The 57671-nt window shown below is 68.7% G+C and carries 32 protein-coding genes and 2 pseudogenes (1 of these 34 running past the window's edge); 23 read left to right on the top strand and 11 right to left on the bottom strand.

Annotated elements, in window-relative coordinates; genetic code table 11:
- The 4 genes and pseudogenes from A5680_RS24555 to A5680_RS24540 form a co-directional block, all read left to right on the top strand.
- Window positions 1–745 carry the 3' portion of a VWA domain-containing protein gene (locus A5680_RS24555; protein ID WP_055405819.1) on the top strand. It extends 263 nt beyond the left edge of the window, so 745 of the gene's 1008 nt are visible here — the last part of the coding sequence; its start codon lies beyond the left edge, outside the window; the stop codon is at window positions 743–745.
- A 121-nt stretch (window positions 746–866) separates the two neighbouring features.
- Window positions 867–1634, top strand: a complete 768-nt coding sequence (fabG1, locus tag A5680_RS24550; RefSeq protein WP_067824165.1) for a 3-oxoacyl-ACP reductase FabG1 — start codon at window positions 867–869, stop codon at window positions 1632–1634.
- Between the two features lie 29 nt (window positions 1635–1663).
- On the top strand, window positions 1664–2473 hold the full coding sequence (inhA, locus tag A5680_RS24545) for an NADH-dependent enoyl-ACP reductase InhA (protein ID WP_055404646.1): 810 nt from the start codon (window positions 1664–1666) through the stop codon (window positions 2471–2473).
- Window positions 2474–2495: 22 nt separating this feature from the next.
- A pseudogene (locus A5680_RS24540) lies at window positions 2496–3528 on the top strand (ferrochelatase); the annotation flags it as partial.
- Here the strand turns inward: A5680_RS24540 and A5680_RS24535 are convergent.
- Window positions 3514–4425: a hypothetical protein gene (locus A5680_RS24535; protein ID WP_067824157.1), complete on the bottom strand. Its 912-nt coding sequence runs from the start codon at window positions 4423–4425 to the stop codon at window positions 3514–3516. The pseudogene A5680_RS24540 and the gene A5680_RS24535 overlap by 15 nt on opposite strands.
- Before the next feature lie 57 nt (window positions 4426–4482).
- Here A5680_RS24535 and A5680_RS24530 point away from each other — a divergent pair, with 57 nt between their 5' ends.
- From A5680_RS24530 to A5680_RS24520, 3 genes are read left to right on the top strand one after another with little or no spacing between them, the layout of a single operon-like run.
- Window positions 4483–4920: an NfeD family protein gene (locus tag A5680_RS24530; RefSeq protein ID WP_055404649.1), complete on the top strand. Its 438-nt coding sequence runs from the start codon at window positions 4483–4485 to the stop codon at window positions 4918–4920.
- Between the two features lie 49 nt (window positions 4921–4969).
- Window positions 4970–6112: an SPFH domain-containing protein gene (locus tag A5680_RS24525; RefSeq protein WP_055404650.1), complete on the top strand. Its 1143-nt coding sequence runs from the start codon at window positions 4970–4972 to the stop codon at window positions 6110–6112.
- Window positions 6113–6121: 9 nt separating this feature from the next.
- Window positions 6122–6478 carry a DoxX family protein gene (locus A5680_RS24520; RefSeq protein ID WP_055404651.1) on the top strand — a complete coding sequence of 119 codons (357 nt, stop codon included), beginning with the start codon at window positions 6122–6124 and terminating at the stop codon, window positions 6476–6478.
- Window positions 6479–6488: 10 nt separating this feature from the next.
- On the opposite strand, the gene A5680_RS24515 is transcribed toward A5680_RS24520, so the two are convergent.
- The gene (locus tag A5680_RS24515) at window positions 6489–6746 is read right to left on the bottom strand and encodes a hypothetical protein (RefSeq protein WP_067824153.1); all 258 of its coding nucleotides are present in this window, start codon (window positions 6744–6746) and stop codon (window positions 6489–6491) included.
- Between the two features lie 99 nt (window positions 6747–6845).
- A complete protein-coding gene (locus A5680_RS25515) occupies window positions 6846–7208 on the bottom strand; it encodes a hypothetical protein (RefSeq protein ID WP_082970487.1) in 363 nt (120 codons plus the stop codon).
- Between the two features lie 78 nt (window positions 7209–7286).
- Here A5680_RS25515 and A5680_RS24510 point away from each other — a divergent pair, with 78 nt between their 5' ends.
- Window positions 7287–8003, top strand: a complete 717-nt coding sequence (locus tag A5680_RS24510; RefSeq protein WP_067824150.1) for a response regulator transcription factor — start codon at window positions 7287–7289, stop codon at window positions 8001–8003.
- Entirely contained in the window at window positions 8000–9478 is a 1479-nt protein-coding gene (locus A5680_RS24505; RefSeq protein WP_067824147.1) for a cell wall metabolism sensor histidine kinase WalK, read from the top strand. Before A5680_RS24510 ends, A5680_RS24505 begins: the two co-directional genes overlap by 4 nt.
- A 47-nt stretch (window positions 9479–9525) precedes the next feature.
- On the opposite strand, the gene A5680_RS25930 is transcribed toward A5680_RS24505, so the two are convergent.
- The 3 genes from A5680_RS25930 to A5680_RS24495 form a co-directional block, all read right to left on the bottom strand.
- Complete coding sequence (locus A5680_RS25930; protein WP_156349661.1) at window positions 9526–9765, bottom strand: hypothetical protein; 240 nt, start codon at window positions 9763–9765, stop codon at window positions 9526–9528.
- 99 nt (window positions 9766–9864) lie between these two features.
- Window positions 9865–10659 (bottom strand): hypothetical protein, encoded by a 795-nt coding sequence (locus tag A5680_RS24500; protein WP_055404656.1) that lies wholly within the window; start codon window positions 10657–10659, stop codon window positions 9865–9867.
- Between the two features lie 137 nt (window positions 10660–10796).
- Window positions 10797–11564, bottom strand: a complete 768-nt coding sequence (locus A5680_RS24495; RefSeq protein ID WP_055404657.1) for a TVP38/TMEM64 family protein — start codon at window positions 11562–11564, stop codon at window positions 10797–10799.
- Between the two features lie 168 nt (window positions 11565–11732).
- Here A5680_RS24495 and mutA point away from each other — a divergent pair, with 168 nt between their 5' ends.
- The 10 genes and pseudogenes from mutA to A5680_RS24445 all read left to right on the top strand — a co-directional run bounded on the left by mutA (window position 11733) and on the right by A5680_RS24445 (window position 25650).
- Window positions 11733–13610, top strand: coding sequence for a methylmalonyl-CoA mutase small subunit (gene mutA, locus A5680_RS24490; RefSeq protein WP_067824144.1), 1878 nt, complete (start codon window positions 11733–11735; stop codon window positions 13608–13610).
- A 5-nt stretch (window positions 13611–13615) separates the two neighbouring features.
- Window positions 13616–15868 (top strand): methylmalonyl-CoA mutase, encoded by a 2253-nt coding sequence (gene scpA / locus A5680_RS24485; protein ID WP_067824141.1) that lies wholly within the window; start codon window positions 13616–13618, stop codon window positions 15866–15868.
- A pseudogene (gene meaB / locus A5680_RS24480) lies at window positions 15869–16869 on the top strand (methylmalonyl Co-A mutase-associated GTPase MeaB).
- A gap of 52 nt (window positions 16870–16921) precedes the next feature.
- A complete protein-coding gene (locus tag A5680_RS24475) occupies window positions 16922–18208 on the top strand; it encodes a serine hydrolase domain-containing protein (protein ID WP_067824137.1) in 1287 nt (428 codons plus the stop codon).
- Between the two features lie 356 nt (window positions 18209–18564).
- Complete coding sequence (locus A5680_RS24470) at window positions 18565–19482, top strand: sulfotransferase family protein (RefSeq protein WP_046183088.1); 918 nt, start codon at window positions 18565–18567, stop codon at window positions 19480–19482.
- A 183-nt stretch (window positions 19483–19665) separates the two neighbouring features.
- A complete protein-coding gene (locus tag A5680_RS24465; protein WP_067824135.1) occupies window positions 19666–20775 on the top strand; it encodes an NAD(P)-dependent oxidoreductase in 1110 nt (369 codons plus the stop codon).
- 515 nt (window positions 20776–21290) lie between these two features.
- A complete protein-coding gene (locus tag A5680_RS24460) occupies window positions 21291–22094 on the top strand; it encodes a TylF/MycF/NovP-related O-methyltransferase (protein WP_046183086.1) in 804 nt (267 codons plus the stop codon).
- A gap of 167 nt (window positions 22095–22261) precedes the next feature.
- Window positions 22262–23530: a glycosyltransferase gene (locus A5680_RS24455; protein WP_067824132.1), complete on the top strand. Its 1269-nt coding sequence runs from the start codon at window positions 22262–22264 to the stop codon at window positions 23528–23530.
- Between the two features lie 119 nt (window positions 23531–23649).
- Window positions 23650–24651 (top strand): class I SAM-dependent methyltransferase, encoded by a 1002-nt coding sequence (locus tag A5680_RS24450; RefSeq protein ID WP_369808535.1) that lies wholly within the window; start codon window positions 23650–23652, stop codon window positions 24649–24651.
- 210 nt (window positions 24652–24861) lie between these two features.
- A complete protein-coding gene (locus A5680_RS24445) occupies window positions 24862–25650 on the top strand; it encodes a class I SAM-dependent methyltransferase (RefSeq protein WP_141224761.1) in 789 nt (262 codons plus the stop codon).
- Between the two features lie 12 nt (window positions 25651–25662).
- Here A5680_RS24445 and A5680_RS24440 read toward each other — a convergent pair whose 3' ends face one another.
- The 5 genes from A5680_RS24440 to A5680_RS24420 all read right to left on the bottom strand — a co-directional run bounded on the left by A5680_RS24440 (window position 25663) and on the right by A5680_RS24420 (window position 34790).
- On the bottom strand, window positions 25663–26886 hold the full coding sequence (locus tag A5680_RS24440) for a class I SAM-dependent methyltransferase (protein WP_067824129.1): 1224 nt from the start codon (window positions 26884–26886) through the stop codon (window positions 25663–25665).
- Between the two features lie 208 nt (window positions 26887–27094).
- Entirely contained in the window at window positions 27095–28363 is a 1269-nt protein-coding gene (locus A5680_RS24435; RefSeq protein WP_067824126.1) for a glycosyltransferase, read from the bottom strand.
- Between the two features lie 117 nt (window positions 28364–28480).
- Complete coding sequence (locus A5680_RS24430) at window positions 28481–31399, bottom strand: RND family transporter (RefSeq protein ID WP_067824123.1); 2919 nt, start codon at window positions 31397–31399, stop codon at window positions 28481–28483.
- Between the two features lie 83 nt (window positions 31400–31482).
- Window positions 31483–34374, bottom strand: a complete 2892-nt coding sequence (locus A5680_RS24425) for an RND family transporter (RefSeq protein ID WP_067824120.1) — start codon at window positions 34372–34374, stop codon at window positions 31483–31485.
- Window positions 34371–34790 (bottom strand): MmpS family protein, encoded by a 420-nt coding sequence (locus A5680_RS24420; RefSeq protein WP_067824256.1) that lies wholly within the window; start codon window positions 34788–34790, stop codon window positions 34371–34373. Before A5680_RS24420 ends, A5680_RS24425 begins: the two co-directional genes overlap by 4 nt.
- An 867-nt stretch (window positions 34791–35657) precedes the next feature.
- Between A5680_RS24420 and A5680_RS24415 the strand changes: the two genes are divergently transcribed.
- The 4 genes from A5680_RS24415 to A5680_RS24400 form a co-directional block, all read left to right on the top strand.
- On the top strand, window positions 35658–35888 hold the full coding sequence (locus tag A5680_RS24415; protein WP_046186970.1) for an MbtH family protein: 231 nt from the start codon (window positions 35658–35660) through the stop codon (window positions 35886–35888).
- Window positions 35889–35928: 40 nt separating this feature from the next.
- Complete coding sequence (locus A5680_RS24410) at window positions 35929–46173, top strand: non-ribosomal peptide synthetase (protein ID WP_067824117.1); 10245 nt, start codon at window positions 35929–35931, stop codon at window positions 46171–46173.
- The gene (locus tag A5680_RS24405) at window positions 46170–53816 is read left to right on the top strand and encodes a non-ribosomal peptide synthetase (RefSeq protein ID WP_067824113.1); all 7647 of its coding nucleotides are present in this window, start codon (window positions 46170–46172) and stop codon (window positions 53814–53816) included. The genes A5680_RS24410 and A5680_RS24405 overlap by 4 nt, the downstream gene beginning before the upstream one ends.
- A gap of 416 nt (window positions 53817–54232) precedes the next feature.
- Window positions 54233–57671 (top strand): non-ribosomal peptide synthetase (locus A5680_RS24400; protein ID WP_067824110.1); only part of this gene is annotated, 3439 nt, incomplete at its 3' end.

The following is a 57671-nucleotide window of genomic DNA, read 5'->3' as shown; positions in this document are numbered from 1 at the left end:
CGACGTGCGGATCCCCCGGAACCGCGCGGTGGTGATGCTGGTGATCGACGTCTCGCAGTCGATGCGTGCCACCGACGTGCAGCCCAACCGGATGGCGGCCGCCCAGGAGGCGGCCAAGCAGTTCGCCGACGAACTGACTCCCGGTATCAACCTGGGGCTCATCGAGTACGCGGGGACGGCGACCGTGTTGGTCTCCCCGACCACCAACCGCGACGCCACCAAGAACGCGCTGGACAAGCTGCAGTTCGCCGACCGGACCGCCACCGGGGAGGGCATCTTCACGGCGTTGCAGGCCATCGCGACGGTGGGCGCGGTGATCGGCGGCGGCGACAAACCGCCGCCGGCGCGCATCGTGTTGTTCTCCGACGGCAAGGAGACGATGCCGACCAACCCGGACAACCCGAAGGGCGCCTTCACCGCCGCGCGTACGGCCAAGGACCAGGGGGTGCCGATCTCGACGATCTCGTTCGGCACGCCGTACGGCTTCGTCGAGATCAACGACCAGCGCCAACCGGTGCCCGTCGACGACTCCACGATGAAGAAGGTCGCCGAGCTGTCCGGCGGAAGTTGGTACAACGCCGCCAGCCTGGCCGAGCTGAAGGCCGTCTACGCGACGCTGCAGCAGCAGATCGGCTACGAGACGATCAAGGGCGATGCCAGCGTGGGCTGGGTGCGGTTGGGCGCGCTGGTGTTGGCGTTGGCGGCGCTGGCGGCGCTGCTGATCAACCGCCGCCTCCCGACCTGATCGTCCCGTCGAGCGTCACGCCAGCGTGACGGCGGGCCTCGGTTGCCACGCCAGTGTGACGCTCGCGGCACGTCGGGGAGCCAATTTCGGCGCGATGACGCCGAGGCGCTAGGTTGTCGGGGTGACTGACACGGCCACCGAGAACACCACCGAAAGTGCCGCCACCGGCGGCAAACCCGCATTCGTATCCCGTTCCGTGCTGGTGACGGGCGGAAACCGGGGAATCGGTCTGGCGATCGCGCAGCGGCTGGCCGCCGACGGCCACAAGGTGGCCGTCACGCACCGCGGGTCCGGGGCGCCCGAGGGGCTGTTCGGCGTTGTGTGCGACGTCACCGACAACGAGGCCGTCGACCGCGCGTTCAAAGAGGTCGAGGAGCACCAGGGGCCGGTCGAGGTGCTGGTGTCCAACGCCGGTATCTCCAAGGACGCCTTCCTGATCCGGATGACCGAGGAGCGCTTCGAAGAGGTCATCAACGCCAATCTCACCGGGGCGTTCCGGGTGGCCCAGCGCGCCTCGCGCAGCATGCAGCGCAAGCGGTTCGGCCGCATCATCTTCATCGGCTCGGTGTCCGGCATGTGGGGCATCGGCAACCAGTCCAACTACGCGGCCGCGAAGGCCGGCCTGATCGGCATGGCCCGCTCGATCTCCCGCGAGCTGTCCAAGGCCGGGGTGACCGCCAACGTCGTCGCGCCCGGCTACATCGACACCGAGATGACCCGCGCGCTGGACGAGCGGATCCAGGCGGGCGCACTGGAATTCATTCCGGCCAAGCGGGTCGGCACCGCCGAGGACGTCGCCGGGGCGGTCAGCTTCCTGGCGTCCGAGGATGCGGGCTACATCGCCGGCGCGGTCATCCCGGTCGACGGCGGCATGGGCATGGGCCACTGAATTCACCCACGAAGACATTAAGGACGGACATGGCAGGACTGCTCGACGGCAAACGAATCCTGGTCAGCGGGATCATCACCGACTCGTCGATCGCGTTTCACATCGCCAAGGCGGCCCAGGAGGCGGGCGCGCAGCTGGTGCTGACCGGGTTCGACCGGTTGCGGCTGATCCAGCGCATCGCCGACCGGCTGCCGGAGAAGGCGCCGCTGATCGAACTCGACGTGCAGAACGAGGAGCACCTGAACACCCTCGCCGACCGGGTGACCGCCGAGATCGGTGAGGGCAACCGGCTCGACGGCGTGGTGCACTCGATCGGCTTCATGCCGCAGACCGGGATGGGCATCAACCCGTTCTTCGACGCGCCGTACGAGGACGTCGCCAAGGGCATCCACATCTCCGCGTATTCCTATGCCTCGCTGGCCAAGGCGCTGCTGCCGATCATGAACCCCGGCGGGTCCATCGTCGGCATGGACTTCGACCCCAGCCGGGCCATGCCGGCCTACAACTGGATGACCGTGGCCAAGAGCGCGCTGGAGTCGGTCAACCGGTTCGTCGCCCGCGAGGCCGGCAAATTCGGCGTGCGTTCGAATCTCGTTGCGGCGGGGCCCATTCGGACGTTGGCGATGTCGGCGATCGTGGGCGGGGCCCTCGGCGAGGAGGCTGGCGCCCAGATGCAGCTGCTGGAAGAGGGCTGGGACCAGCGCGCGCCGATCGGCTGGAACATGAAGGACCCCACGCCCGTCGCCAAGACGGTGTGCGCCCTGCTCTCGGACTGGCTGCCGGCGACCACCGGCACCATCATCTTCGCCGACGGCGGCGCCAGCACCCAATTGCTCTAACAGCGGAATGCTCTGACTCCAAATGGACTTCGACGCCGTCCTGCTGCTGTCCTTCGGCGGCCCGGAGGGGCCCGAGCAGGTGCGGCCGTTCCTGGAGAACGTCACCCGCGGCCGCAACGTGCCGCCCGAACGCCTGGATGACGTCGCCGGGCACTACCTGCATTTCGGCGGGGTGTCACCGATCAACGGGATCAACCGCGCCCTGATCGACGAGCTGCGCGAGGAACTGGACCTGCCGGTCTATTTCGGCAACCGCAACTGGGAGCCCTACGTCGAAGACACCGTTGCGGCCATGCGGGACAACGGGATTCGCCGCGCCGCGGTGTTCACCACGTCGGCGTGGAGCGGCTACTCCAGCTGCACGCAGTACACCGAGGACATCGCACGGGCGCGGCGGGCCGCCGGGCCGGACGCGCCCGAACTGGTCAAGCTGCGGCCGTACTTCGACCACCCGCTCTTCGTCGAGATGTTCGCCGGCGCCGTGGCGGCCGCAGCGCAGTCCGTGCCCGACGGCGCCCGCCTGGTGTTCACCGCGCATTCGGTCCCGGTGGCCGCCGACCAGCGCCTCGGCCCCAGGCTCTACAGCCGCCAAGTCGCTTACGCCGCAAGGCTGGTCGCGGCCGCGGCCGGCTACGCCGATTACGACCTGGCCTGGCAGTCGCGGTCCGGGCCGCCGCAGGTCCCGTGGCTGGAACCGAGCGTCGAGGACCATCTGACGGCACTGGCCGCCGCGGGGACCCAGGCCGTCATCGTCTGCCCGATCGGGTTCGTCGCGGACCACATCGAGGTGGTGTGGGATCTCGACGAGGAATTGCGAACCCAGGCCGAGGCGGCGGGTTTGGCGTTCGCCCGGGCCGCCACCCCCAACGCCGATCGCCGATTCGCCCGTCTCGCCGCCGATCTGGTCGACGAGCTGCGTAGCGGCCGCGACCCCACCCGGGTGGCCGGACCCGACCCGGTGCCCGGCTGTCTGGCCAGCGTCGACGGCGCGCCCTGCCGCCCGCCGCATTGCGCGCGCGGCGACAGCGACTAGCGCGCCCTCAGTCGGCCCAGGCCGAGTGCAGGATCGCGGTGACGGCGGCCATCCGCGCCGAGCGGACCACGGCGGTCAGGGGCCGCAACGCATCGCTGGCGATGCGTGCCTCCGAAGAGGATTGGGCTCCGAACGCTTCGGGGCCGGCGGCGACCGGCGCGGCGAATCGTTCCGGCGAGTCGGGCGAGCGGCTGAGCCCGGCGCTGACCGCGATGATGGCGTCGACGTGCGCGGCGTTCTCCAGCACCCGCAACGCCCGCGAGGGTGCGTGGTCGGGAACGCGGTGTTGCCGTGCGGATTCCAGCAGCTGCTCGACGAGGCCGCGCGGATCCTCGATGTCGGCCGCGGCCGATCCGAGCCCGATGGCGCCGAGGGCGTCGGCGGCCGAGCGCACGGCCGAGCGCAGCGTGTATTCGGCATCCCCGAGCTCGTAATGGTCGAGCACCGGCGCGCCCGGCAGCGAGTAGACCGTCCAGGACAGCGCGCACAGGTCGGAGAAGTCGTCTTCGTCGTAGGAGAACTCGGGCACCAGCCCCACCGCGGTGGCGGGGTCGTGCGGGCTGGCGATGATGATCGCCTCACCCGCGGCCAGCGCGTCGCGCTCGAATTGCGTCCCGGGGGCGAGCCCGCGCACGTCGCCGGGCACCGGCAAAAGCATGTTGATCGTTCCGCGCAACCGGCCCGGGCCGGGCGCCGACCGACCGGCCGCGGCGCGCAGCGTCTGCAGCAGCGTCACCGTTCCGGCGTCGTGCACATCCGGCCACGGCAGCCCGGTGTGACCGGCGGCGACCGCATCATACGCGGTGACCGATTGCTTTGGCGCCCATACCGATAACGCGTCCAGGACGTCGTCGGGCGCGGCCTTGCCTGCGAGCCAGGCGTTGGCCCACAGGGAAAGCGAGACACTGGGACACCACACGATTCCGCAGTGTAGTTGTTTTGCCCGGCAAAGGCGGATCACGCGTATTCTGACCGCATGCACGCCGCAGTGCTTTGGTTGATATCCGCGCTGGTGCTCGCCGGTGCGGAGGCGCTCACGGGCCATATGTTCCTGATGATGCTCGGCGGCGGCGCGCTCGCCGCCTCGGCAACCAGCTGGCTGACCGATTGGCCGGGCTGGGCCAACGGGATCGTTTTCCTGGTCGTCTCGATTCTGCTGCTGGTGCTGGTGCGCCCGGCGCTGCGGCGGCAACTGACGCCCGCGCACGTGCCGCACATGGGCATCGAGGCGCTGGAGGGCAAGAAGGCGCTGGTGCTCGAGCGGATCGACCGCGACGAGGGCCAGGTGAAGCTCGACGGCGAGGTGTGGACCGCGCGCCCGTTCAACGAGGGGGATGTTTACGAACCGGGGGAGTCGGTGACCGTCATGCAGATCGACGGCGCCACGGCGGTGGTCTTCAAGAGCGGTCCATAACGACTGCGCGAGAGCGCTGCCAAAACCTCTGGGAGAGAAAGGAACTCGGGTGCAGGGTGCGGTTGCTGGTTTGGTATTGCTGGCCGTATTGGTGATATTCGCCATCGTCGTGGTGGCGAAATCGGTGGCCTTGATACCGCAGGCGGAGGCCGCGGTGATCGAACGGCTGGGCCGATATAGCCGGACGGTCAGCGGTCAGCTGACGTTGTTGGTGCCGTTCATCGACCGGGTGCGCGCCCGGGTGGACCTGCGGGAGCGGGTGGTGTCGTTCCCGCCGCAGCCGGTGATCACCGAGGACAACCTGACCCTCAACATCGACACGGTGGTCTACTTCCAGGTCACCGTCCCGCAGGCGGCCGTCTACGAGATCAGCAACTACATCGTGGGTGTGGAGCAGCTCACCACCACCACGCTGCGCAACGTGGTCGGCGGGATGACGCTGGAGCAGACGCTGACCTCACGCGACATGATCAACGGCCAGCTGCGCGGCGTGCTCGACGAGGCCACCAACCGCTGGGGCCTGCGGGTGGCCCGGGTCGAGCTGCGCAGCATCGACCCGCCGCCGTCCATCCAGGCATCGATGGAAAAGCAGATGAAGGCCGACCGCGAGAAGCGGGCGATGATCCTGACCGCCGAGGGCATGCGCGAGTCGGCGATCAAGGAGGCCGAGGGGCAGAAGCAGGCGCAGATCCTGGCCGCCGAGGGCGCCAAGCAGGCCGCGATCCTGGCCGCCGAGGCAGACCGGCAGTCCCGCATGCTGCGCGCCCAGGGTGAACGCGCCGCGGCCTACCTGCAGGCGCAGGGGCAGGCCAAGGCCATCGAGAAGACGTTCGCCGCGATCAAGGCGGGCAGGCCGACCCCCGAGATGCTGGCCTACCAATACCTGCAGACCCTGCCGGAAATGGCGCGTGGTGACGCCAACAAGGTGTGGGTGGTGCCGAGCGACTTCAGCACGGCGCTGCAGGGATTCACCAAGCTGCTGGGCGCCCCGGGCGAGGACGGCGTGTTCCGGTTCCAGCCCTCCCCGGTCGACGATGCGCCCAAGCACAGCGCCGACGACGACGCCGACGTCGCCGACTGGTTCTCCACCGAGACCGACCCGGCGATCGCTCAGGCGGTGGCCAAGGCCGAGGCGATCGCCCGCCAGCCGGTGGATGGCGAGCCGGGACCGCCGCCGCAGCTGACCCAATAGGATTGGCCCATGAGCGTTTTCACTTCGCCGAAGACCTACGTTGCGCTCGGCGCGTTCCACGCCGTGGACGCGGTGTTGTGCGGTGTCCAGGTGGCCCCGATCAAGAAGGTGCTGGACGACGTGGGGCTGCCGGAGAACGTGCGGCCCGTGCTGCCGGTGGTGAAGGCCGCCGCCGCGGTGGGCCTGCTGTCGGTCACCCGCTTCCCGGTGCTGGCGCGGGTGACGACGGCGATGCTGACGGTGTATTTCGTCCTGGCGCTCGGTGCCCACATCCGGGTGCGCGACAAGGTCGTCAACGCCCTGCCGGCGGCGCTGTTCTTGGCAACCTTCGCCGTGATGACGGCGAAGGGACCCGACCGCAACTAAAACGGGCGGGTCAGTCGTGGGGCGTCGGCAGCGGGGGCGCCGGCACCGACGTCGGTGACGGCGGCGCCGTGTAGATGCACCCGCCCCCGCCCACCGACTGCGACGACAGTGGCGGCGGGTAGGGCGGCGGCGGAAGCTGAACCCGGACCGTCCAGACCAGTCCGGTGATCGCGAAGGCGGCGAGGGCGCCGAGCACCAGGCCGGCCAGCCCGGCGAGGGCGGCCACGCCGGCGGGGAAGCGGCGGGTTCCGGTGTTGTCCGAGGTCATGCGGCTCTCCACGGTCGTCGGATGGGCGGTAACCGCGACGCTACTGGCGCGACGACCGCCGCCGCCACGATTCGACGGATCGTGACGGCGGCGGTTCGGTCAGCTATGCGGCGCCGGGGACGGTTGCGCCGGCGGCGGGAAGCCGGGCGGCGGTCCCGGCGGCGGCCCGGGCGGCCCAGGCGGCGGCGCAAACCCGAAACCTCCAGGGCCACCCATCGGCGGGGGCGGTGGCCCGTGATGCAGCGCCATCATCGGCGGCGGCCCCGGCAGCGGAGGTGGACCGGGCGGACCCACGCTGATGATCCAGGCGAAGGCGATCGCGGCGATGGTGCCGACCGCGCCGATCAGCGCGCCCGCCACCCCGGCGCCGACCACGACGCCGGTCGAGTGACGGCGGGGCGGAGGTGGGTCGATGGGCGGCGCCGGCGGCGGGGAGGTGTCGATCTCGTCATTTGTGGTCATGGCACCGGACGGTAGGAGCCGGAACTGAAGTGGACCTGAAGATGCCGGCTTCAGCTTGGCTTCAGGTCCGGCGCCACAATGGGAGGCATGACGAACTGCCCCCGGGCCGGCCATTTCAGCGTCGGAGCGCCCCGGGTGCTGGTTGTCGAGGACTCCGAGACGATCCGCGAAATGGTCAGCGAGGCGCTCACCGACGTCGGCTATCACACCGCCGGCAGCCGCGACGGCGACGGGCTGGAGGAGGCGCTGGACGGGCTGCGGCCGGACCTGGTGGTGCTCGACGTCATGCTTCCGGGCCGCGACGGCTTCGACCTGATCGACGTCATCCGCGACTGGGGCGATGTCGGGATCGTCATGATCACGGCTCGCGACGGCCTGGAGGATCGGCTGCGCGGCCTCGACGGCGGGGCCGACGACTACGTGATCAAGCCGTTCGAGCTGGCCGAACTGGTGTCGCGCGTCGGGGCGGTGTTGCGCCGGCGCGGACGGCTGCCGCAGGTCGTTCAGCTCGGTGACCTGATGCTCGACGCCGACGCCGGCGTGGCCGCGCGCGCCGGTAGTCGCCTCGAGTTGACCGCGACCGAGCTGCGGCTGCTGGCCTTCCTGGTGGAGCAGCGCGGCCGCATCGTCAGCGCCCGCCAGATCCTGAACGCGGTGTGGGGGTACGACGCCTACGACCCCAACCTGGTCCAGGTGCATGTCAGCGGATTGCGACGCAAGCTCGAAGCCCACGGGCCGCGGATCCTGCACACCGTGCGCGGCATCGGCTACCGGCTGCAGCCCCAGCGATCATGACCACCGCGGCCACGACGCGGACCCCGTCCCTGCAGCGCCGGGTGACGGTGGTGGTGGTGGCGTTGCTCGCCCTGCTGCTGGTGATGCTCGGCGTCACCGTCGACGTCACCCTGGGCGTCCTCGCCCGCAGAAACCTGCACGACCGGCTGCTGGCGGCCGCGTCCCGGGCCGAGGCGCTGGATGCTGCGCACACCTCGCCCGAGCTGCTGGCCGCCGAACTCAACGGCGGCGGGGTGCGGGCACTGCTGGTCACCGCCGACGGCGCGACGTACGGTGACCGCGGCATCAGCCCCGACACCGTCGCCGGTCCCGTGGTCCCGCCACCGTTTCCGCCCCCGCCACCATTCGCGCCGCCGCCGCCGTTCCCGCCTGGGCCGCCCGGCGTTCCACCCTGGCCGCCGCCGCCCCCGCCCCCGCCGGATGCCACCGCGACGGCGGTCGTGCGCCCACTGCCGGATGGCTCCCGGGTGATCCTGGTCGCCGACACGACGCAGACCACCCAGGTGACGCACCAGCTGCGCCTGCTGATGATCGGGGCCGGCGTGGCGACCCTGCTGACCGCCGCGCTGTTGCTAGTGGCCGTCAGCCGGGTGGCGTTGCGCCCATTGGACAGGCTGACGGCGCTGGCCAACGACATCAGGACCGGCGATCGCGGACGACGGCTCCGCCCCAACCGGGCCGACACCGAATTAGGGCGGGCCGCAAGCGCTTTCGACGGGATGCTGGACGCCCTGGAGGCTTCCGAGGACCGGGCCCAGCGGGCCGCGGACGCCGCCCGGCGCGCCGAGACCGCCACCCGGCGATTCCTCGTCGACGCTGCCCACGAGTTGCGCACCCCGATCGCCGGGATCCAGGTCGCCGCGGAACAGCTCGCCAACAACGCCTCTCCCGATCAGGGCGACGACGTGGCGCAGGGTCAATACCGTCGGGCCAGCCTCCTGCTGTCGGACGCCCGGCGCGCCGGGCGGCTCGTCGCGGACATGCTCGATCTGAGTCGCATCGACGCCGGGCTGCCATTGGACTCCCACGACGTCGACCTCGCCGCGATCGCGGATGCCGAAGCCGACCGGGCCGCCATGCTCGCCCCGCAACTCACCGTCCGTCGCACCGGCCTGGCTGAGCTGCATGTCAACGCGGACCCCACCCGGCTGGCGCAGGTCCTGTCCAATCTGCTCGACAATGCGCGCCGCTACACCCCGCCCGGGGGCGCCATCACCATCGATGTCCGCATAAGCGAAGGCGACGCGCAGGTGACCGTAACCGACAGTGGGCCCGGCATTCCCGGCGACGAGCGGGAGCGGATCTTCGAGCGCCTGGTGCGCCTGGATGCCGGGCGCGGCCGCGATCACGGGGGCGCCGGGCTGGGCCTGCCGATCGCGCGGGCGCTGGCGCGCGCTCAGGGCGGCGACCTGGTGTGTTTGCCGCGCAACGGCGGCGCCGAGTTCCGGCTGAACTTGCCGGCCCAACGCCGGTGAGCGGTGGCCGCACCAGGCGAGGCGGCCACCGCTCGGTGCGGCGAACGTCAGAATCCCGGCGGCGGTGGCCGGAACGGGTCGCCCGGACCCGGCGGTGGCGGACCAACGGGCCCGCCCGGCCCCGGCGGCCCGCCGAACGGTTCCCCCGGCGGATGCGGTGGTCCGGGCTGTCCGGGCGGTGGTGGCGGCGGCGGATCCGCACTGGCCACGGCGGCGCCGAAGCCGGCCAGGGTCGCCCCGAGGGCGCCCGCGACCAACGAACCGGCGACGAGTTGTTTGATATTCACTTGGCTTCGCTCTCCTCCCTGTCGGCGGTCGATCGCCGCCGCCGCGACAGTAGGAAGTCAGCCTGAAGCCAGCCTGAAGAAGCCGGCGCGCAACCGTTTTCAGCCGGCCGTGGACGCCGCGGTGACGGCCGTGAGATGCCACTCGTCCAGCCAGGGCTGGATCAACTCGGCGACCGAGAACTTGGCCGGGGCCGAACACCCGTGCTTGGGGGTGGACGGGTCGCCCCCGCGGATGAGGATCCCGACGGCGCCGACGGTGCCGTCGCTTTGATTCCGATAGACCGGGCCGCCCGAATCACCGCACTGGCCGGGCGCCAGGAAGACGACCTTGCTCCCGGTGATCTGGGTGATCTCCCCGCAGGTGGCCTCGCCGGTGCCCATCCCGAACTTGCACAACTCCTCGCCGACCTGCAACCCGGTGGCGACGCCGGAGACCGGCAGCGCGGACCCGATGGCCGAGGCCTGCGGGACGTTCTCGCCGTCCAACACGATCAGGCCGATGTCGTGCTGTTCGTTGTGCACGCCCTCGCTGACGGTGCGGCGGAACGTGCCCACCGTCGCGTAGGGAAGGATGCCGGCCAGGTTCATCGACACCTTGCTGAGCTGACCCGGCCGGTTGCAGTGCCCGGCCGTGAGCACACCGGCCTGACCGGTGCTGGTGTGCACCAAAAACCCTGCGGTACAACCCATCCCACCCGATCCGTCGGCGTACTGGACGTAGATGCCGGAACCGGGGCCGACGGCGCTGGCCGCGGGCAGGTCGATCGGGGCCAGGACCGGCGGCGGGGCGGCGTCGTGGGCCGTCTGGGCGGCGTTCCTGGACAGCAGGCACACCGCGGCCACGAACGCGGCCGCGCAAAACACCGAGGCGATCACGAGTAGCGCGTTGTGCATTCGCGAAGGTTGTGTCGCCAGGTACGGCACATGAATTCCGGCCAACACCCCCCCTTGCGCGCGGTGCCGGTGTCTGAGCCCAGCTTGCCAGCATTCGGCCCATCAATTCACGCGATTGGCCAGATCCGGCCGACGGGTCAGCCGATGGTCGCCGGCTCGGGGGCGGCCTCGTCGCCCGCGGGACGGTGCGCCCCGCGATGGTGCCGCCGGTAGTGGCGGATCTCGACGACCAATCCCGTCAAACCCAGGGTCGCCGTGCAGATCGACACCAGGTACAGCAGCGAGCTCGGGTGACCGGCGAGCGCGTCGCCGAGGACCACCACGGCGGCGGTGCCGGGCAGCAGGCCGCCCAGGGTGGCCAGCGTGTAGGGCAGCAGGCGCACGGTCGACGCGCCGGCGGCGTAATTGATCGCCGAGAACGGCACGGCGGGAATCAGCCGCAGCGACAGGATGGCCAGCCAGCCCCGCTGGCGCAGGCGCTCGTCCACCGTGTCGATCGCGCGGTGGCGAACCAGGCGGTTCAGCCGCCACCCGGCCGCGCGCACCAGCAGCAGCGCGATCACCGCGCTGGCGGTGCTGGCGACCACCGCGATCGCCACGCCCACCAACGGGCCGAACAGCAGCCCGGCGGCCAGGGTGAACGCCGTGCGGGGTACCGGCACCACCGTGACCACGATGTGCGCGGCCAAGAACGCCAACGGGAACCATGGCCCCACCGACTCCGCCCAGTCGCGCATCTGCACCGGCGTGGGCAGGGGCAGCCAGGACGCGGCCGCGATCAGGAGTGTGATACCGACCACTGTGGCGATCGCCCGGGGCCGCGACAGCAGGCGCGCGGCGGCGCCCAGCGCGCCGGCGAGGTCGCGCAGCGTCCGGTTGATTCTGCAGGTGGCGGAAGCCGTCACGCCTGTAAAGGTTACGGGTCGCAGGTGAATAACTCGTTTCCCGAGGCTGGCGTTTCATCGCCGGGCCGCCCCGCTCGTCGCGCGTCGCGGTTTTCTGCCGACAGGCTCGATCAACTAGCCTCATTAGTAAGTCGCAGGCCCCATTTGCTGGGAAAAAGGGAGCAATCGGTGTCCATTGATGTACCCGAGCTTGCCGAACTAGAACAGGTTCGCGGGCGTTGGCGCAGTGCGGTCGCCGGCGTGCTATCGAAAAGCACCCGGAAGGACCCCGAGGAACTCGGGGACCATCCCGAGCGGCTGCTGGAAACCCCCACCTACGACGGCATCGCGATCCGGGCGCTGTACACGGCGCTGGACGAGCTGCCGGAACCGCCGCTTCCCGGTGAGTGGCCCTATGTGCGGGGCGCCGATGCGCGGCGCGACGTGAAGTCCGGCTGGAAGGTGGCCGAGGCGTTCCCCGCCGATCGCGTCGCCGGGGTGGCGGCCGCCGAGGTCAATGCGGCGGTGCTCGAGGCGCTGGGCAACGGGGCCAGCGCCCTGGTGCTGCGGGTCGGGGAGTCCGGCGTGACCGCCGACCAGCTCGAGGGCGCCGTGTCGGGCGTGCACCTGAGCATGGCGCCGGTGATCCTCGACGCGGGCGCGGACTATGCCGCCGCCGCCGAGGTCATGCTGGCGATGGCGGGCGGGGTCGAGGCCGACCAGCGCGACCTGCTCTCGATCGACCTCGGTGGCGACCCGCTCACCGCGGCGCTGAGCGACCGTCCCGCGCCCGACCTCGGCGAGGTCCTCGCGGTCGCCAAGCGCGCCGCCGAAGAGCGCGGCGTACGGGCGATCACCGTCGACGGGCCGGCGTTCCACAACCTGGGCGCGAACGCGACCTGGGAGCTGGCCGGCACCGTGGCCGCCGGGGTGGCCTACTTGCGGCGGCTCACCGAGTCGGGCATGCCGGTCGGCCAGGCGCTGCGGCAGATCAGCTTCCGGCTGGCCGCCGACGACGACCAGTTCGGGACGCTCGCCAAGCTGCGGGCCGTGCGTCAAATGTGGGCGCGGGTCGCGGAGGTCGTCGGCGATCCCGACGGCGGGGCCGTCACCGTGCACGCGGAGACGTCGCTGCCGATGATGACCCAGCGCGACCCGTGGGTGAACATGTTGCGCTGCACCCTGGCCGCGTTCGGCGCCGGCGTCGGTGGCGCGGACACCGTGCTGGTGCTCCCGTTCGACATGGCGATCCCGGGTGGCTTCCCCGGCACTGCGAGAAGCTTCGCCCGGCGGATCGCCCGCAACACCCAACTGCTGCTGCTGGAGGAGTCGCACGTCGGCCGGGTGCTCGACCCGGCCGGCGGTTCGTGGTTCGTCGAGGAACTCACCGCGCGCATGGCCGAGCAGGCCTGGGAGCACTTCCAGGCCATCGAGGCGCGCGGCGGGTTCGTCGAGGCGCACGACTACATCGCCGGCCAGATCGCCGAGGTGGCCGCGCGACGCGCCGACGACATCGCGCATCGTCGCACCGCGATCACCGGTGTCAGCGAATTTCCGAACCTCACGGAACCTCCTCTGGCACAGGATGATTCGTCGGATACACCGCTGGCCGCCGGCAACCTGCAGCGCTACGCCGCGGCGTTCGAGGCACTGCGCGACCGCTCCGACGTCTTCCTGGCCCGCACCGGCGCCCGCCCGCAGGCGCTGCTGCTTCCGCTGGGCCCGCTGGCCGAGCACAACATTCGGGCGACGTTCGCGAGCAACCTGCTGGCGTCGGGCGGCATCGAGGCCGTCAACCCCGGATCGGTCGACGCCGCCGGTGTCGCCAAGGCGGTCGCCGACGCGGGATCACCGGGCGTCGCGGTCATCTGCGGCCCCGACAAGCGCTACCAGGATGAGGCCACGGCCGTCGTCGAGGCGGCCCGAGCCGCCGGGGTATCGAGGGTCTACCTGGCGGGACCGGAGAAGGCCGTCGGCGACGCCGAGCACCGGCCCGACGAGTTCCTGACCGCGAAAATCAATGCGGTCGAAGCCCTTTCGAACCTGCTCAGTCGACTGGGAGCGTAGCCGCAATGACCACAACCGCACCAGTGATCGGAAATTTCGCCGAGGTTCCGCTGACCGGCGGCCGCCCGCTGCCGCCGCCCACCGAAGCCGCCGTCGAACAGCACGTCGCCGCCGCCGCGGCGGCGCACTGGTACACGCCCGACCAGCTCGAGTGGCACACGCCCGAAGACATCGCCGTCAAGCCGGTGTACATCGGCGCCGACCGGGCCGCCGCGGCGGCCGGCGGTTACCCGCTGAACAGCTTCCCCGGTGAACCGCCCTTCCTGCGCGGCCCGTACCCGACGATGTACGTCAACCAGCCGTGGACCATCCGCCAGTACGCGGGGTTCTCCACCGCGGCCGAGTCGAACGCGTTCTACCGCCGCAACCTGGCCGCCGGCCAGAAGGGCCTGTCGGTGGCCTTCGACCTGGCCACCCACCGCGGTTACGACTCCGACCATCCCCGTGTCCAGGGCGACGTCGGAATGGCCGGCGTGGCAATCGATTCCATCCTCGATATGCGCCAGCTGTTCGACGGCATCGACCTCTCGACGGTTTCGGTGTCGATGACGATGAACGGCGCCGTGCTGCCGATCCTGGCGCTGTACGTGGTGGCCGCCGAGGAGCAGGGGGTGCCGCCGGAGAAGCTGGCCGGCACCATCCAGAACGACATCCTCAAAGAGTTCATGGTGCGCAACACCTACATCTATCCGCCCAAGCCGTCGATGCGGATCATCTCCGACATCTTCGGTTACACCAGCGCGAAGATGCCGAAGTTCAACTCCATCTCGATCTCCGGTTATCACATCCAAGAGGCAGGCGCCACAGCAGATTTGGAGCTGGCCTACACGCTGGCCGACGGCGTCGACTACATCAAGGCGGGCCTGGACGCCGACCTGGACATCGACAAGTTCGCGCCGCGACTGTCGTTCTTCTGGGGCATCGGGATGAACTTCTTCATGGAGGTCGCCAAGCTGCGCGCCGGCCGGCTGCTGTGGAGCGAGCTGGTCGCACAGTTCAACCCCAAGAACACCAAATCCCTTTCCCTGCGCACCCATTCGCAGACCTCCGGCTGGTCGCTGACCGCGCAGGACGCCTTCAACAACGTCGCGCGCACCTGCATCGAGGCGATGGCCGCGACCCAGGGACACACCCAGTCGCTGCACACCAACGCCCTCGACGAGGCGCTGGCCCTGCCCACCGACTTCTCCGCGCGGATCGCGCGCAACACCCAGCTGCTGCTGCAGCAGGAATCGGGCACCACCAGGCCCATCGACCCCTGGGGCGGCTCGTACTACGTGGAGTGGCTGACCCATCAGCTCGCGCAGAAGGCCCGCGCCCACATCGCCGAGGTCGCCGAGCACGGCGGCATGGCCCAGGCGATCAGCGACGGCATCCCCAAGCTGCGCATCGAGGAGGCGGCCGCGCGCACCCAGGCCCGCATCGACTCCGGGATCCAACCGGTGATCGGCGTGAACAAGTACCAGGTCGAAGAGGACCAAGAGGTCGAGGTGCTCAAGGTCGAGAACAGCCGGGTCCGCGCCGAGCAGCTGGCCAAACTCAAAGAGCTGCGGGCCAGCCGCGACCAGGCCGCCGTCGAGGCCGCCCTGGGCGAGCTGTCCCGCGCCGCCGCGGCACACGGGCGCGCCGGGGAGGACGGGCTGGGTAATAATCTGCTGGCGCTGGCGATCGACGCCGCCCGGGCCAAGGCGACGGTCGGGGAGATCTCCGACGCGCTGGAAAGGGTATACGGGCGGCACCAGGCGGAGATCCGCACCATCGCCGGTGTCTACCGCGACGAAGCCGGAAAGGCCCCGAACATCGGAACCGCCACAGAACTAGTCGAGAAGTTCGCCGAGGCCGACGGCCGCCGGCCCAGGATTCTGGTGGCGAAGATGGGCCAGGACGGTCACGACCGCGGCCAGAAGGTGATCGCGACGGCCTTCGCCGATCTCGGGTTCGACGTCGACGTCGGCTCACTGTTCTCCACGCCCGAGGAGGTGGCCCGGCAGGCCGCCGACAACGACGTGCACGTCGTCGGCGTCTCGTCGCTGGCCGCCGGCCACCTGACGCTGGTGCCGGCGCTGCGCGACGCGCTCGCCGAGGTGGGGCGGCCCGACATCATGATCGTGGTCGGCGGTGTCATTCCCCCCGGCGACTTCGACGAACTGTACGAGGCCGGGGCCGCCGCCATCTTCCCGCCCGGGACAGTGATCGCCGATGCCGCAATTGGCTTGCTGCACAAGCTCGCCGAGCGGCTGGGTTACCCACTCGACTAGATGGCCCCCCGCAAGAGCGACTCCGTCGAGGATCTGGCCGACGCCGTTCGCGGCGGCGACCGCGCCGCGCTGCCGCGGGCCATCACGCTGCTGGAGTCCACCCGCGCCGACCATCACGAGAAGGCCCAGCGGCTGCTGCTCGAGCTGACGCCGGACTCGGGCGACGCGCACCGGGTCGGCATCACCGGGACGCCGGGGGTGGGGAAGTCCACCACCATCGAGGCCCTCGGCATGCATCTGATCGAGAAGGGCCACCGGGTGGCCGTCCTGGCCGTCGACCCGTCGTCGACGCGCAGCGGTGGGTCGATCCTCGGCGACAAGACGCGGATGGCGCGGCTCGCGGTGCACCCGGATGCGTACATCCGCCCGTCGCCCACGTCGGGCACCTTGGGCGGTGTAGCAAAGGCGACCCGCGAGACCGTGGTGCTGCTGGAGGCGGCCGGATTCGACGTGATCATCATCGAGACCGTCGGCGTCGGCCAGTCCGAGGTGACCGTGGCCAACATGGTCGACACGTTCGTCCTGCTGACGCTGGCGCGCAGCGGCGATCAGCTGCAGGGCATCAAGAAGGGTGCGCTGGAGCTGGCCGACATCGTGGTGGTGAACAAGGCCGACGGCGAGCACCTCGCCGAGGCGCGGATGGCCGCCCGCGAACTGTCCTCGGCGATCCGGTTGATACATCCCCGCGAAACACTTTGGCGGCCACCGGTTCTCACCATGAGCGCGATGGAGGGGACCGGCCTCGAGGAGCTGTGGGACACCGTCGAACGCCATCGTCAGGTGCTCACCGAGGCCGGCGAGTTCGAGGCGCGCCGGCGCGCGCAGCAAGTGGACTGGACGTGGCAGCTGGTCCGCGACACCGTGCTGGACCGGGTGCTGTCCAATCCCAAGGTGCGCAAGATGCGTGCGGACATCGAACGCCAGGTGAAGGCGGGGGAGCTGACCCCGGCGCTGGCGGCCGAGCAAATACTGACGGCCGCGTCAGACTAACGGATAGGTAAATAATCTACATTTCGCACCGGGAAGGTGTGAAATCCAAGTAAATTCAAAAGCGTGACGGTTCAAACCCGAGTCGATCGCCGCGCGGTCCCTGTCCACGATGACCTTGACGCAGGTCACCGTGTGTCCGGCGCGGCGGACTCACATTTCGGATGCGTCGTTCGCAGCTTTTCGACCATGTTCCCCGCCCGCCGCTTCGGTGGCGGCGCCCTGGCGGTGTATCTCGACGGCCAACCCGTCGTCGACGTCTGGTCCGGCTGGTCCGACCGGGGCGGTCACCGGCCGTGGTCGGCCGACAGCGCGCCGATGGTGTTCTCGGCGACGAAGGGAATGGCCGCCACCGTCATTCACCGGCTCGCCGACCGCGGGCTGATCGACTACGAGGCGCCCGTCGCCGAGTACTGGCCCGAGTTCGGGGCGAACGGCAAGGAGAGCCTCACCGTCCGCGACGTGATGCGGCACGCCGCCGGCCTTTCGGGCCTGCGCGGCGCCCGCTCCGAGGACTTGCTGGACCACGTCGTGATGGAAGAGCGACTGGCCGCGGCCTCGCCGGGGCGGCTGCTGGGCAAGCCGGCCTATCACGCGCTGACCTTCGGCTGGCTGATGTCCGGCCTCGCCCGGGCGGTGACCGGAAAGGGCATGCGGACGCTGATCCGCGAGGAGCTCGCCGAGCCGCTGGGCACCGACGGGCTGTATCTGGGTCGCCCGCCGGCGGGTGCACCGACGCGGGTCGCCGAGATCATCGCGCCGCAGAACATGGTGCGCAATCCGGTCCTGAGCTTCGTGACGCGCAGGGTGGCCAACGAGCTGTCCGGCGGGTTCCGGTCCATGTACTTCCCCGGCATGGTCGCGGCGGTGCAGGGCGAGATCCCGTTGCTGGATGCGGAGATCCCGGCGGCCAACGGGGTGGCGACGGCCCGCGGGCTGGCGCGGATGTACGGCGCCATCGCCAACGGCGGCGAGGTCGACGGCATCCGGTTCCTGTCCCGGGAGATGGTCGCCGGCCTGACCGGTCGGCGCAGCCTGCGTCCGGACCGGAACCTGTTCGTGCCCTTGGCATTCCACCTGGGCTACCACAGCCTGCCGTTCGGGAACGTGATGCCCGGCTTCGGCCACGTCGGCCTGGGCGGTTCGCTGGGTTGGACCGACCCGGCCAGCGGGGTGGCGTTCTCGCTGGTGCACAACCGGCTGCTGACGCCGTTCGTGATGACCGATCACGCGGCGTTCGTCGGCATCTACGCGCTGATTCGCAAGGCCGCCGAAAAGGCCCGCAAGCGCGGCTTCACGCCGGTGACCGAATACGGGGCGCCGTACTACCAGCCGGGGGCCGTCGCGGGTTGATGGCCGCGCAACCAGTCCTCAAATAATTTACGCCTGCGTTTGCTACAGCTCTCGATTACGGGATTGTGTCGGCAAGATTTCTACCGCCGAGCGGCATCTCAGCTGTGAATAATCGGCAAATACTGCGGGATAACGGGTTGCGTTGCTACGATTCCGCCAGTATCTGACAGTGCCCAAACCAGGGTGGGGGCCCTTGTTTATGGCGTCTCGGAGGGTTTGCTGCTCTCCTGCTTAACGATGGATGGTGGACAGTGCTGAGCGGTATCACAAAAAACGTCAGTCGCAGGGGCCAGGCAACCGGCAAGAGGGCCTTGAACGGGAGTGCAACCCGGCCGATCGCCATCTTCGTCCTGGGTATGGGGAGATCCGGAACGTCCGCCCTCACCCGGGTGCTCTCGCTGTGCGGTGCCACGCTTCCCGTCGGGATGATGGGGGCCGACGAAGGCAACCAGCGTGGCTATTGGGAACCGCGCGAATCCCTGTTGCTCAACCGGGCAATTCTGGAACGTCACGGCAGCGCTTGGTGGGACCCTTCGCTGCGCGTGCTCGAGGAAGGCGAATTCAGCGCCAAAGAGAAGGCCTCTTGCATGGTTGACATCCAGTCGTATGTCAACAAGCTGCCGGCCGCCCCGCTGGTGGTCATCAAGGACCTGCAGATCAATGTGCTCGCCGACATGTGGTTCGAGGCCGCGCGCAAGGCCGGCTTCGACATCGCCGTGGTGATCGCGGTGCGCCACCCGCAGGAGGTGGTCCCGTCGATGGGACGCCTCGCCGGGGCGTCGCCGGAGCTGGTGAGCGCATTATGGCTCAAGGGCAACCTGGTGTCCGAACGCCAGACGCGCGGCCTGCCGCGGGTGTTCGTCGAGTACACCAACCTCCTCGACGATTGGCGCCGGGAAATGAAGCGGATTTCCACGGCGCTCGGCATCGATCTCGTCGCCGAGGACGAGGCGGCCGTCGACGAGTTCCTGTCGCCGGACCTTCGGCGCAATCGCGACTGCGACGGTCCGCCCACGGATCGCTTCGGCACCGACTGGATGTCGGTGGTCTACCGCGCGATGCACGCCGCCGCCGCGGACGAGCCCTGGGACGAGGCCGAGTTGGATCGCGTTTTCGAGGCCTATCGGGCGAGCGAACACGATTTCCGGACGGCGTTCGACAACGCCCGCGGTTACTCCAACAGCACGCTGGTTCGGCTGCTCAGGCCTTCCGTCATGAAGCCCATCCTCGAGGTCGTCGCCATGGCGCACCGACGCAGGGGATCTTGGGCCTAACCGCCGTCCACCGCAGCGCTCAATCGCGCCTTCGATCGCCGTCGCGCGCCCCTGACACCTATCCGGGCAATCCAGCTTTCGCCGAGCGGGCCCCCGATATGATCGACCGGATCGCACCTCGGCAGGCGTGCCGGTCAAACTTTTCCGCACTCAACTGGGAGGCGCCGGCTCTTGTCATCGTCCGTGCTCATCACCGGAGGCGCAGGCTTCATCGGTTCCGCGCTTGCGCACCGCCTGGTCAAAGTTGGTTGTGACGTCGCCGTCATGGACGTTCTGCTCCCACAGGTGCACGACGGGCGCGCGATCGACCTTCCGCCGTCCGTGCGGTTCTTCACCGGCGATGTCACGCACGCGCCCGACTGGGACGCCGTGCTCAGGTTGTTCCGGCCCACCCAGGTCGTCCATCTGGCGGCCGAAACCGGGACCGCTCAGTCGCTCACCGAGGCGACGCGCCACGGCGCGGTGAATGTCGTGGGCACCACCCAGATGCTGGACGCGCTGGGCCGCAAGGGACTGGTGCCCGAGCAGTTCGTCCTGGCGTCGTCCAGGGCGGTCTACGGCGAGGGCGCGTGGCAGTCCGGCGGTGAGGTCTTTTATCCGCCGCCGCGCAGCCATGCGCAGCTGGTGGCCGGCATCTGGGATCCGCCGGGGCCCGCGGGCGAACCGGCGGTGCCGCTTCCGAGCTCCGCGGGCCGAACGGAGCCGCGGCCCACCAACGTCTACGGGGCGACGAAGCTCGCGCAAGAGCACCTGCTGGCCGCCTGGGCGGCCGCGCACGACACCAATCTCAGCGTGTTGCGTCTGCAGAATGCCTTCGGGCCGGGTCAGCCGCTGAGCAATCCGTACACCGGTGTCGTGCCGTTCTTCGCGCGGTTGTCGCGGGAGGGACGCGCGTCGGAGGTGTACGAGGACGGGCGAATCGTGCGCGACCTGGTCTTCATCGACGACGTGGTGGATGCCGTTTTCGCCGCGGTTCAGCAGCCCGCCAAGGGTTCCCGTTGCCTCGACATCGGGTCGGGAATCGGGACGACCATTCATGAGCTGGCCAGGAAGATCGCCGCGGCGTTCGACGCGCCGGAACCGGTGCTGGTCCCCAAGTTCCGCGATGGCGACGTCCGCGCCGCGAGTTGCGACATCCAGCCGGCGATGGACGAGCTCGGTTGGCGCCCGAAGTGGACGCTCGACGACGGTCTGCGTGTGCTGCTCGAGTGGATCGGCAGCCTCCCCGAGTCCGGCCCCGCGGCGAGCGACAGCGTCGGTGGCCGGCCGGTCGAGCACGCCGGCCATCGCTAAAAGCGATCGGCCATTAACTACATGGTTAATTTCGGGCACTCGCGATCGGGCTCGAATGTGAGCAACGCGCCGCCAAAAGCCGTGGTGCGGTAGCATTCCAGCCCGGTACTGTCGAGGCATCACATCGCGTATCGCGGCCGCACGCCGGCTTCGCGAATCGCGAAGTTTTCCCCCGTGTGACGCATGTTGAAGAAGGGCGAGTGAGCGCAGCAGCATGACCTAGGCTTACGCAGGCGACAGGTGCCGCGCCGCGACCGATCGCAGCACGCCGATCACCAGAACCCAAGTGCAGGAATGGGTTTGCTCCTCGGGGTGGCGGACGAATGGCGAAATTGGGTCGGCCACCGGCCGTTCCGCTGGACGTGCCGAATGCGCCTAATGGCCGAGAAACCCACGTGAGCAAACAACCATCCGCTTGGCGGATCCGATTCCAGAAAACTCGAAACGTACTAGAGGCGCCGATAGGCGGCTAGGCTCAACATCGGGAGTATTGAAATGCGAGACAGGGGGCAATCTTGACTGTGACCGACCGCGATACCCGGTCTGCGTACCTCGACCTGCTCCGACGCGACTTGACCAGATACGGCTCAGATGAACTGGTGCCAGTCCGGTGGTATCGCATCGGGCGGCCGATTCTCAATACCGGCAGCTACATGCTCGTCCGTAAGCGTCCGTTCGATCAGCAAGCGCGAGAGTTGGGCCAGGACTGGCCCGCGGATGCGCTGACGATGATCGGGATGAAGCGCCTTACCAGCCTGCAACATTGCGTCGAGACGGTGCTGACCGAGGACATTCCCGGCGACTTGGTCGAATGCGGCGTGTGGCGCGGAGGGGCTTCCATCCTGATGCGCGCGGTGCTCTCGGCCTACGGCGACGAGGCGCGCCGCGTATGGGTGTGCGATTCCTTCGCCGGCGTACCGCCGCCGGACCCGGCCAACTACAAGGCGGACGCGGGCATCAACCTGCACCGTGCGGCCAACATCCTCGCGATACCGGAAGCGGAGGTCCGGGCCAACTTCGCGCGCTACGGGCTGCTGGACGACCAGGTTCGTTTCCTTCCCGGCTGGTTCAAGGACACGCTGAACGACGCCCCCATCGATCAAATCGCCGTCCTGCGGCTCGACGGCGACCTCTACGAATCGACGATCCAGGCGCTCGACGCGCTCTACCCGCGGCTGTCGCCCGGGGGCTTCTGCATCATCGACGACTACCACGCCCTCGACGCGTGCCGGCAGGCCACCACGGACTACCGGACCAAGCACGGCATCACCGCGGAGATCCAGGAGATCGACGGCACGGGCGTGCTCTGGCGCAAGTGAGGGCAACCCGCCCGGGGCGCCGCACCGGAGCGCGCTGACGCTCCGCGCGCGGTATCGCCGCGCGCACGCGGAGGATCGAAGCCGCCCCCGGCACCGGAGAACCGGCCATAATGACCGGTGCCCCTGCCGCCGCCGGTGCGCACGTCAAGTGAAAGGCTTGGTTCGCGATGAAGTTTGTGCTGGCCTGCTATGGAACTCGAGGCGACATCGAGCCTTCCGTCGTCGTCGGTCGCGAACTCCTGCGCAGGGGCCATGACGTGCGGATGGCGGTGCCGCCCGACCTGATCGGCTTCGCCGAGGCGGCCGGTCTCCCGGCGGCCGCGTATGGGCTAGAGACCCAGCTGTGGCTGGACGTGTACCGCAATTTCTGGACGTCTTTCTTCGGCGCGTTCTGGAAGGTCCGGGAGCTGCGCGGGTTGTGGCGCGAGATGTGGGACCTCAGCGACCAATGCTGGGGCCACATGACGACGACGCTGACGTCGCTGGCCGACGGGGCCGACCTGTTGCTGGTCGGGCAGAGTTACCAGGAGCCCGCCGCCAACGTCGCCGAGTACTACGACATCCCGTTGGCCACGCTGCACCACGCCCCGATGCGGCCCAACGGCCAGCTGGTCTCGATCCTGCCGCCCCCGTTGGGTCGGTCGGCCATGATGGCGTTCGACTGGTTGGCCTGGCGCCTGAACAAGAAGCCCGAGGATGCCCAGCGGCGCGAACTCGGCCTGCCGAAGGCGAAGGGTCCCTCGCCGGCGCGCATCGCCCGACGGGGGGCGATGGAAATCCAGGCCTACGACGAGGCGTGTTTTCCGGGGTTGGCCGCCGAATGGGCGAAGTGGGACGGCCAGCGGCCGTTCGTCGGGGCGCTGACGATGGAGCTGACCACCGAACTCGACGACGACGTCGCCTCGTGGATCGCGGCGGGATCACCGCCGATTTGCTTCGGCTTCGGCAGCATGCCGGTGGCGTCGCCGGCCGAGACGGTCCAGATGATCGCCTCCGCCTGCGGCGAGCTGGGGGAGCGGGCGTTGCTCTGCGCCGGTTCGAGCGACTACAGCGACGTGCCGAGCTTCGACCACGTCAAGGTGGTGGGGGCGGTGAATTACGCGAAGATCTTCCCCGCCTGCCACGCGGTGGTCCACCACGGCGGCTCGGGCACCACGGCCGCCAGCCTGCGTGCCGGCGTTCCCACGTTGATTCTTTCGATGGACGTCAACCAAACCCTGTGGGGCGGTCAGGTCAAGCGATTGAAGGTGGGCACCACTCGGCGATTTTCGGCCACCACGCGGAAATCACTGGTGACGGACCTGCGACGCATTCTCGCGCCGGATTACGTCGCCCGTGCCCGCGAGATCGCCACCCGGATGACGAGTCCCAGCGAAAGCGTCGCGAAGGCCGCGGACCTCGCGGAAAATTTCGCCAGCCTGAGGCGTTATGCCTGATCAGCGCTGGCGGCTGAGTCGGGGATCGGCCCCGCCGGTCGAGTCTCGCAGATCGCCAACGGACCCCGGGTCGTGGCGGTATCGTTTCTGGCGTCGAAAACTTCATGGGGAAGGGCGAAGTGAGCGAAGTTAACAAACCGTGCCAACTATGTGGATCGAATGGTCCGCACGAAATTGTTCCCGTTCGGGAGATGTATTTCGGGACCCGAGAAGTATTCGATTACTTCGTCTGCGCCGAGTGCGGCACATTGCAGATCGCGAAAGTGCTTGAGGGTGAAGAACTCATGCGCTTTTACCCCTCGGACTATTACTCCTACAAAGTCGCGCCGCAGCCCAAGCTGTTCCAATGGCTGACCGCGCAGGAGGACCGCCATGACCTGCACGCCGGCGGCCGCCTGGTCGGTACGCTCGTCTCGGCGCTGCCGCCCGGGCTGCGCAGCCTGATCGGAACGCACGACGCCAGCGGCGACGTCGTCAAAATGCTTGGCGAGCTAGGGGTTTCGCTCGACGCGCGGGTTCTGGACGTGGGGTGTGGTGGCGGCGCGCTGCTCGACCGGTTGGCCAGGGCCGGATTCACGAACCTGTCCGGCGCCGACCCGTTCATCGAGGCCGACGGCAAGACGGCCCTCGGGGTTCCCCTGGCGAAGCGGGACCTGGACGAGATGACCGGTGAGTTCGACGTCATCATGTTCAACCATTCGCTCGAACACGTCCCGGACCTGACCGCCACGCTGAAGGCGGCGCACGAGAGGCTGGCCCCCACGGGCTTGTGCCTGGTCCGGCTGCCGACCACCTCGTCCGAAGTCTGGGACACCTACCGGGCCAACTGGATGAACATCGATGCGCCCAAGCACATTTGCATACCGTCCCGCAAGGGTATGGCGGTGGCGGCCGACAGGGCCGGGCTGCGGGTCGAGAAGGCCATCGACGATCAGAGCTCGGGGTCGTTCATCGGAAGCGAGGCGAACCGCCGCGACATCGCGCTGACCGAAATGACCAGCCTTGGGGCCATGGTTCGGATGTTCGGGGTCAGGCAGCTCTTGAACTGGGAGAAGCGCGCGGTGGCGCTGAACCGCCAGGGCCGGGGTGACCAGACCGGGTTCGTCCTGCGGGTCAAGTAAGGAAGCGGCGATTCTGGCGAGCGGCGCGAACCTCCTTGCGGGATTCGTTGTGCCACTGGGGTTCACGCTTCGGCCATCGTGCCGTGCTTCCGACGCGGCGTCCGGCCGCTGATGGCAACGCGTGCTGTGAAGGGGGGCGGCCGCCGCCGCTCCGGCCAACCCGCCGCGTTCCCGGGTAGGCCAACGGATCCCGATGCTATCGTTTCCGCCGTGGCAAACAGGCTGTCGACCGGCGCTCGCATCCGGCTATGGATGGTGGGCAAGGAGTATGGGCTCGCGCGCAAGCTTTTTCCGAAGGCGTACGCCAGCGACGCGTTGTTCAGTTTCCACCGCCACGCGTTCATGGAGGATCCGGCGTTCCAGCGCGCCTACGAGCGCGGTGCGCGCGCCCTGGGCGGCCAGGACTGGTACCAGTGGCATTGGCGCGCGCACATCGGTTTGTGGGCGGCGACCAACGCCAGCCGGCTCGACGGTGATTTCGTGGAGTGCGGCGTCAGTTACGGGTTCTTGAGCAGCGCCATCATGGAGTATCTCGACTGGGATCGACTGGGCAAGACCTTTTATCTGCTCGACACTTTCGCCGGAATCGATCCGCGTTACGTCACCGCCGACGAACGCCGGGGCGGCGCGCTGGAGCGGAGCGAGCAGCAGCTTCGCAACGGCATGTACGTCAGCGGGGTCGAGGGTGTGCGGGCCAACTTCGCGCAATGGAAGAACCAACGCATCATCGTCGGGCCGGTCCCGGAGACGCTCGACCAGGTCGAGGCGCGCACGGTGGCCTTCCTGCACATCGACATGAACTGTGCCCCACCGGAGGTCGCGGCGCTGCGGTTCTTCTGGCCGCGGCTCTCGCCCGGCGCCTTCGTGCTGCTGGACGACTACGCCTACCACGGGCACGAAGAGCAGCGCCTGGCCATGGACGCCCTGGCGGGCGAATTGGGCGTGCCGATCTGCACTTTGCCCACCGGCCAGGGCCTGCTGATCAAACCTGCGCAGTGAGCCGGCGGCGCATCAGACGATATGGACCTTGGGCGAGTACAGGATCCAGCGCCCGCCCTTTTCGTGGAAGGCTTGTTCCTTCGCCATGATCTCGTCGGCGTGGTTCCACGCGAACAGCAGCGCGTAGTCCGGGTAGGGGTGGGAGAAGACTTCCGGCGGGCACACCGGGACCTTTGAGCCCGGTGTCAGCCGGCCCTGCTTCTCCGGGGTCGAATCGCACACCATCGGAAGCAGTTCCGAGTCGATGTGGCAATAGTTCATGACCGTGGCGCTGCGCGACGTGGCGCCGTACCCGACGACTCGCCGGCCGTCGGACCGCAGATCGCGCAGCAGGGTCACCAGGTCCTTGCGGATGCGGTTGATGTCCTCGGAGAATTGGACGAACGTCGCCTCCTCGGCGATCCCGTCGGCCTTTTCCTGGGCCAGGAATTCCGCCACGGCGGGGCTGGGCTGCCGGTTGCCCGCGCGGGCGACGGTGTAGCGGATGGAACCGCCGTGCAGGGGGAGGTGTTCGACGTCAACCAATTCCAGGCCGAAGCGCGCCGCCAACGCCTGCACCGAGCGGACGGAGAACAGATAGAAGTGCTCGTCGTAGATCTGGTCGAAGTAGACGCACCGCAGGATGTCGGCGAGGTAGCGGTCCTCGAACACGAACAGCCCGTCCGGCGCCAGCAGCAGCTCCGCCCCGCGGAAGATCGAGTCCAGGTAAGAGATGTGACTGATCGTGTTCGCCGAAAAGATCAGGCTTGCCGGGCCTTCCTTCTCGCGGATGTCGGCCGCGGTCGACTCGTCGAAGAAATCCGTGCGGACCCGGGCGCCGTGCGCGCGGGCGACGTCGCCCGCCCCGGCGGCCGGGTCGACGCCCAGGTGCCGCACCCCGGCGTCGCTGAGGGTCTTCAGCATGACGCCGTCGTTGCTGCCGATTTCGACGACGAACCGGTTCTCATCGTCGGGGATTACGCTGATGATCCACCTGGCGACGTCCTCGAAATGCTTGCGAATCACCGCGGATCCCGACGCGCGGTACGGGTAGTCCGCGCGAAACATCTGGCTGGGCGGAACCTCGTCTAGTTGCTGCACCATCGTGCACGACGTGCAGAGGCCCACCACGAGCCGAAAAAACGGCACCTTGGCGGTCTCTTCGGGTTTCACGAAGGCATTCGAGACTGGCTGGCGTCCGAGGTCGAGTACCTCACGGAGATCACCGCCGCAGACGCGGCAACTACGCTGAGTCAATACTTCCCCCTCACACTGTCAGGCCCACCCGCATCCAGGAATCCCGGACCAGTACTTAGGTTCATGAGCCTAGCCCCCAAGTTATGCCGTTAGCACCCTTCTGAGGTTTCCAGGAAGCCATTCTGTCAACGTTTGCCGAATCTGTACCCTGTTTCGCCAGTTGAAACCCAATCGGTCGATAGGGGAAATAGACGGCGTGCGGCGTGCCTTAACGCGGCCGGCCGGCCATCGCTTCGAAGAGGTCGGCGGCCATGGCGGCGCTTTCGCTGGGCTTGGTCATCCGGGTGGCGATCTCGCGGGCCCGGGTGGCGTAGGACGGGGTAAGGGTTTGCCGCAGGTCTGCCACCAGGGATTTGCTGGTGGTCTTCGAGAAGCGCCGGGCCGTACCGACTTCCAGTCGCTTGACCTGGGCCCCCCAGTAGGGCTGATCCGCCGAGCTCCAGAGGATCAACGTCGGAACTCCGGCGCGCAGGCTGGCGGCCGTGGTGCCCGATCCGCCATGGTGGACGACCGCGCGGCAGGCGGGGAAGACGGCCGCGTAATTGACGGGGCCGACCACCTTGACGTGGTCGAAGTGCGGGACTTCGCTGAAATCCGACCCGCCGGCGCAGATCAGTGCGCGTTCGCCCAATTGCGTGCAGGCGGTGCTGATCATCTCGACCATCTCGGTGGGGGATTCGACCGGGATGCTGCCGCTGGCGAAGCAAATCGGCGGTGTTCCCGCGGCTATCCACGAGGCGACCTCATCGTCGGTGTCGGTCGTCATCTCCATGGTCAGGGCGCCGACAAAGGGCCGGCGGCCGTCCCATTTCGACCATTCCCGCGCCAGCCCGGGAAAGCACACGTCGTCGTAGCCCTGGATTTCCAGGGATCGGCGTTCGGCGATCCGGCGGGGCGCCGGACGGGTCGCCCGCGGCAGGCCCAATTCGCGGCGCTGCGCGTTCTCGACGTCCTTCGTCGAGCGCCAGAACAGCCAATCGACCAGCGTCATGGTGGAGCGGACCACGGGCGCCGGAATGGTCGGCACGAGCTGCCCGTTGGGCCGCATGGGGAAGTGGTGCATGGTGGCGAACGGAATGTCGTAGTACTCAGCAACATTCGCGGCGGCCTGCTCGAAATTGAGGCCGCTGGAAAGCATGTCGGCGCCGTCCGCCAGCGACAGCAGCGCGCCGTTGATGTCGTCCCAATAGCGGATGATCGGGTCCCAGACCTTGAGCACCAGCCTGATCGGATCGCGGATCTTCCACGCGTTGCGGAAGAAATCCGTCCACATGTTGCGCAGAAACTGCTCGTCGAGGAAGTCATGCACTTCCGGGCCGTAGGGGACCGCCGTCAGCCCGGCGGTCTCGGCGAAGCCGACGAGTTCGGGGGGCACCCCCAGGCGCACCTCGTGCCCCCTGCGGAGCAGCTCCCGGCCGACCGCCACCGAAGGCTCGACATCGCCGCGAGTTCCGTAGCAGGCCAGGGCAAACTTCATTGCGGTCCTAGGTTTCGGGCGTCCAGATCGACTTGCAGGGATATCGGTCATTATCTCTGGATCACCGGTGCCGGTTGCGGTTTTGGCGGCAGCGGCGGCCGGGCGGGCGACACCCGCCTAGCGGGACGGCCTCGAGACCGGGATCTCCGCCGTCGGCGTTTCGTCGTAGTCGGATTCACGGTGCAGCAGCGAGCGCACCAACGGGCGCGGCCCCTCGGACCGAAGCATCCGGCTGGCCGGGCGCGGACGCACCACCTGTGGCCACCAGAACCAGCGCCCCAGCAGGGCGGCGATGGTGGGTGTCATGAACGACCGCACCACCAGGGTGTCGAACAACAGCCCGAGGCCGATGGTGGTACCCACCTGACCGATGATTCGCAGGTCGCTCGCCACCATCGAGGCCATGGTGAACGCGAACACCAAGCCCGCGTTCGTCACGACCTTGCCGGTGCCGCCCATTGCCCGGATGATGCCCGTCCGGATTCCGCCGCCGATCTCCTCTTTCATCCGGGACACCAGCAGCAGGTTGTAGTCAGACCCAACCGCCAACAGGACGATCACCGACATCGGCAGCACCATCCAGTGCAGCTTGACGCCCAGCACGTACTGCCAGATGAGCACCGACATGCCGAACGAGGCGCCCAGCGAAACTGCGACCGTGCCCACAATCACCAAGGCGGCCACGAAACTTCGCGTGATGATGAGCATGATGATGAAAATCAGGCAGAGCGCACCCACCCCGGCGATGAACAGGTCGTATTGGGATCCGTCCCGGAAATCCTTGAAAGTCGACGCCGTCCCGGCAATGTAGATCTTGGCGCTCTCCAGCGGGGTCGTCTTCAGCGCCTCCTCGGCCGCCGTGCGGATCTGGTTTATCCGCCCCACGCCCTCCGGCGTGGCGGGGTCGCCCCGGTGCGAAATGATGAACCGCGCCGCCTTCCCGTCCGGGGACAAGAAGTTGGCCATCGCCTTCTTGAAGTCGGCGTTGTTGAAGATCTCGGGCGGCAGATAGAAGGAATCGTCGTTCTTGGCCGCGTCGAACGCCTCGCCCATGGCCATGGCGTCCTTGCTGTTACTGGTCATCTGCCCGATGACGCCCGACATGGTGCTGTAGTTGGTCAGCAGCATCGCCTTCATGTCCTCGGCCATGGCGATCATCGGCGGATATTGCGCGAGCAGCTCCGGCATCAGCCGATCCATGTGGTCGAGGTCGACGAGGAGATCCTTGAGTTTGTCGCTCAAAATGTCTACGCCGTCAAAGGTTTCGAAGATGGCGCGCAGCGACCAACAGATCGGGATGTCGTAGCAGTGCCGTTCCCAGTAGAAATAGCTGCGGATGGGCCGGAAGAAGTCCTCGAAATTCGCCATGTCGTCGCGCAACTCGTTGACGATGACCGTCATCTCGTGGGTCTTCATGATCGAGTCATGCGTGATGCCGGTGAGTTTCTTCTGCAATTCGTACAGGCGCTTCATCGTCGCGATCTGCTGGCCGATCAAATCTGCTTGCGCGAGCATGTCTTTCGTGCGGGCCTGGACGTATCTGATGTCCTGACTCATCGTCGCGTTCTGCATGCTCAGCAGGAACGGGATCGAGGTGTGCTGGATCGGCGTCCCCTCGGGGCGGGTGATGCCCTGCACGCGCGAGATCCCCTTGACGTTGAAGATGCCCTTGGCCAGGCGGTGCAGCACAAGGAAATCCGCGGGATTTCGCATGTCGTGGTCGGCTTCGATCATGAGGATCTCCGGCATCATCCGCGACTGGGAGAAGTGGCGGTCGGCGGCCGCATAGCCGACGTTTGCCGGGATGTCGCGGGGGATGTACAGCCGGTCGTTGTAGCTGGTCTTGTAGCCGGGCAGCGTGACCAGACCGACCAATGCGATGGCGATGGTCGCGACGAGGATGGGCAGGGGCCAGCGGACGATCGCGGTGCCGATCCGGCGCCACCGGCCGAAGCCGATCTGGCGCGCGGGGTCGAACAGGCCGAAGCCGCTGCCGAGCGTCAGCACCGCCGGCACCAGCGTCAGCGCGATCACGACCGAAGCGAACATGCCCACCGCACAGGGCACACCGATGGTCTGGAAGATGGGCATCCGCGTGAAACTCAGGCACAACATCGCGCCGGCGATCGTCAAACCGGACCCCAAGACGACCGGGGCCACCCCCTGATAGGTGGTGTAGAACGCGGTTTCGCGGTCATCGCCGGCCTGCCGCGCCTCCTGGTACCGGCCGAAGAAGAAGATCCCGTAGTCCGTGCCGGCGGCCATCGCGAGCGCCACCAGCAGGTTGATGGCAAACGTGGACAGCTGAACCACGCCGTTGTCGCCGAGGAAGGCGATGATCCCGCGGGCGGCGAAGACCTCGATCCCGACCGTCAACAGCAACATGATCACGGTCGTGATCGAGCGGTAAACGAACATCAGGACGGCGAAGATGATGACGGCGCCGATCAGCGTCATCTTCAGGATGGAGCGGTCACCACTGCTCTGCATGTCCGAAATCAGTGCGGCCGGACCGGTGACATAGGCCTTGAGCCCGGGGGGCGGCGGATTCTTCGCGATGATCTGCCGGACCGCGGCGATCGAGTCCTGGCCCAGGGTGGTGCCCTGGTTGCCGGCGAGGTTCAACTGGACGTAAACGGCCTTGCCGTCCGGGCTTTGCGCGCCCGCCGCGGTGAGCCGATCGCCCCACAGATCCTGCACGTGCTCGATGTGCTTGGGGTCGGCCTTGAGCTCCCGGACCAAATGGTCGTAATACTCATGTGCGTCGTCACCGAGCTGCGACTGCCCCTCCAGCACGAGCATCGCGAAGCTGTCCGAGTCCGACTCTTTGAAGTCCCGCCCCATGCGCTGCATCGCCTGTACGGCCGGCGCATCCTGCGGGGCCAACGGAACGGAATGCTCCCGACCGACGGTCTCCAGCCACGGCACGAACAGGGTGACCACCAGCGTCAGGCCCACCCACGCGAGGATGATCGGCACCGCGAGCCGGCGGATCGACCGCGCGACGACGGGGTGCCGGGTCCGTTCGGTGGTCATGCGGACCCCAAACGGCCGCTGCTGTCCTGCGTCACGATGTTCCCCACGATTGCGCCGTCCCGTTACTCAACTGGACCCGCCGCTCAGAGCGGCTGCTTCAGCAACAGGGAACGAACCAACGGGCGGGGACCGGTCGGCCGCAGCATGGAACTGGCCGGGCGGGGACGCACCTGTTGCGGCCACCAGAACCAGCGTCCGAGCAACGCGGCGACCGACGGCGTCATGAACGCGCGGACGATCAGCGTGTCGAACAGCAGGCCCATACCGATGGTGGTACCGACCTGACCGATGCTGCGCAGGTCGCTCGCCACCATCGAGGCCATGGTGAACGCGAACACCAAGCCCGCGTTGGTCACGACCTTTCCGGTACCGGCCATCGCGCGAATGATGCCGGTGTTGATGCCGGCGGCGATCTCCTCCTTCATTCGTGAGACGAGAAGCAGGTTGTAGTCAGACCCGACCGCTAGCAGCACGATCACCGAGGTGGATAGCACGGTCCAGTGCAACTGGATGTGCAGAATGTCCTGCCAGACGAGCACCGCCAGACCGAATGAGGCTCCCAGCGAAAGCAATACCGTGCCGACGATGACCATGGCGGCGATGAAACTTCGCGTCATGATCAGCATGATGATGAAGATCAGGCAGAGCGCGGAGACCCCGGCGATCAGCAGGTCGAATTTCGAACCGTCCACCAAGTCCTTGGTGATCGATGCGGTGCCGGTGAGATAGATCTTTGAATTCTCCAGCGGCGTGCCCTTGAGCGACTCCTCGGCCGCCGTCTTTATCGCCTCGACACGCGAGAGCCCCTCGGGCGTCGCCGGGTCACCGCGTTGCGAGATGAGCAGGCGAACGTCCTTGCCGTCCGGTGACAGGAACACGCTCATGATCCGCTTGAAGGCGTCCGAGCCGTTGATGATGCCCGGCGGCAGGTAGAAGGAGTCGTCGTTGCGGGACGCGTCGAAGGCCTGCCCCATGGCGCTGGGGTCCTTGGCGCTCGAATCCATCTGTCCCATCACGCCGGACATGGTGCTGTGCATGGTCAGCATCATGGTGCGCATGCTCTGCATGGTCTCGATCATCGGCGGGATCTGCATCACCAGTTGCGGCAGCAGCGCGTCGAGCTGATCGAGGTTGCCGACCAGATCGCGCAACTTGTCGTTGACCTCGTCAACGCCGTCGATCGCGTCGAAGATGGATCGGAACGAGAAGCAGATCGGGATGTCGTAGCAGTGCCGCTCCCAATAGAAGTAGCTGCGGACCGGTCGGAAGAAGTCCTCGAAGTCCGAGATGTGGTCGCGCAATTCGCTTGTGATTTCCTGCATTTCGTGCGTCTTGGCGACCATCTGATGAGTCGTGGCGACCAGCTCGCGCATCAGGTCCAGCATGTGCTGCATGACGGCGATCATCTTGCCCATCTCGTTGGCCTGCTTGAGCATGTCGTCCATGCGGTCCTTCTGGAACGCCATGTTCTGCAGCTGGCTGGCCTGCCCCATGCTGACGATCCAGGGAATCGTCGTGTGCTGAAGCGGTACCCCCTCGGGGCGGGTGACGGTCTGCACCGACGCGATGCCCGGGACCGCGAGCACGCCCTTGGCGAGCTTGTTGATCACCAGCATGTCGGCCGGATTGCGCAAATCGTGATCGGTCTCGACCAAGAGGATCTCGGGCATCGCCATCCGCGACCCGGGGAAGTGCCGCTCGGCGGCCGCAAACCCCACGTTCGCGGGAATGCTTGCGGGAATGAACTTTTGGTCGTCGTAGCTGGGCCGGTAGTTCGGCAGCGTCAGCAACCCGATGAGCGCGACGGCCATCGTTGCGATGAGAATCGGCGCGGGCCACCGGACGATGGCCGTGCCGATCCGGCGCCAACGGTGCACCGTGATCGCCCGCTTGGGCTCGAACAGCCCGAAGCGGCCGCCCGCGGCGATCAGCGCCGGACCCAGCGTCAAAGCCACGAGTACGGCGATCGAGATGCCGACGGCGCAGGGAATGCCGAGGGGCTGGAAATAGGGCAACCGGGTGAAGCTGAGGCACAGGACGGCCCCGGCAATGGTCAGGCCCGAGGCCAGGACCACCTTGGCCACGCTGGCGTAGGTGGTGAAGAAGGCCATTTCCCGGCTTTCACCGGCCCATCGCGCCTCTTGATATCGGCCGACGAAAAATATTCCGTAGTCCGTTCCCGTGGCAATCACCGCGGCCACCAATAGGTTGACGGCGAAGGTGGTAAGGCCGACGATGCCCAAATGGCCCAGTAATGCGACCATTCCGCGGGCGATCTGCAATTCCAGCCCGACTATCAATAGCAGAAGAACCACGGTGACGACCGACCGATAGACCAGCAGCAGGGTAATGAAGATGACCGCCAGGCTCACCAGGGTGACCAGCGCGACGGTCTTCTGCCCGGCGATGTTCATGTCGGCGATGATCGGCGCGGGACCGGTGACGTAGACCTTGAGACCCGGCGGCGGGTCCGCCTGCTGCACGATCTTGCGGATCGCCGCCACGGACTGGTCGCCGGCGCTGCCGCCCTGGATGCCGTTGAGGTTCACCTGCACATAGGCGGCCTTGCCGTCGGCGCTTTGCGCGGCGCCCCTGGTGAGCGGGTCGCCCCAGAAATTCTGGACGTGCTGGACGTGCTGGTGATCGGCTTCCAACTGCTTGACGAGCCGGTCGTAATACAGGTGCGCATCGTCGCCGAGGGGCTGCTGACCCTCCAGCAGGATCATGGCCAGAGCGCCGGTGTTGGTTTCCTTGAAATCGGTGCCCAGGCGTTCCATCGCCTTGAACGACGGCGCGCCGATCGGATTCAGCGGTACGGCGCGTTCTTGCTCGACCTGCTCCAGGGACGGAACGCCGATGCTGATGAGGACGGCGATCGCCAGCCATCCCAAAATGATCGGCACGGAGAATCGGCGGATCATCCGTGCGAAGAATGGCGGAGACGTCGGTTCCGTCGCCAAATCCCGGTTACTCATGTCGCCGTCAGCACGCAATAGGTGAAGGCATTCATCTCGTTCGAGATCCTCTCGGCTTTGACCACGCCGTCCACGAGTATACGGCAACCGAGACTTTCGCTATCGCCTTGTGCCACAACGTTTCCCACGATGGATGGGAGGTTGGTGGCGATGTCGAAGGTCCACGGGAGGGGTATTCCGTTGATGTGCTGCGGCTCGCCGTTGGCGTCGAAATAGCTGATGTCGGCCGTGGTCCCGGGAGGGCCGAAAACCTCGTACTTCACGTGCTTGGGGTTAAACGGTTTGGTGTCTTGCTGTCGGGTGTCGGCATAAGACGGGCGCTTTTCCGATCCGAAAATTCCGTGCAGGCGCGAAACGGTCAAACCGCCGGCCGCGACGACCGCCACGATGACCAACGGAATCCACGCATGCTTCAGGAATTGCAGAAGCACCGGTTCCTGGCTTCTCCGGTTCTCCCGCGGAATGGTGCGCCGTCCGGTCGCGTCGGCTGACGATCGGCGACCAAAGAGCAGAAAACGGCGTCGACCACTAGGCGGTTGGCTAATGTCGCGGCCTTTCGTGATGGCGATATCGGGCCGGGCCCGCACGTCGGGTTCGACCACCGCACCCCCTTCTACCCCATTCGGACGTCTCTTGCCATATCCGCCGGCCCGGACAAACTGTTACATGGCGATCGCGACGCCGGCCTGCGGCACATCGAACGCGGTGTACGTCGCAGCCTAGTCGTTCTTCGGTACCTCGTACGAGCCCTGCCCCCCGGCGGGCGTGACCAGTGTCTTCATGAGTAAACCACGCCGATCCTCTCCGTATCGGGCCTTCGATGAGGAGATACGGGATCGTAATGCATACCGCGTGCGTAACGCACGTCGACCGCCGGCCGGACGGGTCCCACACGGGCGCCCCGACGGACCTCCGGGCGGCCCGCGGCCGGGTGGGCCCCCAGGCCCGCTTCCGCGGCGCCGCCGGCGTCGTCGCGGGCCCCCCGCGTGGTGATTTTCCCGGCGGCTTTCGGGTCGGTAGGCTGAGCGACGACAAGCACCCACAATTGCATCGTCCTCGAAGGCCGAGCCAGCCCAATCGCGAGCCGCATCGGTAAGCCATTGTCGCAGCTCACAGCAGCCAACGGCGGCAGCTGCGCAGCCTGCACCAGCCCAATTTTTAGGCAGCGTTAAGAGCCTGAGAGGTCGCACGGGGAACTTTGTCCAAACCTCGGACGCACGGTGGTGCCTCCAGTATGGTTTGGAACCGTTCCACTCGTGTCAACTAGACGTCTCTGGAGAATTGTGAGCATCAACCCGTTCGACGACGACAACGGTAGTTTTTACGTCTTGGTAAACGACGAGGAGCAACACAGCCTGTGGCCGGCCTTCGCCGACGTTCCCGCCGGCTGGCGAGTGGTGTACGGGGAGACGGACCGGGCCGCGTGCCTGGAGTACATCGAACAGAACTGGCCCGACATTCGGCCAAAGAGCCTGCGGGACAAGCTCGCAACGGGCCGGGGTTTTGAGCAGTAACGAGTCGGGGTATGGGGCGGGTGGAGCTTTGGGGGAGTCGATGGGAGATGGTGATCGCGCACTTCCGCTGACGCGCGGGCAGCTGGACATCTGGCTTTCGCAGGAAACGGGCTACGTCGGCACGGAGTGGCAACTCGGGCTCTTGGTGAAGATCGAGGGCCCGGTAGACCGTGCGGCCCTCGAGCGCGCCATCACGCAGGCGGTGGCGGAGGCCGAATCCGGCCGGGTGTCGTTCTTCGAGGTGGACGGCCAGGTTGTCCAGAAACCGATCGATTACCCGCACATCGAGCTGACCTTCCACGACCTCACGGCCTCGCCCGACCCCGTGGCGGAAGCCCGCGCGATGTCGTCGTCGATCCAGCGCACCCCGATGGCGTTGAACGGTCAGCTCTTCAAATTCGTGTTATTCCAGACACAGGCCGAAGAGTTTTATTTGTTCGGTTGCTGCCACCACATAGCAATTGATGGATTGGGTATGGCGCTGGTCTGCCGTCGGGTTTCGACCATTTATTCGGCCATGGTGGCCGGAAAGCCCATTCCCGACGCCTATTTCGGATCGACGCAGGATTTGGTGAACCTGGAGGCCGAATACGAAGCGTCCGCCGAGTATCTGGAAGATCAGGAGTATTGGAGCAACAACCTTCCGCCCGAAAGCGGATGGGTCGAGCGGCCCACCGACGGCCCGCGCGGCAAGGACCATTACTCGCCGTCGGCGTCCGTCCAGTTGGACCCCTCCGTCACCACCCGGATCAAGGAACTGTCCAAGAAGCTGGGCATCCGCCGGTTCTCCGTTACCACCGCCGCCTGCGCGCTCCTGGTGCGGGCGTGGTCGGGGAGCGGTTCGGAGGTGGCCCTCGACTTCCCGGTGAGCCGGCGGGTGCGTCCGGAATCGAAGACCCTGCCCGGGATGTTCGCCGGCGTCGTGCCGCTGGTCCTGAGCACGTCCCCCACGTCGACTGTCGCCGATTTCTGCAAGCATGTCGACATCCGGATCCGGGAGTTGTTGCACCATCAGCGATTTCCTGTGCACACCCTCGAAAGCGACGGGCTGAGGCAGGCCGCGACCCGGGTCGGCATCAACTTCATCCCGATGCGGCTGACCCTGGACCTGGCCGGCTCCCCGGCAACGGCCACCTACACCAACCACGGGCCCGTGGGGCATTTCAGTCTGTTCTTCCTCGGCGCGGGCGACCAGCTTTTCCTGTCCACCGCCGGACCGGGCCAGCCGTTCGCGGACTTCGGCGTCGCCGACCTCGCGGCGCGGATGCAGCAGGTGCTGGAGGAGATGACCGCCGACCCGGAGCGGTGGCTGTCCTCGATCGACCTGCTGGCCGCCGACGAGCCGGCCAGGCTGGACGAGTGGAGCAACCGGGCGGCCTTGACCGAGCCGGTGCCCGCGCCGGTGTCGATCCCGGTGGCGTTCGCCGAGCACGTGCAGGCCGCGCCCGACGCACTGGCGGTGACCTGCTCCGCCAAGTCGTTGACCTATGCCGAACTCGACGAGGCGTCCAACCGGCTGGGGCACCTGCTGGCCGGACATGGGGTGGGGCCGGGTGACTGCGTAGCGGTGATGTTCCCCCGCTGCGCCGACGCGGTCGTGGCGATGCTCGCGGTGCTCAAAACCGGAGCGGCCTACGTGCCGATCGACCCGGCGCACTCCGCGGCGCGCATGGAGTTCGTGCTCGAGGACGCGGCGGTGAGCGCCGTGATCACCCTGGCGGATCTGCGTTCGCGGCTCGAGGGGCGTGACCTGCTGGTCGTCGACGTGCACGACCCCGCAGTCGAGACCCAGCCCAACACCGCGCTGCCCGCGCCGGCCGCGGAGAACATCGCCTACATCATCTACACCTCCGGAACCACCGGAACCCCCAAAGGCGTTGCCATTCCTCATCTCAACGTCACCTGGCTGATCGAGTCGCTGGACGCCGGCCTGCCGAAGGGACAGGTGTGGACGCAATGCCACTCCGCGGCCTTCGACTTCTCCGTGTGGGAGATTTTCGGCGCCCTGCTGCGCGGCAGGCGCCTGCTGGTGGTGCCCGAGTCGGTGGCGAGCTCCCCGCAGGACCTGCACGACCTGCTGGTCGCGGAGAAGGTCAGCGTCCTCACCCAGACCCCGTCCTCGGTTGCGATGTTGCCGGCGGACGGGTTGGAGTCCACCGCCCTGGTGGTGGCCGGCGAGGCCTGCCCGGCCGACGTGGTCAACCGGTGGGCGGCGCCCGGGCGGGTGATGCTCGACGCCTACGGCCCGACCGAAACCACGGTGTGCGCGTCGATCAGCAAGCCGCTGACCGCGGGATCCGCCGTGGTGCCGATCGGTTCGCCGATCGCCGGCGCGGCGATGTTCGTGCTGGACAAGTGGTTACAGCCGGTTCCGGCCGGCGTCGTCGGAGAGCTGTACCTGGCGGGCCGCGGCGTCGGGATCGGGTACGTGCGCCGGCCCGGCCTGACGGCCTCCCGCTTCGTCGCCAACCCGTTCGGCGGTCCGGGGGCGCGGATGTACCGCACCGGCGACCTGGTCTGCTGGGGCGAGGACGGGCAGCTGCAGTACTTCGGCCGCTCCGACGAGCAGGTCAAGATCCGTGGCTACCGCATCGAGCTCGGCGAGATCCAATCGGTGCTCAAGGGCCTCGACGGGGTGGACCAGGCGGCCGTGATCGCCCGCGAGGACCGGCCCGGCGACAAGCGCCTGGTGGGGTACATCACCGGGACGGCCGATCCGGCCGCGATCCGGGCCGCGCTGGCCGACCGCCTCCCGCCGTACATGGTGCCGGCCGCGGTGGTGGTGCTGGACGCCCTGCCGTTGACCGGCAACGGCAAGCTCGACCGGCGAGCGCTGCCGGCCCCCGAATACGCCACCGCCGAATACCGCGCTCCCGGCGACGCCGTCGAGGAGCTGCTGGCCGACATCTACGCCCAGGTGCTGGGGCTGGAGCGGGTCGGGGTGGACGCGTCGTTCTTCGACCTGGGTGGCGACAGCATTTTGTCGATGCAGGTGGTGGCCCGGGCCCGCGCGGCCGGCATCCTGTTCCGGCCTCGTGACGTGTTCGTCGAGCAGACGGTTTCCCGGCTGGCCCGGGTGGCCGAGGTGGCCGCCGACGGCGCCGCCGGCGCCGGCGACGACGGCGTCGGGCCGGTCGTCGCGACCCCGATCATGCGGTGGCTTCAGAGCATCGACGGCCCCATCGAGCAGTTCAACCAGACCATGGTGGTGTCGGCCCCGGCCGGGGCGACCGAGGCCGACGTGGTGGTGGTGCTGCAGGCGCTGCTGGACCGGCATGCCGCCCTGCGGCTGCGCGCCGACGACGACGGCGCCGGCGGCTGGTCGCTGCAGGTGCCCGAGGTCGGCTCCGTGGACGCGCGCGGTTGCGTGCATGTCGTCGACGCGTTGTCCGACGAGGCGCTCGCGGAGGCACGGTCGCGGTTGAACCCGGCCGCCGGTGTCATGGTCAGTGCGGCGTGGGCGGAGTCCGCGGGCCAGCTGGCGCTGATCATCCACCACCTGGCCGTCGACGGGGTGTCGTGGCGAATCCTGTTGGAAGACTTCAACATCGCGTGGGCCCAGCACCACAACGGGCAGCCCATCGCTTTGCCGGCGCCCGGGACGTCGTTCGCCCGGTGGTCGTCGCTGCTTCAGGAGTACGCGCAACGTCCCGACGTGGTGGCGCGGGCCGACGAATGGCGGCAGGTGGCGACCACCCCGGCCGCGTTGCCGGCGGTGCAACCCGACGTCGACACGTACGTCAACGCCGGTCAGCTGTCCGTCTCGCTGGACGTGGAGACGACCCGGCTGCTGCTCGGTGAGGTGCCGGCCGCGTTCCACGCCGGCGTGGGCGACATCCTGTTGATCGCTTTCGGGTTGGCGTTCGCCGAATTCCTGGGGACCGGCGCGACTCCGATCGGCATCGACGTGGAGGGTCACGGGCGTCAGGAGGAGCTGGCTGCGCGGGTCGACCTGTCGCGCACGGTGGGCTGGTTCACCACCAAGTACCCGGTGGCATTGAAGGGTGGCCGGCTGAACTGGTCGCAGGTGGTGGCCGGCGAGGCCGCGCTGGGCGCGGTGATCAAGGACGCCAAGGAACAGCTGCGCGCCCTGCCCGACGGCCTGACCTACGGCCTGCTGCGCTACCTCAACGCCGAGGTGGACCTGGACGGGGCCGACCCGGTGATCGGGTTCAATTACCTCGGCCGGCTCGGCGCGGGCGCCGACCTCTCCGAGGACCTGTGGCGCGTCAGCCACGACAGCCTGGCCGTTGCCGCGGTCGCCACCGCGGTGCCCATGCCGTTGGCGCACACCGTCGAACTCAACGCCGGCACCATGGACACCGAGGCCGGCCCGCACCTGCAGGCCAACTGGACCTGGGCCCCGTCGGCGCTCGACCACGAGCGCGTTAATCGCTTGAGCCAGTTGTGGTTTGAGGCTCTGTCCGGAATCTGCGCGCACGTCAAGGCCGGTGGCGGTGGGCTGACCCCGTCCGACATCGCCCCCGCGCATCTGAGTCAGCAGCAGATCGACGACCTGTGCCGGCAAGGCGGCGTCGCCGACGTGCTGCCGCTGACCCCGGTCCAGCAGGGCCTGCTGTTCCACACCGCTTTCGCGCAGGACCTCGACGACCTGTATGCGGTGCAGCTCGGGATCACCGTCAGCGGCGCCCTGGACCCGCAGCGCCTGCGCGCCGCGGTGCACACCGCCGTCAAGCGCCACCCCAACCTGGTCGCCCGCTTCTCCGAAGACTTCGGCGAGCCCGTCCAGGTCATCCCCGCCGAGCCCGAAATGGCTTGGCGCTACGTCGAATTGGACGGCGGCAACGTCGACGAGCAGGTCGAGCGGCTGTGCGCCGAGGAACGCGCCGCGGTGTGCGACCTGGCCGGCCAGCCGTCGTTCCGGGGCGCGCTTATCCGCACGGCGCCCGACCGGCACCGGGTCGTGCTCACCATTCACCACATCGTGGTGGACGGCTGGTCGCTGCCCGTGCTGCTACAGGAAGTCTTCGCCAGCTACTACGGCGAGCGGTTGCCCGCAGCCCCGTCGTACCGCAGTTTCGTCACCTGGCTGACCAGACAGGACCGCGCCGCCGCGCAGGCGGCCTGGGCCCAGGCGCTGGCCGGGTTCGAGACCCCCACCCTGGTCGGCCCGCTCGGACAGATCGGGCGCCGCGGCGTCGCCGCCTTCCATGTGCCCGCCGACACCACCCGCGCGCTGGGCGAGCTGGCGCGCTCGTGCCGCACCACCATCAGCACCGTGCTGCAGGGAGCGTGGACCCAACTGCTGACCTGGCTGACCGGCCAGCATGACGTGGCCTTCGGCACCGCGGTCTCGGGGCGTCCCACCGAACTGCCCGGCGCGGACGCGATGGTGGGCCTGCTGATCAACACCGTTCCCGTGCGGGCCGCCATCACCGCGACGACCACCGTCGCCGACCTGCTCGACCAGCTGCAGCGCCTGCACAACGACACCGTCGACTACGAGCACCTGGCGCTGCCCGAAATCCACCGGGTCACCGGACACGACCAGTTGTTCGACACCCTCTTCCTCTACGAGAACTATCCGATCGACGCGGGCGCGCTGCTGGGCGTCCACGAGCTGGCCGTCACCGACTTCAGCAGCCGGGAGTACAACCACTACCCGCTGTCCGTGGTGGCCTCCCCGGGTCACGAATTGAGCCTGCGCGTCGAGTTCGACACCGAGGTGTTCAACCCCGCCGCGATCGAGACGCTGATCGACCGGCTGCAGCAGGTCATGGTGGCCATGACCGCCGATCCCTCCCGGCGGCTGTCCGCGATCGACCTGCTCGACGCCAACGAGCACACCCGGCTGGACGACTGGGGCAACCGGCCGGTGCTGGCCGAGCCGGCACCCAAGTTGGCGTCCATCCCGGAGCTGTTCGCCGCGCAAGCGGCCCGCGCGCCCGAGGCGATGGCCATCACCGACGGTGACCGGTCCTGGACGTACGGCGAGGTCGAGGAAGCGGCGAACCGCTTGGCCCACCTCTTGGTGAGCCGGGGTGCCGGCCCAGGGGAGCGCGTCGCGGTGCTGTTCCCCAGGACTGCCGAGGCCGTCGTGGCCATCCTGGCGGTGCTCAAGACCGGGGCGGCCTACCTGCCCGTCGACCCGACGGTGCCGGCGGCGCGCATCGACTTCGTGCTCGGCGACGCGGCGCCGATCGCCGCCGTCACCACCGCGGAGGTGCGGTCACGGCTCGACGGACAAAACCTGGACGTCATCGAGTTCGACGATCCCGCCGTCGCCTCCCAGTCCACCGACGGGCTGCCCGCGCCTTCCCCGGACAACATCGCCTACATCATCTATACGTCCGGGACCACCGGCACCCCCAAGGGCGTGGCGGTGCCGCACCGCAACGTGACTCAGCTGCTGGAATCCTTGGACGCGCAGCTGGCGCTGGGGCAGGTGTGGACGCAGTGCCACTCGCTGGCCTTCGACTTCTCGGTGTGGGAGATCTTCGGGTCGCTGTTGTACGGCGGCCGGCTGGTGATCGTTCCCGATGCGGTGGTCCGCTCGCCCGAAGAGCTGCACGCGATGCTGGTCCGGGAACAGGTCAGCGTGCTGAGTCAGACGCCGTCGGCGTTTTATGCGTTGCAGACCGCCGATTCGTTGGCGCCGGAGCTGGGCCAGCAGCTGAAGTTGCAGACGGTGGTGTTCGGCGGGGAGGCCCTCGAGCCGCACCGGTTGGGCAAGTGGCTGCACCATCATCCGGGGTTGCCGCGGTTGATCAATATGTATGGGATCACCGAGACCACGGTGCACGCCTCGTTCCGCGAGATCGTCGATGGGGATGTCGACAGCAATGCCAGCCCGATCGGCGTCCCGCTGGCCCACCTGGGCTTCTTCGTGCTGGACGGGTGGCTGCGGCCCGTGCCCGAGGGCGTGGTCGGCGAGTTGTACGTGGCCGGCCGAGGCCTGGCGCACGGATATGTGGGCCGGTCCGGCCTGTCCGCTACGCGGTTTGTGGCGTGCCCGTTCGGCGGGTCGGGCGCGCGGATGTATCGGACCGGGGATTTGGTGCGCTGGGGTGCCGATGGCCAGTTGCAGTACATGGGCCGCGCCGACGAACAGGTCAAGATCCGCGGCTACCGCATCGAACTCGGCGAGGTCCACGCGGCCCTGGCCGCGCTCGACGGCGTCAACGAAGCGGCGGTGATCGCCCGCGAGGATCGCCCCGGCGACAAGCGGCTGGTCGGCTACATCACGGGGACCGCCGATCCGGCCGAGATCCGCGAGCGGCTCGGCGAGCGGCTGCCGACCTACATGGTGCCCACCGCCGTGGTGGTGCTCGAGGCGCTGCCGTTGACCGTCAACGGCAAGCTCGACACCCGCGCCCTGCCCGCGCCCGAATATCAAGACGCCGATCACTACCGCGCGCCGAGCACGGCCGTCGAGGAGATCCTGGCCGGCATCTACGCCCAGGTGCTCGGGGTGGACCGCGTCGGCGTCGACGACTCCTTCTTCGACCTCGGCGGCGACAGCATCCTGTCCATGCAGGTCGTCGCGCGCGCCCGGGCGGCGGGCGTGGTGTGCCGCCCGCGCGACATCTTCGTCGAGCAGACGGTGGCTCGGCTGGCCCGGGTGGCCGGGGTGGCCACCGACGACGACGTGGTCGACGAGGGCATCGGCCCGGTGGTCGCGACCCCGATCATGCGCTGGCTGCAAAGCGTCGACGGCCCGGTCGAACAGTTCAACCAGACCATGGTCGTGCAGGCCCCGGCCGGGGTGAGCGAGGCCGACGTCGTGGTGGTCCTGCAGGCTTTGCTGGATCGGCACGCGATGCTCCGGTTGCGCATCGACGACGACGGCGCGGGGGACTGGTCGCTGCGCGTGCCGGAGGTCGGCGTGGTCGACGCCGGCGGGTGCGTGCACACCGTCGAGACGCTGTCGCACGCGGCGCTGGAAGCGGCGCGCTCGCAGCTGAACCCGGCCAGCGGCGCGATGCTGCGCGCGGTCTGGGTGCCCTCGACGGGTCAGCTGGCGTTGATCATTCACCACCTGGCCGTCGACGGGGTTTCCTGGCGAATCCTGTTGGAAGACTTGAACATTGCCTGGGCCCAGCATCACAGCGGGCAGCAGGTGGCGTTGCCGGTGGGCGGCATGTCGTTCGCGCGGTGGTCGTCGCTGCTGGCGGAGCACGCGCGCAGGCCGGAGGTCGTCGACCAGGCCGAGGCGTGGCGCCAGATCGCGTCGACCCCGGCGCCCTTGCCGGCGGCGCGCGGCGACATCGACACCTTCGTCAGCGCGGGACAGCTGTCCGTATCGCTGGACGCCGACACCACCCGATTGTTGCTGGGCGAGGTGCCCGCGGCGTTCCACGCCGGGGTCCAGGACATCCTGCTGATCGCGTTCGGGCTGGCGTGGGCGCAGTTCGTGGGCACCGGTGCGCCGATCGGCATCGACGTCGAGGGCCACGGCCGGCACGAGGAACTGGGCCCGCACGTGGACCTGTCCCGCACGGTCGGCTGGTTCACCACCAAGTACCCGGTCGCGTTGAAGGTCGGCGGGCTGTCCTGGGGACAGGTCATCGCCGGTGAGGCCGAGCTCGGCGCGCTGATCAAGGACGCCAAGGAACAGCTGCGCGCGCTGCCGGACACGCTGACCTACGGGCTGCTGCGCTACCTCAATCCCGACGTGGACATGGACGGGTCGGACCCGGTGATCGGGTTCAACTACCTGGGACGGCTGGGCGGCGCGGGCGACCTGTCCAGCGACTTGTGGCGGCTCGACCAGGACAGCCTGGCGTCGGCCGGCGCGGCGACGGCGGTGCCCATGCCGCTGCCGCACACCGTCGAGCTCAACGCCGCGACCCTGGACACCGCGGCCGGTCCGCTGCTGCAGGCCAACTGGACGTGGGCGCGGTCGGCGCTGGACGAGGTGCAGGTCGGGCGGCTCAGCGAGCTGTGGTTCGACGCCCTGAGCGGCATCTGCAGCCACGTCCGCAGCGGCGGCGGCGGCCTGACGCCCTCGGACCTGGCGCCCGCCCGGTTGACCCAGGCCGACATCGACGAGCTGTGCCAGCGCTACCCGATCGCCGACGTGTTGCCGTTGACCCCGCTGCAGCAGGGCCTCCTGTTCCACACCGGCAGCGCGCAGGGCAGCGACGACCTCTACGCCGTCCAGCTCGACATCAGCGTCAGCGGTGCGCTCGACCCGCACCGGTTGCGCGACGCCGTGCACACCATGCTCAAGCGGCACCCGAACGTGGTGGCGCACTTCCTGGAGGAGTTCGGCGAGCCCGTGCAGGTCCTCTCCGCCGAGCCGGCGCTGGCCTGGCACTACGTCGAACTCGACGCCGAAGACCTCGAACCCGAGGAGCAGATCCAGCAGCTGTGCGCCAGCGAACGCGCCGCGGTGTGCGACCTGGCGGAGCGCCCGCCGTTCCGGGCCACGTTGATCCGCACCGCCGACAACCGGCACCGGTTCGTGCTGACCAACCACCACATCGTGCTCGACGGCTGGTCGAAGCCGCTCCTGCTGCAGGAGATCTTCGCCGCCTACTACGGCGTGCAGCTGCCCGCCCCGGTGCCGTACCGCAAGTTCGTCGCCTGGCTGGCCGCGCAGGACCGCGGCGCCGCCCAGGCGGCCTGGAAGCGGGTGCTCGCAGGGTTCGACACCCCGACCCTGGTCGGCCCGCCCGGCCGGATGAGCCTCGGGCCGCGGACCGTTTCCTCCTTCCAGGTGTCGGCGGAGACCTCCCGGGCGCTGGGCGAACTGGCCCGGTCGTGCCACACCACCGTCAGCACAGTGCTGCAGGCCGCCTGGGCGCAGCTGCTGATGTGGCTGACCGGCCAGCACGACGTGACCTTCGGGACGGCGGTCTCGGGCCGCCCGACCGACCTGGCGGGCGCGGACCAGATGGTGGGCCTGCTGATCAACACGGTGCCGGTGCGGGCGACGATCGGCGCGGAAACCACGATCGCCGACCTGCTAAATCAGCTGCAGAGCGCCTACAACGACACGCTCGAGCACCAGCATTTGGCGCTCAACGAGATCCATCGTGTAACGGGACACGACCAATTATTCGACACCATGTTCGTGTATGAGAACTATCCGATCGACACCGCCGCGCTGTCGGCTGTCGATGAACTGGCGATCGATGGCTTCACCAACCGCGAATACAACCATTACCCGCTCTCTGTCCAGGCCGTTCCAGGTCACGAAATAGCTCTTCGCGTCGAATTCGATACAGAAGTCTTCGAGACGGGCAGAATCGAGAGGTTGATCGAGCGGTTCCGGCGGGTGCTGGAAGCCATGACCGCAGATGTGGAGGAGCAGTCATGACCGTCGGTGCAGGGCGGCGATTGTTGTCGATCGACTTGCTGGATGGCGGCGAGCACGACCGCCTCGACGAGTGGGGCAACCGGGCGGTATTGACCGCACCGGCCGCGGGGGCGGTGTCGATTACGGCGTTGTTCGGCAAGCAGGTCGCGCGTGTTCCCGAGGCTCCGGCGCTGACCTTCGAGGGTCGCTCGTTGACCTACTCCGAACTCGACGAGGCCGCGAACCGGCTGGCGCACCTGCTGGCCGATCACGGCGCGGGTCCGGGTGCGTGCGTGGCGCTGCTGCTGTCGCGGTCGGCCGAGGCGATCGTGTCCATCCTTGCGGTGCTCAAGACCGGGGCGGCCTATCTGCCGATCGACCCGGCGGTCCCGGCCGCGCGGATGGAGTTCATGCTCGGCGACGCGGCGCCGGTCGCGGCGGTCACCACGGCCGAGTTGCGCTCGCGGCTGGACGGATTCGACTTGCTGGTCGTCGACGTCGACGACCCGGCGGTGCAGGAACAGCCGAGCTCGGGGCTCCCGGGACCGGCGCCCGAGGACATCGCCTACACGATCTACACCTCGGGCACCACCGGAACCCCGAAGGGCGTGGCCGTCACCCACCAGAACGTCACCCAGTTGCTGAAGGCGCTGCCCGCCGACCTGCCCAAGGCCGGCGTCTGGTCGCAGTGGCACTCGCTGGTCTTCGACGTGTCGGTGTGGGAGATCTGGGGTCCGCTGCTGCATGGCGGCCGGCTGGTCGTGGTGCCCGAGTCGGTGGCCGGCTCGCCCGACGACCTGCACGCGCTGCTGGTCGCGGAGAAGGTCACCGTGTTGTGCCAGACCCCGTCGGCGGTGGGCATGCTGTCGCCGGACGGCTTGGACTCCACCGCGCTGATCGTGGCGGGCGAGGCCTGCCCGTCCGAGGTGGTCGACCGGTGGGCGCCGCGTCGGGTGATGATCAACGCCTACGGCCCCACCGAGGGCACGGTGTACGCGTCGATGAGCGCGCCGCTGAAGCCGGAGTCGGGGGCGCCGCCGATCGGCTCGCCCGTGCCGGGGGCTGCGCTGTTCGTGCTCGACAAGTGGCTGCGTCCCGCGCCGGAGGGCGTCGTCGGTGAGCTCTACATCGCCGGTCGCGGTGTCGCGACGGGCTACGTGCGCCGGCCCGGGCTGACGGCCTCGCGGTTCGTCGCCTGCCCGTTCGGCGCGCCGGGCGCGCGGATGTACCGCACCGGCGACCTGGTGCGCTGGGGCGCCGACGGCGAGCTGCAGTACCTCGGCCGCGCCGACGAACAGGTCAAGATCCGCGGCTACCGCATCGAGCTCGGCGAAATCCAGACGGCCCTCGCGGGGCTGGACGGCGTGGAGCAGGCGGCCGTCATCGCCCGCGAGGACCGGCCCGGCGACAAGCGCCTGGTCGGCTACATCACCGGGACCGCGGACCCGGCCGAGATCCGCGCCCGGCTCGGCGAGCGGCTGCCCTCGTACATGGTGCCCGCCGCCGTCGTGGTGCTGGACGCGCTGCCGCTGACCGTCAACGGCAAGCTGGACAAGCGTGCGCTGCCCGCGCCCGAGTACCACAAGACGAGCGGTGAATACCGCGCGCCCACCACGGCCGTCGAAGAGACGCTGACCGCCATCTACGCCCAGGTCCTCGGCCTGGAGCGGGTCGGTGTCGACGACTCCTTCTTCGACCTGGGCGGCGACAGCATCCTGTCCATGCAGGTCGTCGCCCGCGCCCGCGCGGCCGGCGTGGTGTGCCGCCCGCGCGACGTGTTCGTCGAGCAGACGGTGGCCCGGCTGGCCCGGGTGGCCGGCGTGGCCTCCGACGACGACGTCGTCGACGAGGGCCTCGGCCCGGTGGCCGCGACGCCGATCATGCGTTGGCTGCAGCAGGTCGACGGCCCGACCGACCAGTTCAACCAGACGATGGTGGTGCAGGCCCCCGCGGGCGTCACGCGCGACGACGTGCTGGTGGTGCTGCAGTCGCTGCTGGACCGCCACGCCACGCTGCGGCTGCGCGTCGACGACGACGGCGCCGGCGGCTGGAAGATGCACGTCCCCGAGGTCGGCGCGGTCGAGGCCGCCACCTGCGTGCACACCGTCGACGCGCTGTCCGACGCGGCGCTGGTGGCGGCGCGCTCGCAGCTGAACCCCGCCGCGGGGACCATGCTCCGCGCCGTCTGGGCGGAATCCACCGCCCAGCTGGCGTTGATCATCCACCACCTGGCCGTCGACGGCGTGTCGTGGCGGATCCTGTTGGAAGACCTGAACATCGCGTGGGCTCAACACCACGGCGGGCAGCCGGTGGCGCTGCCGACGGGCGGGACATCGTTCGCCAGGTGGACGGCGATGCTCGAGGAGCACGCCCAGCGCCCCGAGGTGGTCGCCCAGGCCGAGGCCTGGCGGAAGGTCGCGTCGACCCCGGCGTTGTTGCCGGCGGTGCGCCCCGACGTCGACACCTACGAGACGGCCAAGCAGCTGTCGGTGTCGCTGGACGTGGAGACCACCCGGTCGCTGCTGGGCGAGGTGCCCGCGGCGTTCCACGCCGGCGTGCAGGACATCCTGTTGATCGCGTTCGGGCTGGCGTGGGCGCGGTTCGTCGGCACCGGCGCCCCGATCGGCATCGACGTCGAGGGCCACGGCCGCCACGAGGAGCTGGGCCCGCACGTGGACCTGTCCCGCACCGTGGGCTGGTTCACCACCAAGTACCCGGTCGCGCTGACCGTCGGCGAGCTGGACTGGGAGCAGGTGATGGCCGGCGACCGGGCGCTGGGGGCGCTGGTCAAGAAGGCCAAGGAGCAACTGCGTGCCCTGCCCGACCCGCTGACCTACGGGCTGCTGCGCTACGTCAACACCGACGTCGACCTGGACGGGTCGGACCCGGTCATCGGCTTCAACTACCTGGGACGACTGGGCGCGGCCGCGGATCTGCCCGGCGAGATGTGGCGGATCAGCCAGGACAGCCTGTCGTTCACCGGCGCGGCCAGCGCCGCGCTGCCGATGCCGTTGATGCACACCGTCGACCTCAACGCCGGGACCATGGACACCGAGGCCGGCCCACACCTGCAGGCCAACTGGACGTGGGCGCCCTCGGCGCTGGACCACGAGCAGGTCAGCCGGCTGAGCCAGTTGTGGTTCGAGGCGCTGGCCGGCATCTGCGCACACGTGCGCAGCGGCGGCGGCGGGCTCACCCCGTCGGACATCGCGCCCGCGCGGCTCACCCAGCAGCAGCTCGAGGACCTGTGCCAGCAGTACGCGGTCGCCGACGTGTTGCCGTTGACCCCGCTGCAGCAGGGGCTGCTCTTCCACGCCAGCTTCGCGCACGACCTCGGCGACGACGTGTACGCGGTGCAGCTCGGCATCACCGTGACCGGCGCCCTCGACGCGCACCGGTTGCGCGAGGCCGTCCACACCGTCGTCAACCGGCACCCGAACCTGGCGGCCCGGTTCTGCCCGCAGTTCGGCGAGCCCGTGCAGGTCATCCCGGCCGACCCGGTGATGGCGTGGCGCTACATCCAGCTGGGCGCGGACGACCTGGATCCCGACGAGAAGATCGAACAGCTCTGCGCCGCCGAGCGCGCGGCGGTCAGCGACCTCGCCAACCGGCCGGCCTTCCGCGCCGCGTTGATCCGGACCGCCGACAACCGGCACCGGTTCGTGCTGACCAACCACCACATCGTGATGGACGGCTGGTCGCTGCCGATCATGCTGCGCGAGATCCTGACCAGCTACTACGGCGAGCGGTTGCCCGCACCGGCGACGTACCGCAGCTACCTGACCTGGCTCGCCGCCCAGGACCGCACGGCCGCCCGCGCCGCGTGGGCCGAGGTGCTGGCCGGCTTCGAGGAGCCCACCCTGGTCGGTCCGCCGGCGCGGTTGGGCCTCGGGCGGCGGGGCGTCGAGTCCTACCGGCTACCCGCGGAAACCACCCGGGCGCTGGGCGAGCTCGCCCGCACCTGCCACACCACGATCAACACCGTGTTGCAGGGCGCCTGGGCGCAGCTGCTGATGTGGCTGACCGGCCAGCACGACGTGGCCTTCGGCACCGCGGTCTCCGGCCGCCCGGCCGATCTGGTCGGCGCCGAATCGATGGTGGGCCTGTTGATCAACACGGTCCCGGTGCGCGCCAACATCACCGCGGCAACCACCGTGGTCGAACTGCTGCAGCAGCTGCAGAGCGCCCACAACAACACGATCGAGCACGAGCACCTGGCGCTGAACGAGATTCACCGCGTCACGGGGCACGACCAGCTGTTCGACACGCTGTTCCTGTACGAGAACTACCCGATCGACACCAGCGTGCCGTTGGGCTTCCACGAGCTCGCGATCACCGACGTCACCAACCGCGAGTACAACCACTACCCGCTGTCGGTGATGGCGCTCCCCGGCCGCGAACTGGGTCTGCGCGTCGAGTTCGACACCAGCGTGTTCGACACGGCGGGCATCGAGTCGCTGATCGAGCGGTTCCAGCGGGTGCTGGCGGCGATGACCGCCGACTCCAGCAAGCGGCTGTCCGCGATGGACGTCCTGGACGTCGACGAGCGCGGCCGACTGGACGCGTGGGGCAACCGGTCGGTGCTGACCGCGCCGGTTGGCGCGACGGCGTCGATTACGGCCCTGTTCGCCAAGCAGGTGGCCCGCACGCCGCATGCGGTGGCGCTGACGTTCGAGGGTCGCTCGATGACCTATCGGGAACTCGACGAGGCCGCGAACCGGCTGGCGCACCTGCTCGCCGAGCATGGCGCCCGCCCGGGTGAAAGCGTGGCGCTGCTGTTCTCCCGTTCGGCCGACGCGATCGTGTCCATCCTGGCGGTGCTCAAGACCGGGGCGGCCTACCTGCCGATCGATCCGGCGGTTCCCGCGGCGCGGATCGAGTTCGTCCTCGGCGACGCGGCGCCGGTCGCCGCGGTCACGACCGCCGAGTTGCGGTCGCGGCTGGACGGCTCCGACGTGGTGGTCGTCGATGTCAACGACGCGTCGGTGGCGGAGCGGCCCGCAACCGCGTTGCCCGGACCGTCGTCCGACGACGTCGCCTACCTGATCTACACGTCGGGCACCACGGGTGTGCCGAAGGGCGTGGCGGTGACGCACCACAACGCCACCCAGCTGCTGGAGAAGCTGCACGCCGACATCCCGGACCCGGGCGTGTGGGCGCAGTGGCACTCGTTGGTCTTCGACGTCTCGGTGCACGAGATCTTCGGCGCGCTGCTGCACGGCGGCCGGCTGGTCGTGGTGCCCGAATCGGTCGCCGGTTCGCCGAAGGACCTGCACGCGTTGCTGGTCGAGGAGAACGTGACCGTGCTCAGCCAGACCCCGTCGGCGGTGGGGATGCTCTCACCGGAGGGGCTGGAGTCGACGGCCCTGGTGGTGGCCGGTGAGGCCTGCCCGCCCGAGGTGGTGGATCGGTGGGCGCCCGGCCGGGTGATGATCAACGCCTACGGCCCGACCGAGGGCACGGTTTACGCGGCGATGAGCGCGCCCCTGGGCGCGGACAGCGGAGCGCCGATCGGCGCCCCGGTGCCCGGGGCGGCCCTGTTCGTTCTGGACAAGTGGCTGCGGCCGGCGCCGGAGGGCGTCGTCGGAGAGCTGTACATCGCCGGTCGCGGCGTGGCGATGGGCTACGCGCGCCGGGCCGGTCTGACGGCCTCGCGCTTCGTCGCCTGCCCGTTCGGGGCGCCGGGGGCGCGGATGTACCGCACCGGGGACCTGGTCCGCTGGGGCGCCGACGGGCAGCTCCAATACCTGGGTCGCGTCGACGAACAGGTCAAGATCCGCGGCTACCGCATCGAGCTCGGCGAGATCCAGGCGGCGCTGGCCGGCCTGGACGGGGTCGAGCAGGCGGCGGTGATCGCCCGGGAGGACCGGCCCGGTGACAAGCGGCTGGTGGGCTACATCACCGGGACCGCGGACCCGGCCACGATCCGCACCCAGCTGGGCGAGCGGCTGCCGGCCTACATGGTGCCGGTCGCGGTGGTCGTGCTGGACGCGCTGCCGTTGACCGTCAACGGCAAGCTCGACAAGCGCGCCCTGCCTGCCCCCGAGTACCAGAAGACCGGTGGCGTGTACCGTCCGCCGGCCACGCCGGTGGAGGAGACGCTGGCCGACATCTACGCCGGAGTCCTCGGCTTGCAGCGGGTCTCGGTCGAAGACTCCTTCTTCGACCTGGGCGGCGATTCGCTGTCCGCGATGCGGGTGATCGCGGAGATCAACACCGCCCTCGACACCAACCTCTCGGTGCGCACCCTGTTCGAGGCGCCGTCGGTGCGACGCCTCGGCCAGCAGGCCGAACGCGACGCCGGCAGCGAGGACGAAGCCGAGGGCGGCGGAGCCACCTTCGCGTCCGTCCACGGTCGCGACGCCACCCAGGTGTACGCGAGCGATCTGAAGCTGGACAAGTTCATCGACGCGGAGACGTTGAACGCCGCGCCGGCGCTGCCGGGCCCGAGCTCGGAGGTGCGGACCGTCCTGCTGACCGGGGCGACGGGCTTCTTGGGTCGGTACTTGGCGTTGCAGTGGCTCGAGCAGCTGGAGCTGGTGGACGGCAAGCTGATCTGCCTGGTGCGGGCCGGCTCCGACGAGGAGGCCCGCCAGCGGCTGGAGAAGACGTTCGACAGCGGCGACCCGCGGTTGTTGCGGTACTTCCAGGAGCTGGCCGCCGACCACCTGGAGGTCATCGCCGGTGACAAGGGCCAGGCCAACCTGGGGCTGGACGAGCAGACGTGGCAGCGGCTGGCGGACACGGTCGACCTGATCGTCGACTCGGCGGCCCTGGTCAACGGTGTGCTGCCGTACAGCGAACTGTTCGGGCCGAACGTCGCGGGTACCGCCGAGCTGATCCGGGTGGCGCTGACCACCAAGATGAAGCCGTTCGCGTATGTGTCGACCTCCGATGTCGGCCGCCAGATCGACCCGGCGGCGTTCACCGAGGACGCCGACATCCGGGTCATCAGCCCGATCCGAAAGATCGACGGCAGTTACGCCAACGGCTACGGCAACAGCAAGTGGGCCGGCGAGGTGTTGCTGCGCGAGGCCAACGACCTGTGCGGGCTGCCGGTCTCGGTGTTCCGGTCCGACATGATCCTGTCCGACACCAGCTACGCCGGGCAGTTCAACCTGTCGGACATGTTCACCCGCATGGTGTTGAGCCTGGTGGCGACCGGCATCGCGCCGCGTTCGTTCTACCAGCTGGACGCCGACGGTAACCGGCAGCGCGCGCACTTCGACGCGCTCCCGGTGGAGTTCGTCGCCGAGGCGGTCACCACGCTCGGCAGCCAGGTGGTCGAGGGGTTCGAGACCTATCACGTGATGAACCCGCACGACGACGGCATCGGCATCGACGAGTATGTCGACTGGCTCATCGAGGCCGGTTACCCGATCGAGCGGATCGACGATTTCAGCGAATGGTTGCAGCGGTTCGAGGCCGCGCTGCGCGACCTGCCGGAGCGGCAGCGCAAGCACTCGGTCCTGCAGATGTTGCAGGTACCCGGCTACAACCAGTTGCAGGCGCCCGAGCCGGCCAACGGGTCCTTCGCCCCGACCGACCGGTTCCGCGCCGCCGTGCAGGAAGCCAAGGTCGGTGTCGAGAGCGACATCCCGCACATCACGCCGGCCGTGATCGTCAAATACGTCACCGACCTGCAGTTGCTCGGCCTGCTATAACCTTCACACTCGGTTCGGGACGGTCCGCATGGACCGTCCCGAACCGCATGCCCGGTTTCGGGGGCTGAAACATCCTTCTCGTATGTTTTGACCCTTGTTACAGGATTGCTGTTAAGCGGCGAGGACTTTTTCGAAACCCCTAGCGCACGTACCTGCGCTCGATTAATCTTTCGGATTGTTGCACTTATGTTGACTAAGTTGGTGGAGAAACTGTGTGCGTCGGACCGTTCGATGAGGACATCCGGGGCTCCCTCCTAGTCGGCGACGGGCGGCAACCGGGGCGAGGATCCGCACGCGGACTGCGATGCGTGCGTGCGCCCCAGCACGCGGAACCGAACGGGCATTGCGGAGGGTTCGGTCGAGCGGCAGCAGTCAACCGGGGGTTTGAACGGTGAACCTCACGGTTGGGAAGTTGGATGCAGCTTGGTGAGCAAGCACTTCCGCTTACTCGCGGCCAACTAGACATCTGGCTGGCGCAGGAGACGGGCCACTCCGGCACGGAGTGGCAGATCGGCCTCTTCGTCAGGATCGACGGCCGGGTTCAACGTGACGCCCTGAAGTGGGCGATCCGCCAAGCGGTCCAGGAAGCCGAACCGACCAGGGTCTCGTTCGTCGAAAGCGACGGGCAGGTCTTCCAACGGGCCATCGACTACCCCGACGTCGAACTGGCCTTCCACGACCTGAGTGGATCCCGGGACGCCGTCGGGGAAGCCCGGCGGATGGCGCTTTCGATTCAACGGACGCCCATGCCGTTCGACGGCCCGCTGTTCAGGTTCGCGCTCTTTCAGACCCGTGCCGACGAATTCCACCTGTTCGCCTGCTGCCACCACATCATCATCGACGGAACCGGCGTCGCGCTCGTCGGTCACCGCATCGCCTCCATCTACTCGGCCATCGTCTCCGCCGCCCCCATCCCGCCTGCGGTGTTCGGCTCGCTGCGGGACCTGGTCGACTGCGAGTCGAAGTACGAAGCCTCGGCCGACTACCGCGGCGACGAGGCCTACTGGGCCCGCAACCTGCCGGCGAACGACCCGGGGCCGCAGCGGGCGCCGCGCGAGCGCGACCCCTGGCCGTCCGCACCGGTGGCCTTGAACCCCGGCGTCCTTCGCCGGGTCAACAAGCTGTCCCAGGTGTGGGGCGTTTCGCAGACATCGCTGATCACCGCGGCGTGCGGGCTGCTGGTGCGGGGCTTTCGCGGTGACGGCTCCGAGGTCGTCCTCGACTTCCCGGTCAACCGCCGGGTGCGCCCCGAATCGAAAACGCTGCCGGGAATGGTCGCCGGCGTGGTGCCGCTCGTCTTGCGAATCTCGCCGGAGCTCACCGTCGCCGAGTTCTGCCGGCAGGTCGACGCACGGATCAGGGAAGCCGTTGCACACCAACGTTTTCCGGTGCAAGCGCTGGAGCGCAGGATGCGCGGCCCGGGCGGGCCACCCGAACGGGTGAGCGTCAACTTCATCCCGTCCGCGTTCACCCTGCCCTTCGGCGGTGTCACCGCCTCGGCGTCGTACACCAACTCCGGCCAGGCAACCGGTTTCGGGTTGATCTTCTCCACCGACGGTGACCAGCTGTTCCTCAGCACGGCCGGCGCGTGGGAGCCATTCTCCACCTTCGACGCCGCCGACCTGGCGCGACGTTTGGAACGGGTGTTGGTGGCGTTGACCGCGGACACGACGCGGCGGTTGCTGTCCATCGACGTGGTCGAAGAGTCGGAGCGGGTGTGCGTGGCCGGCTGGGGTAACTGGGCGGCCATGGATCGGCGCGCGCTCCCGGAACGGTCCATTCCGCAGCTGTTCGGCGTGCAGGTGGAGCGGGTTCCGGGGGAGGTGGCGATCGCATGCGAGGGCCGCTCGTGGTCCTACCGACAGGTCGATGAGGCGTCGAATCGGTTGGCGCGGTTGCTGATCGGGTGCGGTGTGGGTCGCGGGGACCGCGTCGGGCTGCTCGCCGAGCGCTCCGGAGAGGCGGTGATCGCGCTGCTGGGGGTGTTGAAGGCGGGCGCGGCCTACCTGCCGATTGACGTCGGGTTGCCCGTCGGGCGGGTGGAGTTCATGCTACGCGACGCTTCGCCGGTGGCGGTGATCGTCGGTCCGGGGTTGCGGCCGCGGCTGGGTGGATTCGACGGCGCGGTGGTGACCCTTGACGACCCGGCGATCCCGGTGCAGTCGTGTGCGGGGCTGGTGGGCCCGGACGCCGACGACGTGGCGCACGTGATCTACACGTCGGGAACCACGGGGGTGCCCAAGGGCGTGGCGGTCACGCATCGCAACGTGGCGCAACTGTTCGAGGCGCTGGCCGGCGGCGGCTTGCTGGGGCCGGGACAGGTGTGGAGTCAATGCCACTCGCTGGCATTCGACTTCTCGGTGTGGGAGATCTGGGGCGCGTTGTTGCACGGGGGCCGGTTGGTGGTGGCACCCGATGGGGTCGCGCGGTGCGGCGATGACTTGCGGGCGTTGGTGATTCGCGAGCGGGTGAGCGTGCTCACCCAGACGCCGTCCGCGGTCGGGGTGCTGTCGCCACAGGGCGTCGGCGCGGCCCTGGTGGTGGGGGCCGAGCCGTGTCCGGCGCAGGTGGTGGATCGGTGGGCGCCCGGCCGGCTGATGGTCAACGTGTACGGGCCGACCGAGACCACGATGTGGGTGTCGAAGAGCGCGCCGTTGGTGGCCGGTTCGGGATCGCCGGCGATCGGGTCGCCGGTGGCCGGGGCGGCGTTGTTCGTGCTGGACGGGTGGCTGCGGCCGGTGCCGGCCGGCGTGGTCGGCGAGCTGTACGTTGCGGGGGCCGGGGTCGGCGTCGGGTATCTCGGCCGGGCGGGGCTGACCGCGTCGCGGTTCGTGGCGTGTCCGTTCGGCGGGACGGGCGCGCGGATGTATCGCACCGGGGATCTGGTGTGGTGGGGTCCCGACGGCCAGTTGCGGTACGCGGGGCGGACCGACGAGCAGGTCAAGGTTCGCGGCTACCGGATCGAGCTGGGTGAAATCCAAAGCGCGCTAACGGGTTTGTCGGGCGTGGAGCAGGCGGCGGTGATCGCCCGGGAGGACCCCGGCGGGGACAAACGGCTGGTCGCCTACGTCACCGGCAGCGCCGACGCCGGTGTGGTGCGCGCCCAACTCGCCGAGCGGTTGCCGGGCTACATGATCCCGGCCGCGATCGTCCCGCTGGCCGCGCTGCCGCTGACCCTCAACGGCAAGCTCGACACGCAGGCCCTGCCCGCGCCCGACTACCCCGGTCAGGGCTACCGCGCCCCCACCAATGCCGTCGAGGAGATCCTCGCCGGCGTGTACGCGCAGGTTCTCGGCCTCGGCCGGGTCGGTGTCGATGACTCCTTCTTCGATTTGGGCGGGGATTCCCTGTCGGCGATGCGTCTGGTCGCCGCGGTGAATACCAGCCTGGATAGCACCCTTTCGGTGCGTGCGCTGTTCGAGGCGCCGACGATCCGCCAACTGGCGCCCCGGCTCGACGAGGGCGAGGGACGGCTGGCGCGGGTGGTGCCCGGCCCCCGGCCCGCGGTGGTGCCGTTGTCGTTCGCCCAGAGCCGGTTGTGGTTCCTCGATCAGCTGCACGGTTCTTCGCCGGTGCACAACATGGCGGTCGCACTGCGCCTGAGCGGACGGCTGGACGCCGAGGTGCTGGGGGCCGCGCTGGCCGACGTGGTGGCCCGGCATGAAAGCCTGCGCACGATCTTCGTCGCGCCCGAGGGGAACGCCCGGCAAGTGGTTGTCCCCGTCGGGCAGGGTGATTTCGGTTGGCAGATCGTCGATGCGGTTGGGTGGCCGGACGACCGGTTGGCGGAGGCGGTTGAGTCGGCGGCGTGTTATTCGTTTGATTTGGCTGTGGAGATTCCGTTGCGGGCGACGG

It is taken from the genome of Mycobacterium sp. E2989, assembly GCF_001667595.1.
Lineage (GTDB): Bacteria > Actinomycetota > Actinomycetes > Mycobacteriales > Mycobacteriaceae > Mycobacterium.
Note: the sequence above shows the minus strand (reverse complement) of the source record. Positions and strands in the feature narration are given on the sequence as shown.

Excerpts from the sequence above, each read along its gene's own strand:
- A5680_RS24435 (WP_067824126.1), bottom strand. The coding sequence starts at position 28,363 with ATGAAGTTTGCCCTGGCCTGCTACGGAACTCGCGGCGATGTCGAGCCT.
- inhA (WP_055404646.1), top strand. The coding sequence starts at position 1,664 with ATGGCAGGACTGCTCGACGGCAAACGAATCCTGGTCAGCGGGATCATC.
- A5680_RS24510 (WP_067824150.1), top strand. The coding sequence starts at position 7,287 with ATGGGAGGCATGACGAACTGCCCCCGGGCCGGCCATTTCAGCGTCGGA.
- A5680_RS24425 (WP_067824120.1), bottom strand. The coding sequence starts at position 34,374 with ATGAGTAACCGGGATTTGGCGACGGAACCGACGTCTCCGCCATTCTTC.
- A5680_RS24405 (WP_067824113.1), top strand. The coding sequence starts at position 46,170 with ATGACCGTCGGTGCAGGGCGGCGATTGTTGTCGATCGACTTGCTGGAT.
- A5680_RS24430 (WP_067824123.1), bottom strand. The coding sequence starts at position 31,399 with ATGACCACCGAACGGACCCGGCACCCCGTCGTCGCGCGGTCGATCCGC.
- A5680_RS24505 (WP_067824147.1), top strand. The coding sequence starts at position 8,000 with ATGACCACCGCGGCCACGACGCGGACCCCGTCCCTGCAGCGCCGGGTG.
- A5680_RS24530 (WP_055404649.1), top strand. The coding sequence starts at position 4,483 with ATGCACGCCGCAGTGCTTTGGTTGATATCCGCGCTGGTGCTCGCCGGT.
- scpA (WP_067824141.1), top strand. The coding sequence starts at position 13,616 with ATGACCACAACCGCACCAGTGATCGGAAATTTCGCCGAGGTTCCGCTG.
- A5680_RS24515 (WP_067824153.1), bottom strand. The coding sequence starts at position 6,746 with ATGACCTCGGACAACACCGGAACCCGCCGCTTCCCCGCCGGCGTGGCC.
- A5680_RS24470 (WP_046183088.1), top strand. The coding sequence starts at position 18,565 with ATGGGGAGATCCGGAACGTCCGCCCTCACCCGGGTGCTCTCGCTGTGC.
- A5680_RS24455 (WP_067824132.1), top strand. The coding sequence starts at position 22,262 with ATGAAGTTTGTGCTGGCCTGCTATGGAACTCGAGGCGACATCGAGCCT.
- A5680_RS25515 (WP_082970487.1), bottom strand. The coding sequence starts at position 7,208 with ATGACCACAAATGACGAGATCGACACCTCCCCGCCGCCGGCGCCGCCC.
- A5680_RS24410 (WP_067824117.1), top strand. The coding sequence starts at position 35,929 with ATGGGAGATGGTGATCGCGCACTTCCGCTGACGCGCGGGCAGCTGGAC.
- A5680_RS24520 (WP_055404651.1), top strand. The coding sequence starts at position 6,122 with ATGAGCGTTTTCACTTCGCCGAAGACCTACGTTGCGCTCGGCGCGTTC.
- A5680_RS24500 (WP_055404656.1), bottom strand. The coding sequence starts at position 10,659 with ATGCACAACGCGCTACTCGTGATCGCCTCGGTGTTTTGCGCGGCCGCG.